We start from the raw sequence: 48,250 nt of genomic DNA, 5'->3' as shown, positions 1-48,250 counted from the left end.
AACTCAGTAGAATATTTAGTCATAAAAAATACCTCACAATCATTAGATCTATGTCTAACAATTATGAGGCACTTCATAATCTCAATCCTTTTTTTATTGATAGAATTTTCCGGCAGCCTTTCGATTAGCAGTTATAACCTTCATTGGATCGATCCAAGTACCATTGTTTTTCCACCAGTATTTACATGGATCACCGTGTTTATCTATATAATTTTTATCTGTTTTAGTTAAGCCAAGATGAATATGTGAACCAGTTAAGCGACCGATCTTTTGTCCCATCTTAACTTTTTCACCTTTTTTAACATAAATATCGGTGATACTCAAGAAACCTTCTTGATAAACTTGCACATAACCATCTGGACTGATGACCCAGATATATAATCCCATTCCCGGACGGAAGTGCACCTTATGTACTACACCATCATGTATGGCGAAAACAGGAGAGTGTCCAACTTCAGAAAAACCAAAGTCAAAACCATCATGGAAATAGCTTTTGGGCTTTACTCGCCTAATAACATCAGTCTCACCAAATTTTTGCCCAGATTTGAAGTTGATTTTTTTCTCATCTAACTTCTTAAAAGGGTAAATCCATGTCTCAGCTACCTTTTTCTTGACTACTTTTTTCTTTTTTACTTTGTGGGTTGGTTCAAAACCATGAACAAAATCAAAAGGATTGTGTATCATTGGAAAACAGGCAATTGCAATAATTAAAATTGTTGTAAAGAAAAAAAGATAAGTTTTCTTTTTATGCTTTTTGCTCATTAAAACAATTCATCCCGCTTTCCATCTAACATATGCTCACTAATATTAGGATCAAAAAATACTGGCAAATCATGATCAAAGTTAAAAGCGAGTTTAGATTTTTCAAGTTCATTTTTTGACATCCAAGATAATGCGCCCTCATCAGAAGCCTTTAATTCACCTGAAAAATCTTTAGCATGGTAGAAAAAGACGAGATAACGATGTTTATCATTATCGTAAAACTGCTTAACACCAACTAATTTAGGATGTTTTATATCAAGCCCGGTTTCTTCCTTAACTTCTCGAATAACTGAATCATTAAATGATTCATGATCTTCAACGTGTCCCCCAGGGAAGGTAAGACCTGGCCAAACAGGATCATTTCGATCGATTACTAGTATTTTATTTTTATTTGTAATCATGCACATATTAGTTAATGTGACGGGTTCATTCCTATTCATAGTTTCATCATCCTTTTGTTATTATTCATTGTAACAAAAGATTATAGTTTTTAATTATAATTTTTTACTTTGGTATGCTAAAATTTTAATAAATAATGACAAGTGAGGAAAAAATGAATTTACGTTTAAATACTTTAGCTGAAATGGTTGATCCTAATAGTAGACTTGCTGATATTGGAACAGACCATGCATATTTACCTATTTTATTAGTGAAAAACAATAAAATTAAATTTGCAATTGCTAGCGATGTTGCAGCGGGGCCATTAGATAATGCGAAAACAGATATCGTCGAAGCTGGTCTAACTGGAAATATTGAAACTCGCCTTGGTTCAGGTCTTGAAACAATCACTCAAGAAGATAATATTGATACTGTAGTTATTGCCGGAATGGGTGGTAAGCTGATGAGTGATATTTTAGAAGCAGGTTGGCAAAATGGCTTTCGCTTCGAAACTTTAGTATTGGAACCCAATATTGGAGAAGCCGGCGTTAGAAATTGGTTGATGGAGCATAACTATCAAGTAATAGAAGAGCATTTAATTGAGGAAGCAGGACATACCTATGAATTAATTAAAGCAAGATTTGTCAACAAAAAAGTAATAATGTCTGAAGAGGAACTTTTTTTTGGACCATATATATTAAAAGAAAAAAATTCTGTCTTTTTCAAAAAGTGGCAAGGTCAATTAGCTTACCGTAAGAAACTACTTGAAAATTTAAACAAAGCAAAGGACAAAGATACAGCCCGAATTAATAAAATAGAAAAAGAAAATAAAATGATTGAGGAGAATTTAAATGACGAAAGTTAGAGATATTGTAAATTGTTTAAGAAAAGATTTTCCTGAAGATATAGCAAGTAGTGGCGATCCAGTTGGAATGCAAATTGGTTCAATTGACGCAGACGTTACTAAAGTTATGACTACGCTAGATGTGCGTCCAGAAGTTGTAAATGAGGCTGTCGAAAAGGGCGTTGATTTTATCGTAAGCCATCACCCTGTAATGTTCCGACCAGCTCGTAATTTGGACTTTAGCGATCCTCAAAATGCAATGTACGGTAAATTGATCAAAAATGGCATTACTGTATATTCAATTCATACAAATTCAGATAAAGCCCAAAATGGATCAAGTGATTGGGAAGCAGAAGAATTGGACCTTCAAGATATCCAACCATTTTGTCCAGATGATGATGGAATTGCAATAGGACGCAAAGGTAGATTGCCAAAGGAAATGACGTCCGAAGAGTTTGCCTACTACGTTAAGAAAAAGATGGGAATTAAAATGGCCCGTTTAATTACTGCTGACAACAATAAAAAGATTAATACAGTTGGTTTTATTTGTGGTGATGGTGGTAAATATTGGCGTCGCGCACTTGAAGAAGGACTTGATGCCTTCATTACTGGTGACATTTATTACCACGTGGGACACGATATTATTTCTTCTGGCTTAACAGTAGTTGATCCAGGACATTATACAGAAAAACTATTTAAATATAAGGTTTTTGATCGTTTAAAGGACTGGAATGAGGAATACAATTGGAATGTGGGCGTTGAGCTTTCCGAAGTATCGACTAATCCATTCCAAGATTTATTTTAGAAAGGGAGACAAATAAGATGGAATATCCAAACTTGTTACCACGTTTTTTAAAGTACGTTAAAGTGAATTCACGTTCTGACGAACATTCAGATCGTTTTCCTTCAACTGAACGTGAAGAAAATTTCCAAAAGAATGTTGTTATGAAGGATCTAGAAGAATTGGGTCTTGAAGACGTACACTATAATCAAAAATCAGGTTGTGTAATTGCCACAATTCCTTCTAACGTTGATTATGATGTACCTGTAATGGGATTTTTAGCACACTGTGATACTGCTGATTTTAATTCTGAAAATGTAAAGCCACAGATACATGAAAATTATGATGGAGAAAGTAAGATTCAATTGGGAGACTCTGAATTTTATCTTGACCCAGCAGTGTTTCCAAATTTAAAGAAGTATAAAGGACAAACTATCATTACAGCCTCAGGAGATACTCTTTTAGGCGGGGATGACAAGTGTGGTATTTCAGAGTTAGTGACTTTTTCAGAGTACTTAATGAATCATCCAGAAGTTAAGCATGGTAAGATTCGTTTAGCATTTACACCAGATGAAGAAATTGGCACTGGAGCAGAACACTTTGATGTAAAAGAGTTTGGTGCTAACTTTGCCTTTACAGTTGATGGAGAAGCTCCAGGTAAACTTGATTGGGGAACTTTCTCAGCTGCACAATTTGGACTTGATATTCAAGGTGTAAATGTACACCCAGCTGTTGCGAAAGGTCAAATGATCAATGCAATTCAAGTTGGAATCGACTTTCAAAATCAGTTACCACAAGATGAAGTTCCAGAAAAAACTGATGGTAAGCAAGGCTTCTTTCATATCATGAATTTTGATGGTACTGTTGATCATGCTCATCTCGATTACATTATTCGTGACTTTGAAAGAGATGGTCTTGAAAGACGTAAGAATCTCGTCAAGTCAATTGTTAAGAAGATGAATGATGAATTTGGCACTGAAAGATTAAAGCTTAAGATGTGGGATCAATATTACAATATGGCCGATGAACTTAAAAAGCATATGGAAATTGTTGATTTAGCCCGTGACGCTTATAAGGCTGAAGGGCTTGAAATTAATGAAGATCCAGTTCGTGGTGGTACTGATGGTTCACAACTTACATATATGGGTTTGCCATGTCCTAATATCTTTGCTGGTGAAGAAAATATGCATGGCCGTTTTGAATATACTGTACTTGAATCAATGTACAAAACCGTTGATGTAATGCTTAAAATGGCACAACTTAATGCTGAAAGAGCTAAATAGTGAAACAAAAAGTATAAATTTGATTTAACTGTTGAAAATACTTAAGTCCAAAAAATACTGTAATAACAGTAAAGATATTTATTATAATTTTTAATAAAATTTATGCACTGACGTTAAAGTGAAAAATAAAAGGGTCGATATTCCTTATATATTAGGGAATATCGACTTTTTTGCTTTTAGAATTTCAAAATTATGATTCGTGAAACAAAATAATTGACTTGTCAACGTAATAAATTTGAGTTACTATAACAGTGTGATAGATAAATAATACACTATACATGAGGTGCGAAATGGAATTTAAAGATAATATTCCTATTTATCTTCAAATTGAACAATACCTATATCGTCAAATTGCTTTAGGTGAATTAAAAGCAGGTGAAAAGATTCCCTCTGTTCGCAAACTTGCACTTGAATTAACAGTTAATGTAAATACAGTTCAAAGAGCTCTTGGGCAGATGAACGATCGAGGAATTCTTTTTACCAAGCGTGGTGAAGGTAATTTTGTAACGGAGGACACGGAATTACTTAATCAAACTAAACAATCATTAATTGATAATGAATTAGATAATTTTGTTCAAAACATGGAGAAATTAGGAGCTGACGGGGATAGTTTGGTTTCAATTTTAGAAGATTATCTAAAGAGGAGGAATAAAGAAAATGAATGATTTGCTTAAGATCAACAATCTCAGTTATAAGAAAAATCAAAAGACAATATTAACTAATGTAAATCTCAATATTGAAAAAGGTAAAATTGTTGCTTTGCTTGGAGAAAATGGTGCTGGTAAAACCACTTTAATGCGAATTATCGCTGGTGTTGCTAAGAACTATAAGGGACAAATAGAAGTAAATGGTGCAACAAAAGAAGCAGAGCGAAAGGCTAAACTTTCCTTTACTGATGGTCTAAACGGCTTTAGTGATTCAACAAAGATAAATGAAATTGTTGAATTTTATGTAAATATCTTTTCAGATTTCAATGAAAATGAATTTGAAGAATTAAGTAAATTTATGAAGCTTGATCCAGAGATGAAATTGAGTCAACTTTCGAAAGGAATGCGTGAAAAGCTGGTTATTGCTTTAACCTTTGCTAGAAAAGCAGATTTATACCTTTTGGATGAACCATTTGGCGGAATTGATGCGATGTCACGTAAGAAAATCATCAACTCAATTATTATGTGGAAAGATGATGATGCTACAATCTTGATTTCAGATCACTTTGTAAATGAGATTTCTACTCTTCTTGATGAAGTTGTGATTATCAAGAATGAAACTATCTTTGCCCATAAGACTGCTGATGAAATTCGTGAAAGTCATAAGAGTGTCGAAGGATACTATGAAGGATTATATGAAGGCGAGGATGATTAAAATGACATCTTTTTGGACCTTATTTAAACAACTTTTTAAACAAAAAAATAAATCCGCAAATTTAGTCTTTTTAATTCAATTAGCCGCAGCTATCGTTACGATGATTATGGCTTTTATTGGAACGATAAATACTTCATCATTCAAGTTTCAAATTGGACCTGATATCAGTTTGAATCTATTTTCTGGTGTAATAGTTGGAATTATTGCAACCTTCTTAGGATATAGTTTTTTAGCTAATCCAGCATATATAATTATTACAAGTTGGAAGAACGAAAAAGTGAACCGCAGTCAAACATGGCGTTTGGTTCCAATGAATGACGGTCTAATCTATGTATGTAACACACTTAGTTCATTTGCAAGTTTTGTTTATCTTATAGTATTACAAGCTATTATGGCTGTTTTAGCAGCAATTATTACCTACGCTTCAAGTGATCAAGTTAGAAGTGCTGTAGCAATGGTGCTTAATAAAATGGGAATGATAAGTAGCCAACCTTTGATCTGGGAATTTTTAGGCGATAGTCTTTTAATGGTTTTGCTTGCTTCTTTACTGGGACTATTCTGGTACGTAATAGTTAGTTTTTTACATTTTACTAGTTGTGCAATTATTGACTTTTTGCCAAATGGTTCTAATAAGTTTTTAGTATTCGTTGTTAGATTGATTGTTTTAATCGCGGTAGTTTACATTTTGACTGTACTTGGTAATCTACTAGGTAATATTGGGCTAGATTCTATATTTGGGAATAATAATGATTTTGCTGTGTCTATGATTCCAGCGTTTATTGATATTATTATCTTAGATCTTATCTTCGGTATAGTTAACTTCCTTTTAATTAACAAATTCGTTGAGGCTAAGCAAAGTAGATAGGAGAATACTTGATGACAAGTTTTGGCAAAATTTTTAATCAAATGTTCTTGCGCAAAAGCCGTTATGTTCATTTGATACTTTTAATTCAATTGTTTTCAATCATTTTTTTGAGCTTGCTAATTCTTATTCAAAATCCACATGGAGCTCCAGATATTCTTTTGTCTATGTTTCCAGGAAACAGATTCTGGACGATTCCATTCTCAATTAGTGTAATTACAACTGTTTTTGCAGATCTTACATTATGTGGCTTAATGTGTTGGCAAAATCAAAAAATTAATATTTCAACCACTTGGCATTTGGCACCTATTTCAGAAAACAAAGTCTATTTAAGCAATATTCTTTCAAGTGTTGCAGAATGTGTATATATCTTCATTATACAATTCATTTGGGATTTAATTATTGGATTAATTTTTGAATCAACTAGTGGAAGAAATATGATTAATGATCTTGCACCAACATTTTCTGATGCCAGCGATGATCTTGAATTAATTATTTTTCTAATTGCATTAGTATTAATCATCTTTACATTTGTTGATTTTGTAAACTTTTCATCACATGCAATTAGTGACTTTTTACCGGTCAAGAATGCAAAATGGGTAAGAATTTTAATTGTTGCAATCTTAATTATTATTGCAGCATACTTATTCTTGAATATTAATTCCTATATTCAAGATAGAGTTAATCAAACCTTTAATTCTTATGTTGAATTGTGGACGTTAAATGTAGAATATCTCTGCGGAGCTATAATTTTTGGAATTTTGAATTTATGGCTTAAGAATAAGTACGTTGAAACTAAAAATTAACAAAGAAGGAACCTGATTTTATAGGGTTCCTTCTTTTGATATAAAAAATCACCAAAACCCATAAGTTTTGGTGATTTAGCAATTTAAGCGTTAGATGAGATGTAATCTAAAAGTTGATTAATTTCTTCATCTGTAAATACTCCAGATCCAGTTTTCATTGCATGAATTTTTTCAACTGATAAGTGACTTCCAAAAGCCATATCAGTATCGCTAATGTGATGTTTTACTTGAAAATCAATAATTGCATCTGATAATTCTTCTTGTTGATTCATAATTATCATCTCTCCTTATTGATTAATTTTAACATAAAATTTAGAAAATAAGTCTGATCACTTTAAAAGTTTAAATTGATTTAAACTTCAATTGATAACTGATTTACGCTCAACTGAATGGTAAAATAGTTAGGATATGAATGAATTTTTGAATAAATTAAATCAGATTGATAAAGAACTGAATAATAACTCTGTTCATCAGCAAGTTTCAGAGATTAATAAGATTATTGCATGCATTGATCAAAAGCAAGTAATTAGACACGCTCCTAATCGTCTTGGATTTTATCCAGATGAGATGGAGTTGCTAACAGAAGAAATTGGAAAAGAGCATGAACGATTAATTAAGGCGATTAATAATCTTTTAAATAGCTTTAGACAATATTTGTCATTGCACTATGGTATTTGGTCACTGCCAAATTTAAGGACTGCTCAATTGATAAAAGAAAAGTATGCTGCAAACTCTGCATTAGAAGTCATGTCTGGAAATGCTTATTGGTCAAAGGCATTAAATGATGTTGGACTTCAGGTGATAGCAACAGATTCACTCGAGTGGGCCAAGACTTCTTCAACCGGAAAAAAGAAATTTCTGCAGGTTGAAAATCTTGATGCAATAAAGGCAATTGAAAAGTATCAAAATGTGGATCTTATCATTTGCTCTTGGGCTCCAAATTTTGGTCATAGTGATGTTAAATTAATTAAAGCCTGGCAAGCATCTGCTTCAAATAGTAAGTTGCTTTTTATTGGAGAAAAAGATGGTGCTACTAATTCTGGAACCTTTTGGTCTCAAGCCCAATTTGTTCACTCAAAGCAGTTGGATGAAATAAATAAATCATTTTCAAATTTTGATTTTATTGATGAGAAGATATACGAAGTGAAAAAAATATGAACTGGAAAAAAATCATCTTAATTTTTATTATATTTTTGACTTTTATTGGAACTGGGAGCATCTTGTCCAATGTTCAATCTAAAGAGGCCAATCAGCTCTTAGAGACACATGGTTTGAGCAATAATACTAGGTATTTTACAACTAATAGTAAACAAACAATTAGCTTTTTTTTGAAGTATATTGATAAGAACTTCCATAAAGAAAAAATCCAATTTCATTTTGACAGTAAAATAAATCGAGACCAAGTTTTAGTTTGGGCCAACCGAAATGTTTTATCAATGTCGACTGATACTGGACGATTTTTTACCTTAGATGACTTTTCTGGTCGCGTTTCATTTGCAGTCCTTGGACCAAATGCACAAGTTAAGGTGATGGAAACTCAAGGAAATAAATATATTCATATAAATGATCAATATTATACAGTTATTGGTGAACTGAAAAAATATCACCAAATTGAAGAAAATAAATACTATTTGAGCACTGGAATTGATCAGCCAACTGCAAAAGGACAATTAAGAGATTATCGTATAATCATTGATTCGAGTAACCCTGTTATCAAAAAAGTTGCGAAGCATTATCATGCAAAAACCTCGGTTCCGGCTTTTGTAAGAGATCATCAAATTCATAGTTTTTCTGTGATCAAAGAAATTTTATTAATTTTTGTAGTCTGGTTAGTTGCAATGGTATGTAATGCATTGATCGCTTTAATCCATTGGCACCAGATAAAATTAACTAATTTAAAACACAGTTTCTTCAATAATTGGTTTACCAATCGCTTTATCCGTTTAGTTTTAACAGAATCATTCTTAGCATTTATTTCTTATATTGTTTTATATAGTACTGAGTTCTTTAAAGGAAATGAACATTTAATAATGTTGATTGTAGCCAACCTTTTAGTTGGAATTTTTGCATACATCGCAACCTGGGACTACTTAAATAAGTTTAGAAAGAAGAGATAATTAATGCTCAATTTACCTCAAGATTTTAAAAATAAATATCAAAACTTATTAGGAACAGATGAGGCCGAAAAGATGTTCCAAGCAATGGATAATGAGAGCAAAAAGGCCTATCGAATTAATCCGTTGAAGTTTAACCAAAAAGTATCATATGCAGAAAATCATCCTGTTCCTAACATTAAAAAGGCCTATTACGCAGATGTTTCCGGTCTTGATCCTGAATGGGTAAGTGGAACAGTTTATTCTCAGGATCCGTCGGCAATGTTTCCTGCAGCAATTGCAAACATTAAACCTGGTGAAAAAGTATTAGATCTTTGTGCCGCACCTGGTGGTAAGAGTACGGCGCTAGGACAGGCCTTAGAAGGTAATGGAATTTTAGTAGCTAACGAAATATCTGCTAGCCGTGCCAAGGTTTTAAGAGAAAATATTGAACGTTGGGGAATTACTAATGCATTGATTACAAATAATGATTCATTCGCTTTGGCCAAAAATTTCGAGCACTACTTTGACAAGATTGTAGTTGATGCACCATGTAGCGGAGAAGGGATGTTTAGAAAGAATCCCGAAGCAATTGAATATTGGTCTCCAGAATATGTTTTAACTTGCCAAAAACGACAAATTGAAATCTTGGAGCAAGCAGTTAAGATGCTCAAGCCAGGTGGACAATTAGTTTATTCAACTTGTACATTTTCTCCAGAAGAAGATGAAGAGATTGTCAGTTGGTTAGTTAAAGAATATCAGATGGAGATATTGACGATCGATTCAATTAGTTTGGAAAAGGTGAGTCATGGAAACCCGGCCTGGGGTAGCGTATCTGGATTAGAAAATACTATTAGATTTTGGCCTCAGGATGATTTGGGTGAGGGACAATTTGCGGCTTTATTAAAATTACCAGAATCAAAAATTGAAACTGAAAAAGTAAGAAAAGCTAAAAAAAGTAAGAAGAAAGCTTCTTTATCAAAAGAAACTAGCGAATTAATTGCTAAGGTACTCAAAAACTTTAAGTTACCTATAGAAATTGAAAATTGGGATTCGAGAGTGCAAGTAAGAAATGATCACGTATTTATACCTGCAATAGATAAAAGTCGCTTAAAAGGGCTAAAAATCCTAAATAATGGACTTGAATTAGGTATCTTAAAGAAAAATCGCTTTGAACCAGGTCATCAACTTGCTGAGGTCTTAGGGCAAGTTGAGCAAACTTATAGAATCAATTTGTCATCAGAAGACGAATATAAAAAATATTTACACGGAGAAACCTTACGTGTTGATACTTCATTAAAAGGCTTTGTTTTAGTTAGTTATCATGACTTTATTTTTAGTTTTGGTAAAGTAACTGGCAATGGTGTACTCAAGAATTTTTATCCAAAGGGTTTAAGAATCTAAATATAAAGTAAAAGAAGAATCTCAATTTCGAGATTCTTCTTTTATTTTTCTTATATTATATATTTAATTGATACAAAATGTTTTTAAGATAAAGATCATAATAGATTTGAATTTCCTGAACATTCTTTAAATTCGAACAGGCAAAGATTGCCATTAACCCAGCCAATTCTTTTTTCCATTCTTGAACAAATTCCAATAATCCTTCTTGACCTTGATCAAGCAGTTTTTGTAATAATACGTTCGAGATACCAACGTATTTTCCACCTAATACTAAACCTTTAAGGATGTCTAATGGGTTTCTTACACCACCAGATACAATATAATCAATGCCAGCTTTTTTAGCAATTAGAGCTGTTACTGGGGTTGGAAGTCCAAGATCCTCAAGATAAGTTAAATCATTGCTATTGCGACTATTTTCTATTTGAGCAAAATTTGTTCCGCCAGCACCAGCAACGTCGATAAGATTAAAGCCATTTTCTTTCAATAGTTTAATTGAGCCTTGATCAAAGCCGAACCCAACTTCTTTAACTATTATTGGCACATCTATTGCATTTTGTAGCTCTTTCATATTATTTAACCAACGATAGTCACGCTCACCTTCAGGCATTGCTAACTCTTGAACTGTATTAACGTGAATTTGAACTGCATCAGCTTGGAGTTCATTAGCGATAGTTTTTGCATCCTTAGCCGGTGTCAAAGGATTAATATTTATCATTAAAACACCATCAGGATTTTCATCACGCGCAATTGAAAAGCTGGCTAGTTGATCAGGCTCATTAACTAAGATACTTGATGAGCCTAGTGCCATGGCAATATTGGCCTTATTTGCGACATAACCTAAGCTTTTGTTAATTTCAAAAGATTTTTTTGATCCACCTGTCATTGCATTAATAAAAAATGGGGCAGAAACTTTCTTCTTAAACATGGTCGTCTTAATAGAGTTAAGATTAACTTTTGTTTCGGGAAGAGCAGGTCTTAATAGGTGAACCTGGTCAAAATAGTTTTGTTTTTCTTTATTAAAAAACATCTGAGCTAATGCCAGATGTTCTTCTTTTCTTTCTGATCGTTTAGACATAGACCCTCACTAGTTGCTATAAGTAATTTGATGAACCTTTAAATTTAAAGGCAAAATATCATTAATTCGCCATTCTCGTTCAAGTGCATCAATGTCAGTAGATTCATCGGTAATAACGATTCCGCAGTCACCATTTCCAGCACCCGAGGTTTTAGCTGCACAACCAAAATTTTCGGAAATATTAATTAGACGAGTAAGACGAGGAATTTCAATGGCAATGTGATTGATTTTTGCAAAATGTTGCAAAATTTTACGATTTACACGAATTTGATCTTGAATTAAAGTAATATTTTTTTCCTTAAATCCGCGTACCATCTCTAATACACATTTTCTAGAAGCTAATAAAAATCTTCGATATTCATCATCAAGAGCCTTTTTATTAGCATTAGTTTCGTCTACTAGTCTAGAAGTTGAGGCGGGCTTTTGACTCCAGCCAATTATCAATTTCATACCGGCAGGAGGGGTCAATAATTCAATATTAAGACCTGGCCAAGCTTCATTAATCACTTTAGATAAAGATTTACTACTTAATTCACGTTTTAACCAATTTTTATCAAATGTTTGATAGGCTAGCCAACCACCGTATACACTAGCTGCAATATCTCCAGCAGATCCGTTTCCTTGAACTGAATAATGGGAGATAGCAGATAACTTGTAGACTAATTCATTGCTGAAATCTACACCATAAAAACGCAATATTGCTTTTACAGTTGCGACTGTGACGGCTGCGCTTGAACCTAAACCATATTTTTTACCATCGGCTGAATCAAGATCTGAATTTACATGGAGATCATAAACAGTCATTTCGATATTTTGCTCAATACAATATTGTTCAGTAAAAGAGATGGCCGAAAGAATATATTCAAATGGATTATCACGATTATCAATTACCATCCTAGATCCTTGTCGAACCCAATGAATTGAATCTTGTGAATATTGCTTTGAATGAATTAAACCAGTACTTGTTTTGCTTTTTGAGATAGAAACTCTAACAAACTGATTTACTGCTACTAAAATAGCAGGACAATCTTGTTCTAAAACTGCGTATTCACCAGCAATATATAATTTTCCAGGCGCCTTTTCTGTTATCAAAGAACCAATCCTCTAATCTATTCTATAAGCTTAACTGACATAAAAAGTTTTAGTCCAGATAGCTAAGCCCTGGACCAAAACTTGCCTTTATTATCTTAACATTATTGAATTCGGACTCAAAGATTTTTTCAATATCTTTTATATTTCTTAATTGAGTCAAAATCTTTATATTCGGACCAGCATCAATTGTGTAGTAACATTCAATTCCTTTTTGACGGAGATCTTGAACTAACTTGATCGCTTTAATTGTATCTGGTTCAAAGTAAGTAAAGCCAGGTTGAGCAGTAAAATTTAGGGCGTGCATTTCGCTAGCGTTAAGTTCTGCCAGTTCACCTAATTTGGTAAAGTCATTACTTTTAATTGCAGTTATCATTTCTTCTAATTCATAATCATTACGATTAATCCAAGTATCAAAGAATGGGGAAGTCTGTGCTTGTTTCATCCCTAAAGTTGATGAGACTTTCTTCTTTTGACAATTTAATTCAACTGCTAGTAATGATAAATCCATCTGAGGATTTTCATCTAGTGAGTAAGCAAATGAACTTAAATCATCATGTCCTTTTTGCCAAACAGCAAATCCACCAAAAATTGATCTACTTGCAGATCCAGAACCAATTCTTGCTAAGCGTGATAATTCTCGATCAGATAAATTTAAATCATAAAATTTGTTAAATGCTCCAGCTAAGGCTGCAAAAGCAGAGCTTGAAGAGGCAAGCCCCGCTGCCGTAGGTACATGATTAGTTGATTTTATGATTAATTTATCTGAAAAACCAAATTCATTTTGTAATCTTCTAACATAATTGATGACGCGGTTAGTAGATTCAGTATCCTGTTTTTGATTATTTAAATAAAATTCAGTATTTTCAGAACTCTTTTCAATTGAAGTATCAGTATAAAATTTGTCTAAAGTCATCGATAAACTAGACATTAAGGGTAAACGCAGTTTAGCATCAGCCTTTCCCCAGTACTTGATTAAAGCAATATTTGTGTGTGCACGTGCAGTAGCTTTCATTAGATTTCCTCAATCCAGTAATCATTAATTAATTCTTTGCTGTTTTCTGCGATTTTCTTTGCAGTTTCTTCATTTGAACATAAGGCAATAACAATACCACCAAGTCCACCACCTGAGAATTTAAAACCCAAGGCACCATTTTCATGAGCAATCTTTTTGATCTGATCAATTCGCTTAGTTGATAATCCAAAGGAAGCTAGAATTTCTTGTGCTTTATTAAAGTATTCACCAATACTTGAAGCATCGTGACTTGTCCAGGCGGTCATTGTTTGATTTGCTAGATCACCAAGCCTTTCAATTCGTTTGTTGGCATCGATTGATTCATTAAGTTGATGCCTTACCTTGGTAACGGCTTCTTTAGTGTTACCCATTTCACCGGTATCCATAATTAATAGAGTGGCACCTAGTTTGGCTTTTAATTTTTCTGGACCGTCTTGAGTGTTGAAAAAAACTAAGTAATCGGAATCAACTGTTGCTGCATCAAGACCTGAGGCTTTACCGTGATTAATAGTCTCAGCTTGATTAGTGATATCCATGATTTCTTCGTGAGATAATCCTAAATCAAAGTAAGCGTTCATGGCCTTCGTAGTTCCCAGGGCAACAGTGGCACTTGATCCAAATCCACGTTCTATAGGAATTTCACCAGTATATGTAACTTTTAAATTTTCAGTGCTATTGGCTTTTTTTAAAATAGTTTTGATAACAAATTTTAAACCATCATATTCATCAGGTGCTTCAAAGAGCGGTCCGTGATAATATTTAGTATCCATCCACATTTCATCATTTGCTTCAACAGTTGTTTTAATATTTAAGGATTTGATAGGCATGCATAATGCATTGTATCCATAAACTACAGAGTGTTCACCAATTAAAATTACTTTACCGTGTGAAAGATAACTACTTTTCATTATAATTTCCGTCCTAAATTCAAATTAGTTTTCTAACTTATCCATGATAGAATAAGAGCAAGGAGTTTACGAACAAATGATCAAAATTATTACAGGTCGACAGACCGATCCGTTACAAGAAAAAATTCTGGAACAAGCAGTAGAAAACTACAAACAAAATCCAGAATATGAAACTTTTATCATCGTCCCTAATCATATTAAGTTTACCACAGAAATTAAAGCAATTAACAAACTTGCAAATAGTCAAGGTAAAACTGAAACTTCTGTTAAGAATTTGCAAATTTTATCATTCTCACGATTAGCTTGGTATTTTTTAAAAGAGAGTTCTGATAAATTAGAAACACAGCTTGATGATGCGGCTGCAGCAATGCTCTTATCTAAAATTATTGAAAAGAGAAGAGCCGAATTAAAACTATTTCAAAATACTAATATAAATTCTGGCTTAGTGAGCCAGCTCTATGATTCAATTTTACAAGTTTATAATGGAAACATTGAACTAGATGAAATTAAAACTGATGATTTGGATAATGAAACAAAGAACAAATTGCACGATTTAAAAATCATTTATTCTGATTTTAGAGAAGAAATCGCTGGAAAGTTTATTACCAAAAATGAAACTGAAATGAAGTTAAATGAAATTTTAGCAAGTAGTGAAGATCTTAAAAATACTAGTTTTTATTTCACTGACTTCTCTCACTTCTCATTACAAGAATTGTTGACAATTCAGTTATTAACAATGAAGGCTAAAAATGTAACTTTGGCTTTTAAAACTAAAATTGGTGAAATAAATCCTGCAGCAATTCCAGGAGATTACGACTATGTAATTCAAAATACCATTAAAAGATTAATCGACTTTTTGAATAAACGAGAAATTGACTTTGAACATGAAACGTTTCCCTTGAATTCTAAACAAACTGAACGTGAAAGATTAAATTCACTCTGGACTGATACAATCTCTATAAAAGAAAACTTAGAGAATGTCCAACTTGTTAAAGCTGATTCTCGTTATTCAGAAGCATATTTTGTTGCACGTACTATTTATCAACAAGTTGCACTAAATGATTATCGTTATCAAGATTTTTTGATTCTTGCGCCAAATTTGCATGAATATGAAACTTATCTAGTTCCAATTCTTCGTCAGAATGGAATTCCATTCTTTAATGATCTGCAGCAGGAGATGAAGTATCATCCACTAGTTGTATTAATTGAAAACTTAGCTGCATTATTAAAAAGACCTTGGCAAAGCAACAATTTGCTTGCGATTTTAAAAACAAGGTTACTTATCCCAGAATGGTATCATGATGAAGCATCATATAGTAGGGATGTAGATGATCTTGAAAACTTTGTTTTGGCACATGGTATAAATCATACTTTGTGGAAGAAGAGTTTCTCTAATTTTATTTCAGCTGATGTAATTAGATTAGATAAATTACCAGATGAAATTGGAAGAATAGATAAACTACGTCAATTTTTAATTGAAAAGATCGACAAACTTTTTAATGATTTAAAGGCCGAGACAGATAGTCAAAAAGCCGTTACCACTTTTTTCAATTTCTTAACTAATAATGGAGTTACTCAAAGGCTTGAAAAGTGGCGTGATAAGGCCAATGAAGCAGGTGATTTGCAATTAGCTCAACAACCTGAACAATTATGGGATTTATTAATAACTCTTTTAAAAGACTATCTTTTAATTAACTCAGAAAAGTTTGATTTAGCTGAATTTTTTGAAATGTTAATCAATTCGTTTAGACAAGCAAACTTTTCACAAATTCCATCAACTCTAGATGCGGTAAATATTTCTGAAATAGGTATGGTTCAGAATACGACCTATAAACAAGTCTTTATTATTGGAGCAAGCAGTGGTAGTTTGCCAAGTATCCAAAAAACACCAGGATTTTTAAGTTCGGAGAATTTGGAAAATATGTCTGCAAGCTTTAAAGAAGATTCCTATCTTGAAGATCGACAATTGACCAATAATCTTGATCAAAACTACCAATTCGGTTTAGCAATGGCATTGGCTCATGATAAACTATATATTTCGTATCCACGTCTTAATGCAATGAATGAAGAGTTAGATCCATCTACTTTTTATGAACGATTAAAACAATTCCGAGCTCCTGAAATGGAACAACACGATTTACCTGATAAAATGCAGGACGTACTTTCATTCATTACAAATCCAGATGCTAGTTTGGGGTATTTAACATACTTGAATTCTATTACTAAAAATAATAGTATTTCTGAACTATTGAATCTCACTAAGAATAATATTCCTGAAAAGTTTGATTCAATTGAACAAGCCAATCAATTTGATAATAATCCGATTGATATTGGTCTAGATCTTGCTCAAAAGTTATATGGACAGGATTTAAATTCTTCTGTTTCTCAACTTGAAACTTATTATGAAAATTCATATGAATACTTTTTAAATTATGGTTTACGTTTAAGAAAGAGATTTGAAAATGAGTTAGATGTTATTCAGGCCGGAAATTATTTCCATGAAACTTTCGATAGATTGGTAAAGGAATTAAATGCTAAAAAACTAAATCTTGCTGAAATCGATGCAATTGAACTTGAAAAGTTATTAGAAATTGCTCGAACAGAGATGAAAGATGATAGTAAATACGCGCAATTGATGAATGATCCCTTTAATCGATATTTATTTACTTGCCTTGATAAAACCACTTCAAAAGTAGCAAATAATTGGCGAAATATGTTGAATGACACGCCTTTAAGAGCTGCATATTCTGAGTTAAGCTTTGGATCTAGTGAAAAAATAAAGGGACTTAAGTTTGATCTACCTGATTTAGCTGGAAAGCATTCCGTTAATCTACGTGGAAAGATTGACCGAGTTGATTTGGCGAAAGTTTCTTCAAATCAAACTTTGGCACAAATTATTGACTATAAGTCTTCTGCTAAAAAATTTGATTTAGGGATGTTCTATAACGGAATTTCACTTCAAATGATTTCGTATTTGGATGTTTTATCCAAAAACGCGAAATACTTTGCAAGTGATAAATTGTCCTTATTTGGAGCTTTTTATCAAACAATTACACAAAAATTAGATCGCTTAAACGGTAAAGAGCTAATTGGTAGTGATCTCAATGTAAAGGATAATCTCTTAAATGGTAAGCAAAAATTAATGTATACAGGAATCATTTCTAATGATCCCAAATTGTTAGTAGAAGCAGAGCCGTTATTACAAGATAGCTCTATGAGCTCTCATGTTTATGCGGGAGTAAAGACTAAGAAAAATGGCGGATTTACTTTACCAAGAAATAGTAACTTTAGTGAAGATGAACTTAAGATGCTCCTTGATTTTGATGAGTTACTAATTAAAGAAGCTTCAAATGAAATATTGTCTGGAAAGATTACATTAAATCCATATCGCTACGGAAAAACTAAAAATGCACTAACATATTCTGATTATCGAGATATTTTCTTCTTTGATGCAATGCTTCGTCAGAATCAATATCACGATATTAGTAGTTTGAGTAAAAAAGAGCTCCTTGAAAAAATTAAAGATAAATTGAATGGGGAAGATAAATAATGCCATTTACTAAAGAACAGGAAGAAGCTATCAATGAACGAGGAAGAGATATCTTAGTTTCAGCTTCTGCTGGCTCAGGTAAAACAACGGTACTAGTTCAACGAGTATTAAACGAAATATTATCTGGTACAAGCGTTGATCAGTTACTAATTGTTACTTTTACCAAAGCTGCTGCAGAAGAAATGAAGTCTCGAATTAAGTCTGAATTAAGAAACGCATTGATAACTGACAGAAAAAATCAAAATTATTTGCAACAACAATTAAACTTAGTTGATACGGCAAATATTTCAACTATCGATGCTTTTTGCTTGGATGTAATCCATCGCTTTTACTACGCTGCTAATTTAGATCCAAGTTTCAGTATTTTAACTGATGATACTCAAGCAGAATTATTAAAAGAGCGAGCTTTAAAGGAAATTGAAACAGAATATCTTGAAGCTAAAAATTCTGAATTTATAGATTTTTATAATAATTTCGCTGGAGATAGGGATGCTGATTCTGCAAGAGATTTATTATTAGATTTATATAATTTTGCTATGGCAAAACCTCATTATCGCCAATGGCTTAAGAATTTGTCCCAAGAGTATCAAGTAAATAGTGATATTATTCATACAGATCTCTGGCAAAAAGATATTAAGCCGTATTTAAAAAAGAGTTTTGATCGCTTAAATATTAAGTTAACTGAATTATTAAATAATATTCAAATGCAGACCAAAGAACTTGTTAAAGTACAGGAAGATTTTACGCTATTTCATTCCAATCTAAATCTTTTTATCAATGCGCTTGAAACTGATAGTGATTATAATCAATTGCGTGACCTACTAAGAAGTTGTTTATTCGTTGGTAAATATCGAAAATCAAAAAAGTGGGATGAAGATTTACTAGAATTTTACGAAAAGACGCAATCATTTAAAGATGATGCTAAGGCTCTTATTTTTGATACTTATACCGCATTTTTTGCTAGTGACGAAAAAGAACAAATTAAAACTATGGAAAGTGGTAAAAAGCTTATTTCAATTATTAGTGAAGCTGAAATTAAACTAATTGATCGTTTTAATGCGTTAAAAAGAGAAGAAAACTTCCTTGATTACAGCGACATGGAGCAGATTGCTTTTGAAATTTTGAGCCAAGATACTTCTAATTCAAATTTGGCTAGAGAATTTTACCAACACAAATTTAAAGAAATTCTTGTTGATGAATATCAGGATATTAATCCATTACAAGAAGAAATTATTCAAACATTGAAAAATGATGAAACAAATAATCTTTTCATGGTAGGAGATGTAAAGCAGTCAATTTATGGTTTTCGTCAAGCTGATCCTAGTTTGTTTTTAGAGAAGTATAGAATTTTTGGAGCTTCAGATAAGAAAAGGAGGATTCTACTATCGGATAATTTTAGATCTACTAAGGCAGTCACTAAAACAGTTAACAAGATTTTTAATCCGTTAATGACATCTGATTTTGGGGGAATTGATTATCAAAAAGAAGGACAATTAGTTTTTGGTGCAAGCTATTATCCAGAAAACATTAGTCAAGCCAGTGAACTAATTTTTCATGAAAAAAAATCTTCTACGGAAAGTGAAGATGAGGATTTAGATTATTCAGAAATTCAAATAGTAATCCAACGTATTAAGCAACTAGTTAAAGACAAAGTTCAAATCTATGATCCTGGTAAAAACAAAAAAAGAACTCTTAATTATAGCGATATTGCTATTTTGACAAGAAGTAGAAGTAATAACTTGGAAATTATGCAAGAATTCGCCAAAAATGAGATCCCTTTGTTTATTTCTGATGCGCAAAACTATTTTCAAACATTTGAATTAACAATCATCATGGATTATTTACGTATTATTGATAATCCAGATCAGGATATCCCTTTAGTTGCTGTTTTAAGATCGCCATTATTTAACTTAAACGAAAAAGAATTAGCTTCAATTCGAATCAATAGCAAAAACTCTAGCTTCTATAATGCAGTATTAGCTTATGTAGCAAAAAATGATGACCTCAGCAAGAAGTTAAAGCACTTTTTAAATCAGCTTTCAGATTTAAGAGATTTTTCTGTAAATCATCGAATTTCGGAACTTATCTGGAGCATTTATGAACGAACTAACTTATTAGAAATCATGACTGCTTTGCCCAATGGCGAACAAAGAAGAGTAAACTTAGAAGCGCTCTATGAAAGAGCCAGCTCATATGAAAGCGCGGGCTTTAAAGGACTTTATCAATTTATTAGCTTTATTGATAGAATGCGCAGAAGTAAAAAAGATTTAGCGCAGCCTCTTCTGACCAAAGATGCAGGAAATGCGGTTAGACTAATGACTATTCATGGGTCTAAGGGATTGGAATTTCCAATTGTCTTTTATGTAGGGATGCAGCATAAGTATCAAATGCAAGACCTTAGAGGAAACTACATCATTAGTGGTGATAGCGTAGGCTTAACTATTCGTCAACCTCAGTATCGTATTGATACTTTAGTTAAAGCAATTTCCAATGTAAAGAAGAAACAACAACTTCTTGAGGAAGAATCTAGAATTCTTTATGTTGCGTTGACAAGAGCCAGACAAAAATTGATTCTAATTACTGAAATTCCAAATTATGAAAAGAAAATTCAGAAATGGGATAATTTGAGTTATGATAACGGAGGTCTATCTTTAAGAGATAAATTATCTGTAGCTAGTCCTTTAGATTTTGTTGGACCTAGTTTAGATTTAAATAGGAGTATTCCAATAAGTTTGAGCGATATCAATTTAGGAATTGATCAATCTGATTCAATGCTAAAAATAAAATATACTGAATCGCTTGAAACAGATACTGCTAAGGGGAAAGAAGTATCAGCAGATAATAATCAACCAAATATAGATTCCTTAAAAAAGTACACTGAAAATCTTTACAATTTTAAATATAAATTTATTGATGCAAGTAAAACTACAGCCTATCAAGCAGTTTCAGAAATTAAAAATGCTTTTAATGATTCATTGGATAGTGATTTAGAAAATTCACATTTTATTCCATCTAATAATCGTTATTTACAGCCAATTGATACTAAACCAAACTTTTTATTTAAAAATGAATATACAGGTGCTGAAATCGGGACTGCAACTCACTTAATATTGCAATACTATGATTATGAAAAAGAACCAACAGAAGATAATTTAGATGCTGAAATTCAACAACTTATTAATCAAAATAAGCTTGATTCGGAACTAGCCAAAAAGGTTAAAAAGGATGAGATTTTATGGTTTGTAAAGAGTGATTTTGCTAAACCATTTTTTAAGAATCAAAATAATTTAAAACGAGAAGTAGATTTTTCTAGTATAATTACGGCAAATCGATTATTTCCATCTTTTAGTGATCCAAATGCTAAAATATTAATTCACGGAACCATTGATGGATACTATATAGAAGATGACGGGATTATTTTGTTTGACTATAAAACTGATCATGTTGATAAAGCTCATTTAGATAATTCAATTAAGAATATAAAAGAAAAATACACAGGACAGCTTCGTTTATATGAGCATGCTCTAAATGAATTCGAACAAGTAAAAGTTAAGAGCAAGTATTTAATTCTACTTGACGCCCAAAAAGTCGTTGAAGTAGATTAGAATATGTTCAAATAAAGTATCATAAGAAAGGGGGATGAATTAATTGTCTGTTTTTAAAAATGATGTTTTCGCTGTAGTCGATTTAGAGACCACAGGAACTCAGAGAGAAAACAACAATCATATAATTCAATTTGGTTGTGCTATTGTGAAAAATATGAAAGTTGTAAAGACTTATTCCTTTATGATTAATCCACTCAGAGAGATTCCTCTCTCAGTTAAAAACTTGACCGGGATAAGTGATGAAGATGTAAAAGATCAAAAAGATTTTTCATACTATGCACCTAAAATAAGTGAAATTTTAAAAGATACAATTTTTGTAGCACATAATGTTAACTTCGATTTTCCTTTTTTAAATTATGAATTAGTAGAGCATGGCTTTGATCCACTAAATATTAAAGCAATTGATACTGTAGAATTAGCTAAAATTGCCTTTCCAACATTACCATCATATAAGTTGGGAGATTTAACTGATCGATTAAATATTAAGCACTTAGATCATCATAGAGCAGATTCAGATGCTTATGGTACTGCTGTTTTATTAATTAAGATCATTAAAAAAATCGAAAGTCTGCCACAAGCTACTCTTAATACTTTAAGTTCATTAGCACAAGGTTTAGTTAGAGATACTTCATGGATTTTTACTAAAATTGCAGATTATTACCGTAAGCAAAAAAGACCTTTGTCAAAAGAGTATATGCAGGTAAGAAATATTATCTTGCAGCGACAACATCATGACATTCGTGCAAATATTGCTGGCGAAGATCATGATTTTCCTAAAGATGATGAGATCAAGAAAAAATTATTTAAAACTCATGTAAATTATCGTAAGTCCCAAGTTGAATTGATAAATCACATTCATCAATTTGTAGTGGATCCTAACGAAAGAGCAATGTTAGTAGAAGCACCAAATGGAACAGGAAAAACTTTCGCCTATTTGTTTGCCTATGCCTACCAGCTTTATTCAAGTAGAAAACTAGTAATAGCTGCACCAACTAAAGTTTTACAAAATCAAATTTTAGAAAAGGAAATACCGCAACTTTTAAAGATTACTAAACTAGATTTATCTGCAGAAGTCGTAAAAGCAAGTAGTCACTATATTGATTTGGATGGTTTTGTTCAAACTATTTTTAGGACCAGTCCAAATAAGCCAACACTTGTATTACAAATGCAAATTTTGGTTTGGTTAACAGAGACTAAAACTGGTGATTTAGATGAATTGCAATTGACTAATTATAAGAATCCATTGTTTACACAGATTTCTCATCCAGGGGATGCGAGAGTAAGCAGTAAATTTGCGGAAGTGGATTTTTGGAATTTAGCTCGAGAAAGGCAAGAATCTGCCGACATTTTAGTAACGAATCATGCATATCTAGCTAACCATTATATGGATACAATCTGGGGACAAAATCCTTATTTAGTAATCGATGAAGCACACAGGTTTACGGATAATGTGATCAGTTCAAGAAATGATGCTTTAAGATTCGAAAGTTTAATAGGGGTTTTAAACCATTTAAAGAATATTCTATATTATGGTGACAGTGGTTTAATACAATCGCAAATTACAGAAAATGTAGAACTAAACTTTTTATTTAATAAGCTTGATTCTCAGATTTTAGATTTAATTTATACTATTAATGATTTACAAAAATTCTTATATAGTAAAAAAGATCAAGCAGTAAACAAAAATGTATTAGCAAGTGGAAGTATTGAACTTAGTTTTTCAGGTAATGAACTCTTTTCGAAGGATAATATTTTTAATAGTAAGCTAAATTTATTTGTTCAAAAACTTGAACAAGTGCGACAATTAACGAATCAAATATTATTTAACTTGTATCAATCTCATATTTCTGAATCCTCAGGTGATGATGCTGCACTTAATGAACTTGCAGAAATCATTGACAGTATGGACTACTATACTGAAAAAAGTTACCAACTTGCGGAAATTGTTTCAAATAAGAACAATCTTTCTCAGAGTGGTTTCGTATTAATGGTTACCAATCCTGATGATCCATTGAGTAGTAACTTACACTGGATGGTATTAGATGTTTCAGAGCAGCTAAAGAGTATCTATTCACGTTTTGATCATATTTTATTTGTTAGTGCAACATTAACTAGTAGCAATAATTTCCAATATGCTATCTCGGAACTAGGTTTAAAAGAACTAAATCCAATTACCTTTATTGGTAAGAGTAGCTTTGATATTAACAAGCATTTAGAGGTATTTGCTATTCAAGATATGCCTAGTCCTAATACCGAAAAATATTTGACAGATTTAGAAGAGATTTTAACTAATGATTTAGATAAAATGAATCATGTTTTAGTTTTAATGACAAATCTAGAAAAAATTCATGATGTATTTACAGATATTGTTAATAATCCTAATCTAAAAGATTTTGAAATTTTAGCACAAGGTATTACAGGTTCAAATAATCGAATTGCTAAAAGATTCTCAATAGCTAAACGTTCAATTATCATCGGAGCTGATAGTTTTTGGGAAGGAATTGACTTCCATGATTGTGGAATTGATTTAGTAATTGCTACCAAATTACCATTTGAGTCCCCAGATCGTCCTGAAGTTAAGTTGCGACAAAAACATTTGGAGGAAGCAAATATCAATGTCTTTAAGAATGATAGTATTCCTCGAGCCTTGATTAGGTTTAAACAGGGGATGGGGCGTTTGATCAGAGGAGAGCAGGATCATGGAAAATTTGTTATCCTTGATTCAAGATTATGGTCAAAAGATTATGGTACTTCATTTTTAGATACAATACCGGTCAAAGTTCAAAAAATAAAACAAAAGGATTTAAAAGATAAGTTAAGCTAATGATTAAAGAAGACACAAGACAAACCATAAAATTTGTAATATGGGTGTTGGTTATCGCTATAGTAGGTTATATTGCTAGTGTAGTGATTTTTTATAGAGCTGGAACTCCTTCTAGAAGCAATGATCAACAAATTAGACAAATTGCTATGCAAAAAACTCCAATAAAAAATATACAGACCTACTATCATTTGGATAGAGGAGTTAATAGCTATTCTTTAAAAGGGACTAATGCCAAGGGAAAAGATTACTACTTCATTTATTTACCCAAGACTAAAAAGGCTTATTTATATCAAGGAACTAAAGGTGTTAGTGAAAGTGCTGTTCGTAAAACCTATAATGCTGATCATCCCGGTTTAAAGATTAACGGGGTTAATCTTGGATGGTATCAGTCAAAGCCCGTTTGGGAAGTTGCTTCAACTGATAAGTCTGGAAATTATAATTTTTCAATTTATGATTTCAAAACAGGAAAAGAAATAAACGAAGTCGCTAATTTGTAATTTTTTTGGTATTATATAGCTATATTGAAAGATAAAAAGGTGGTTAGAATTTTATGACAGAATTGATTTCAATTAAAGATTCATCCAAACATGTTGATGAAGAAGTTAGAATGCATGTTTGGCTAACAGATAAACGTTCAAGTGGTAAAATTATTTTCTTACAATTACGAGATGGTACAGCATTTTTCCAAGGGGTAATTCGTAAGAATGATGTTTCAGATGAAGTTTTTGAAGCAGCTAAGACTTTACGTCAAGAAGCTAGTTTCTATATTACAGGTACAGTTCATAGAGATGAACGTTCACACTTCGGCTATGAAATTCAAATCACCAATTTAGAAGTTGTTTCAAACAATGAAGATTACCCAATTACTAATAAAGAACATGGTGTTGACTTTTTGCTTGATCACCGTCATTTATGGTTAAGAAGTAAGCGCCCATTTGCTATTATGCAAATTAGAAATACCATGTTCAAGGCAACTATTGATTTCTTCGAAAAAGAAGGATTCATTAAGTTCGATGCACCAATTTTTGTACACTCAGCTCCTGAAGGTACTACTGAACTATTCCACGTAGATTACTTCGATCATGATGCATACTTATCACAATCAGGTCAGCTTTACGGTGAAGCTGGTGCTATGGCATTCGGTAAGATCTTTACTTTTGGACCAACATTTAGAGCCGAAGAATCAAAGGGTCGTCGTCACATGACTGAATTCTGGATGATGGAACCAGAAATGGCTTGGATGCACCAAGATGAATCACTCGATCTTCAAGAAAGATACTTAGCATATATGACTAAGCAAGTTCTTGAAAACAATGAATATGAACTTAAGATTTTGGGAAGAGATCCTGAAAAATTACGTCCAACTACTGAAGGTAACTTTACTCGTCTTAAGTATGATGATGCAGTTAAGATGCTTCAAGATGCTGGTCGTGATTTCAAGTGGGGCGATGACTTTGGTGCTCCAGATGAAGCATACATCTCTGAACAATACGACCGTCCAGTATTCATTATGAATTACCCAACTTCAATTAAGCCTTTCTACATGAAGAAGGACCCAGAAAATCCAAAGGAATACCTTTGTGCTGATGTAATTGCACCAGAAGGCTATGGTGAAATCTTCGGTGGTAGTGAACGTGAAGGTAACTACGAAATCTTAAAGCAACAAATTGAAGAAGCTGGATTAAATTTGAAGGATTACCAATGGTACTTAGACCTTCGTAAATTTGGTGGTGTTCCTCACTCTGGATTTGGTATGGGATTTGAACGTACAATTGCATGGATTTGTCACTTAGATCACATCCGTGAAGCTGTACCATTCCCAAGATTAATTAACAGAATGGAACCTTAATTTATACTAATAATATAGATAAATCTAAAAGTTGAACTGTTTTGGTTCAACTTTTTTTAAGGAAAAAATTATGAATTTTAATGACTATCAAAAACTAGGATTTACAGTTTTACAAAATGGTTTGATTGCTTATTATCCAAAGCTACAATTATCAGATGCTGAATTAATTGTAGTAATTCAATTAGAGGCCTTTTTGCAAAGAGGAAATAAATTTCCCTCTAATGAAGAGATTTCATCTAATACCAATTTAGCAGTTGGTGATGTTGCTGGTCTTATCCAAAAGTTAATCGATCAAAATTATCTTTCAATTGACCAAATAACCGATTCTCAGGGAAGAATTGGCAATCAGTATAATTTGACTGGATTATATGAAAAACTTGATGAATATTTAAAAGAGAATGTAATACTGGATAATCCTAAGGGTAAAAACAGTGAAAATTTTGATGAATTTGATAAGTTAGATAATAATCCTTTAAATCAATTATCAAGAAAATTCGAAATTGAATTTGGGAGGTATTTAAGCCCGATAGAACGAGAAGAAATAGCTGCTTGGCTTAATTTAGATCACTATCAACCCGAAATAATTGAGTTAGCACTCAGAGAAGCAGTTTTATCGCAGGCATATAGCTTGAAATATGTTGATCGAATTTTATTGAATTGGCAAAGACACAATTTAAAAACTCCCGCAGAAATAAAACAATTTTTACAGAGGAATAGGTAAAATGACAAAAGAAAAATTGTTAAGTGATGATGAGGCATTAAAAGTATTAAGACGAATAGATAATATGTATCCTGATGCAAAAGGTGAGCTGCAATGGGATAATAAGTTTCATTTGTTATGTGCAGTTTTAATGAGTGCTCAAACTACTGATAAAATGGTTAATAGAGTTATGAAGAAGTTCATTGTTGATTTTCCAAATCCAGAAAGCTTAGCTAATGCTTCTATTGCAGAAATTGAAAATGATATTAAGCAAATTGGATTATATCGTTCAAAAGCAAAACACTTAAAAGAAACTGCCCAAATTTTAGTTGAAAAATATCATAGTCAGATTCCCGAAAATAAGAAAGAATTAATGACTTTGCCAGGAGTGGGAGAGAAAACAGCTAATGTAGTCTTGGCTGAAGGATTTGGAATTCCTGCTATTGCAGTTGATACTCACGTTTCAAGAATTTCAAAGAAGTTTAAAATTGTAGATGAAAAAGCAACTCCACATGAAGTAGAAGAAAGGTTAGAAAGCTTATTACCAAAAAATGAATGGATACATACTCACCATGCAATGATTCTTTTTGGCAGATATACGATGCCTTCAAGGGCAAAAAATTCAGATCCATATTCATATTTACCACCTGAAAATTAATCCTATAAAAAAGACAGATAATCAACAAAAATGATTATCTGTCTTTTAATTTTAACAAGTTTTAGTCATCGTCTGAATTATGATCATCAGGATGCTCTTCTTCTTTACGACTCGATTGTGAAGCTGCTGTTGAAGATTGAGTTCTTGATGATTGACTTGAAGATTGGGTTTTTTCATCAGTATTTTGATTTCTCTCAGGATGCTGTTCAACTTTTACTTCATTGTCAGAGTTAGAAGATCTATTTTGATCATAACTATTATTATTGACAGTGTCATTATCTTTAGAATCACTATCAACTTCTTCATCATCCTCATCATATCCAGCAGAGGAGTCGCTTATACCAGCAGGAGCATGTCCCTTGACAAATAATTGCCATACACCTGATTGGCCAGCAGAAGCTAATTCTGGAGGATTAGAATTCTTGATAATTTTTGCCCTTACAACCGAATCTGGTTTTTTCCAATTAGTATTTGGTTTATCTTTCATTAAGTAAGACATCATGTTTTTATACATGAGTTGAGCAGATTGTTGACCTACGCCTGAAATTGTACCGTCTTTCAAGTTATCATAACCTGTCCAAATACCGATCGAATAACTGCGAGTATAACCAACAAACCATGAATCCTTTGGAGTAGAGTTATAACTTGGATATTTAGCTAAATCTTCATCAGAATATTTAACTGTACCAGTTTTACCAGCTTGATACAGATCAGGAATTTTAGCATAAGTACCTGAACCAGATTTAATTACGCCTTTTAACATATCGGTGATCATATATGCAGTTGATTTCTTCATAACTCTTACGCCACTAGAATCATAATTTCTAGTCAAACCATCCGGAGTTTCAATTTTTGAAACAAATTGTGGTTTATGATAAATACCTTCTGAAGCAAAGGCACTATAGGCACCGGCCATTTGTAAACTTGAAGCATTGGCACCGATGGCAACGGACAAGCCAGAATCTTCTGGAACATTAACGCCCATTCGTTTAGCAAATTTAGAAGCACGAGGGACTCCAACTTCTCGTAATGCTTTTACAGCTGGGACATTTCTAGATTGTTCCAAAGCATATCTCATAGTCATTGCACCTTCGTACTTATTATCCCAATCGTATAATTGAATATTGGTACCTGGGTAAACATATTTGCTATCATCTAAGATTTTAGCAGTTGACCAGTTTAAATATTGAATAGCAGGAGCATAGTCCAATACCGGTTTAATTGAAGATCCAGTTGAACGACCTGTTTGAACGGCTCTATCAAGACCTAATTGAACTGAAGGTAAGTGTCGTCCACCGAGAATTGCTACAACGTGTCCATTATTAGGATCAACTACAGTAGCACCAATTTGCATTTTATCGTTTGTAAATGGAACAGAACCATCGTTGGCCAGACGATACAATTCATTTTGGGCATCTTGATCAATATTAACAGTAATCTTTAAATTATCATTATATGGATCAAAACCTTTATTTTTAACTTCAGTAATTACTTCCTTAATGTATGGATCATCAATTTGACGAATTTTAGATTCAGTATTTTTCTTATGCTTAACTAAGCCCTTTTTAACACTTTCGTGAGTTGCTTGATCATATTGAGACTTAGAAATTTTATCATTTTCAAGCATTGTCTTTAAAACAATATCACGACGATATTTTGCCTTTTCAGGATATACATATGGATCATAGATGGTAGGGGCATTAGGCATCCCGGCTAGTAAAGCAGTTTGAGCTAAGTCTAGTTGCTTTAAGCTTTTATTGTAATAGTAATTAGCGGCAGTTCCCATACCATAATTACCATAGTTCATATATACCTTATTAATATAAAATTCTAAAATTTGATCTTTTGAAAATTCACGTTGCACTTTCATAGCAAGCCATGCTTCTTGTGACTTTCTCTTCAAAGTTCTTTGTGAAGCATCAGTTGAAAAGGCAGTTAGCTTAACAAGTTGTTGCGTAATAGTAGAACCACCAGCAGCAATACTATTACTTTTTGCATTAGTAAGCATTGAACCTACAATTCTTATTGGATCAATACCTAACTTATCATTATAAAAACGTCTATCTTCGACTGAAACAACCGCATTTTTTAATTGTTGCGGTATTTTAGAATTTTTCACATAGGTTCTTTTTTCTGAACCTAACGACAATAAAAATTTCCCATCATTTGTATATAAAGCTGATGTTCCACCACTTTGAAGTTGATCTTGACTAATATTCGGAGCATCTTTTGCATAGTATGCAAATAAACCAATACCTGAAACTACTAATAGTAATAGAATTAATAGCACCCATTTTACTACTTGAGTCCACATGTGATTCTTGGCTCGTTTGGTTTGCCTTGTTCTACGATTATTAGAATTATTTTCATTATTTGTCATTATCTATATTCCTATCTGCAATAAAATGATCTACCGCTGTCAAATATGGCAGGGTAGGATGGTACCCACTCTTAATTTCAACAGAATGATCTTCAATTTCTTTAAGAGTCATTGAGCTTTTATTCTTTGTATTCCAAGCAGTAACAACAAAGCTAGCTGGTGTTACAAAATATCGCTTTAGACTCGTAAAACCAATAATCGTGAAGCATATACCCCGTTGCTTTAAACATTCTTCTAGATGAAAAATTTGGTGTTCATGGAAGTTTTTTAACGGGAAGTTAGTTTTATTCCTTGTTTCCTTTGCTTCAAAATCTAAGTAAAAACCTTGATAAACTCCGTTATAGTCCGTCGTTGAAGCTTGCCTAAAATAGGCTTCTTTTATAACTGCTTTAGATCGTTTAGGATAGTCTACCTTAACAATCTGAATAGGAGTAGGTTTTTTATGAACTACGGCAATTTCTTCATCTAAATAATACTTATTCGATTCATTGATTTGTTGTTCTAATGTCATACCACGATCAGAAAAGTTAATAGTTTTCTTTCGAGGCTTAAAAGCATTATGAATTGTTTTATTTTTTTCTGCTGCTTTTCTATAAGCGGCCATGCTGCCGCTTGGATATTTGACCATTAATCTCACTCCTGTTAGCATTATAGCAATAAAGAGGAAGAAAAGGGAGGTTTTGCATAATGCAACGTATATGGGTTACTGGCTACCGCAGTTATGAATTAGCGGTTTTTGGAGAAAAAGATCCCAAAATTACTATTATAAAGTATGCATTGAAAAACTACTTAAAATCTTTGCTTGAAGAAGGTGAAATAGACTGGGTAATTACTGGTGCAAATTTAGGAATTGAACAATGGGCTGCTGAAGTAGCTATTGAACTAAGAAAAGAGTATCCAGTTCAAATTTCAATCATGACACCATATGAAGAATTTTCAAACCGATGGAATGAAAATAATCAAGCTAAATTTATTAATTTAAAGAATAAAGTAGATTTTTTTGCTTCAACCTCTAATACTCCCTATAAGAGTCCTGTACAGTTGAGAAACTATCAGAATTTTATGCTTCGGCATACAGATCAAGCCCTGATGATCTACGATGAAGAACATCCTGGCAAGTCGAAGTATGATTATAATTTAATCAAAAAATATCAAGAATCAAATAATTATCCGTTACATTTAATTGATTTTTATGATTTACAAGATATTGCCAATGAATATGAAGAAGAGCGTAATATGGAACGTTATTTTGATAATTAAATATTAAACTTTCAATAAAGTGATAATACCAGTTCCATAGTGGGACTCTTTTTGCTAAAATATTCTTGAATGTAAAGGAGCTGTTAATTAATGGCAGATTTGAAAGATATCCAACTATCTTCAGATGATATTCTGAAAAAACAATTTAGAAACAAAGTTAAAGGTTATGATCCTGATGAAGTAGATGCCTACTTAGATCAAGTTATCTCTGATTACGAAACTTTTCATCAAATAATTGAAGACTTATATGGACAAATTGGTAATTTACAAAGAGAATTAATGGATGCTAAGAAGAAACAAACATCTGCACCAAAACCTCAAGAAAACGAAGATGTAAAAACATACACTCCAAGAAGACGTAAGCCAGTAGTTCATGTTGATGAAAATGATAATGAAAATCAAGGTGAAATTTCAACTAATATGGCAATTATTCAAAGAATTTCAACTCTTGAAAGAAAAGTTTATAATCTTGAACAACGAGTTTATGGCTTACAAAAGTAAGATGTTTTGCTATAATAACTAATAGTGTAGATTTCGAGCAGTCGCGGTTAACTTATGTTAGCTGAGGAAAGTCCACGCACACACAAGCTGCGATGTTTGTAGTGATCGTATTCAGCCCAATAAGCTGGAGGATCTTTTTACTAAGATAACGGCGGAGAAAGCGCTAAGTCATTGATATGCGTTAATATCCTTGAAAGTGCCACAGTGACGTAGCAAGATTGGAAACGATCTTGGTGGAACGAGGTAAACCCTGCGAGTGTGCAACCCAAATTTGGTGGGGGCGTTTCGATCTAAGAAAATGAACTAAAGATCGGATTATGTTAAAACATAAAGATAGATGGCTGCTGAAGGTGATTTTGCCAGAATCATTGGAACAAAACGTGGCTTATAGAAATTTACACTGGCTGAGTTGAACTTCTTTTGGAGTTCAACTCTTTTTTAATTTATTTGACGAAAGAGAATTTAATGAAAAAATATAAATTATTTGCAACAATGGGTGCCGGTTTTGAAAGTGTAGTATCTAAAGAATTAAATACTTTAGGATATGAAACTGCTAATGAAAACGGAAGAGTTTTCTTTGAAGGAACTCAGAAAGATATCGTTAAAACAAATTTATGGTCAAGAACTGCCGATAGAATCAAGATTTTACTTAAGGAATTCAAAGCGACAGATTTTGATACTTTATATAATCAAATCTATGATTATAATTGGGCTGAACTTTTACCTGTCGATGCAAAATTTCCAGTTCAAGGTAGAGCAGTGAGATCAAAATTGCACTCTGAACCTGATGTTCAATCTATTGTGAAAAAAGCAATTGTAGATAAAATGATGGAGCAATATCATCGTCGAGGTTTTTTACCAGAAAGTGGAAGCGAATATCCTTTAGATATCCATATTTATAAGGATGTTGCTAGAATTTCTTTAGATACCACTGGTGCCAGTTTGTTTAAACGTGGTTATAGAGTTGAACATGGTGGAGCTCCACTTAAAGAAAATTTCGCAGCTAGTTTATTAAAATTAACTCCATATGATGGATCACATCCACTTATCGATCCAATGACCGGTTCAGGTACTTTAGCAATTGAAGCCGCATTAATCGCTAAAAATATTGCACCTGGTTCATGGAGAAAATTTGCATTCGATAATTTTGATTGGTTTGATCAAAAGCTTCATCCAGATCTTTTAGAAGAAGCAAAATCTGTTATCAAACCTGCAGATGCACCTATATTAGCGAGTGATATTGACCAATCAATTTTAGAAATTGCTAAATTAAATGCACATAATGCTGGAGTTTTACAAGATATTAAGTTTAAACAGGTAGCTGTAAAAGACTTTGCAAGTGATCTAACAAACGGAATAATTATTGCCAACCCACCTTATGGTAAAAGATTAAAGGATAAGGAATCAGCTGAACATTTGTATGAACAAATGGGAGAAGTGTTTGGTCCTATGGATTCTTTTAGTCAATATTATTTAACGGCCGATCGACAATTTGAAAAATTTTTTGGTAAGAAAGCAACTAAGAAGAGAAAATTATTTAACGGAAATTTACGTGTTGATTTCTATCAATATTGGGCAAATAAAAGATGATTACAGATAGTTTAAATACCGAATTATGGGTTATATCGGATACACATTTAATTGCAGATAGTTTACATGATAATGGTCAGGCTTTTTCACAAATGCAAAAAACTAGTCAAGGTAAAGATCTTTATTATCAAGAAACAGCCTTAAAAGCATTTTGTCGAATGGCAAACGAAAAAAAACCTGCAGCAATAATAGTAACAGGGGACGTTACTTTTAACGGAGAGCGAGCTTCTGCAGAACGTTTTGCTAAAATTTTTAAATCATTAACTGATACTAAATTACTAATTGTTCCTGGGAATCATGATATTTTTGATGGCTGGGCCAGAGAATTCCATGGTAAAAAGCAATATTACACTGGCGAAATTAGTCCTAATTTTTGGAAAAATATTTTTTCAAAATCTTATAAGTTAGCTTACAGTAATGATAAAAGTTCTCTAGCATATAGTGTCCAACTTAACCCAGATTATTTGTTATTAATGCTGGACTCTAATTACTACGGCAGAGAAGAAACTACTGAAGCTCCAAAAACGCATGGTGGCATTAATAAAGAACAATTAAAATGGATAGAAGAACAGTTGAGATATGCTAGCAAAAATAATTTACGTCCTATTATTTTCATGCACCATAATCTTTATGCCCATAATCCAGCTGTAAATAATGGCTACGTATTGGATAATGCAAATGATTTACGTGATTTATGCTCTAAATATAATGTGAAATTAGCTTTCTCAGGTCATATTCATGCTCAGAACATTCTAGGACCACAAGATATGACACCAACAACTGAAATTGTAACTTCTAGTTTTTGCTCAAATGATCAAGGTTATGGTGTCGTGAGATTGCACCACCGCCATATTACTTATGTGAGAAAAATATTTCATATGAAAAATTATCTTAATGACAAAGAATTACAAAATTATACTTTGGCTCATTTTGATAATTATTTAGAAAATTTACAATTGGGATCGATTGCTGCTGATCTGATGCAAAGCGATATGAAAAAATTTCATAATAATATTAATTTAGTCAGAGAAATGGGAAATCTCTTTGCTAAGATGAATTATAATTTTTATACAGGTCACAATAATTTAAAAGACACTAAATTGCAGGAGATTCATAAAACGATAGCTTATAAAACTTTGATTAAGCAACATCCTGAATATCGTGTATACTTAAAAACATTATACGATACCACCAATCATAGTAATCTAGGAGTTAAAATACGGTACTAATAATGAAAATTTTTAATAAAAATTATTTTATCTTTTTAGGTAGAGTTGGATTGATATATTATAGTTGGTTATTTACGATACTATTCATTGGACTTACGTTTGCTTATGAAGGGGCAAATGGAATTAACTGGCCTGCTGTGATATTAATCACGATATTTTTTGTTCTACTGATTTATACTTTACTTGAATCCTATCATTCATCTCAGTATTTTAAATTACCGTTTAGAACTAAAGTCAAAATTAAAGATATACCAAAAAAAGTTTGGTCATGGAAGATTTTAAATGTATATGAAATTCAATTTGATTCTTTACATACTTATTACTTCCTAACTTTTAAATCAAAAAAGGCAAAATCCCTATAAATAAGGGATTTTGCCTTTTTTGTATGATACAATATTAGGTGAACATGATGAAAGAAGGTGAGGAAGATTTTAGCACGATCACATAGAATTTGCAGTATAGCAATTGTTGAAATGGGGATTTTATATACCAATCAATTTACTACTAATTTCATCCCAAGTATAGTCCTGTTAGCTGCAACGGCAATCGGATCTTCCTTACCAGATATTGATGAATATAACAGTAAAGTCAGTAGAAAGTCATTGATTAATTTTAGTCTATTTCTTCGACATCGTGGCATTACTCATTCATTACTTGGATGGATTTTATTTTCAACCGGATTGTATTTTTTAATGAATCATTTTATTCCGATTGATTTAAGCAGATTCAATATAAAAAGTAGCTGGAATTGTCTATGGTTAGGGATAGTTATCGGCTACTTATTACATTTATTCGAAGATAGTTTTAGTCACCAAGGAGTAGAATGGTTTGCTCCTTTAAAAAAGAAGGCTAATCATCATTTAATCAGTTATAAAGTTGGCGGTTTTTTAGAAAAAACTGTCACATTCTTTGCTATTGTTGGAATTGCTCTTATGTCTTTTTATTGGATAGCGAGATTTATATAGAAGTATTAAAAAGTCTAGATTGAAATTTTTGGATTCAATCTAGACTTTTTTAGTCTTTAATTTCAGGTGAATTTATGTTTAAAAGTGGATTACCATTTTCATCAAAGTAGGAATCAATATCTCTACACCAAATCATTGAGATAGTATGTTGTCCCACATGAACCCCAACAACCGGTCCAATAATACTTTCATCAAATTTAATATTTGGAAAACTTGCTCGATAATCAGAAAGCCATTCTTGCTTACGTTCTGGATCAAGCGAATCAAAAATTGTACATTGAACTGGATACTCAAGATTTTCAGTTAAACGTTTAAAGTCATTTTTCACATGCTTATAGGCTCGTTTGTATTGACGCTCTTTCGCAATTGCAGAAATTTGTCCTTTGTTTTGAACATCCATTGATAAAATTGGCTTAATTTTCAGTAGACCTCCAACAAAACTTGCAGCATTTGATAATCTGCCAGTTCTCTTCAAATGATTTAAATCATCTACCATGAAACGAACGTCCATTGTCTTTCTAAGATCCTCTAAGTCATGCATAATTAAATCCACATCTGCACCAGCTTGAACAAGTCTAGCAGCTAAAATAGCAGCATCCGCTTCACCAGCACAAGTAATACGGCAATCAAATAAATGAATCTTTATTCTTTGCTCTTCTGAAACAAATCCCTTAACAGAATTATAAAAACTAGAAATACCACTTGATAAGGGAATAAAGATCAAATCAGTATATCCTTCATCAACGTATTTATCTACATTTTCTTTAAATTCCCCTACAGAAGGTTGTGAAGTAGAAGGAAGGGTATCGCTTGTTGCAAGTTTTTGATAAAATTCTTCGTATTTAATTTCAACCATATCTTTGTAAACTTTTTTGTCCCAAATAATTGGAATAGGAATTACATCGATATTATATTTTTCTTGGTCTTCTTTACTTAAATAGGCAGAACTATCCGTCAAAACAGCAATTTTCATTTATTTTTACCTCCATTTGATATTCATTATTATAATGTAAAAAGATTCACCGGTAAAATTTTGTTATAATTAAAATAGTATTTAATCGGAAATGGGTGACCTAAATTCTAAACTGCTATCGTTTTTACAATTTTAGTTAATTAATTTATTAAAGGAGTTTTAACCTATGAAAACAGATATTCAAATTGCTCAAGAAACCAAAGAAGAATCAATTAACGAAATTGCGGCTAAAGTTGATTTAGCTGATAGTGATTTGGAACTTTATGGATATGACAAGGCCAAGATTAATTGGAGTGCTATTCAAAGAAGCAGATCAAATCACCACTTAGGAAAACTTATTTTGGTAACTTCAATATCTCCAACTCCAGCTGGAGAAGGTAAGTCGACAATAACGATTGGCTTGGGAGATGCAATTAGTAATCAACTTCATAAGAAGACAATGATTGCTCTACGTGAACCATCAATGGGACCCGTTTTTGGTTTAAAAGGTGGGGCAACCGGAGGCGGTATGGCCCAAATCATTCCAATGGAAGATATCAATCTTCACTTCACTGGAGACATGCATGCTTTAACTAGTGCAATTGATACACTGGCTGCATTAGTTGATAACTATATTTATCAAGATAATTCCTTACAATTAGATCCAGAAAGAATTCTATTGAAGAGAGGGATCGATGTTAATGATCGTTCTTTAAGAAAAATCACAGTGGGTCAAGGATCAAAATTTAATGGAATTGAACATTCATCAAGCTTTGCAATTACAGTTGCAAATGAATTAATGGCAATTTTATGTTTAGCCAATGATATTGATGATTTGAAAACTAGAATTGGTAATATGCTAGTTGGTTATACAATTAACGATGAGGCCGTTTTTGTTAAACAATTAGGATTCCAAGGCGCAATTGCAGCTTTACTTTCTAACGCCTTAAAGCCAAATTTAGTTCAAACATTGGAACATACTCCAACATTAGTTCACGGGGGTCCATTTGCTAATATTGCGCATGGTGCAAACTCTGTAATAGCAACCAACCTGGCATTGCATCTTAGTGATTATACTTTGACAGAAGCAGGATTTGGTAGTGATTTAGGTGGTCAAAAGTTTATGGACTTTGTTTCTAAACATTTGGAAAAGACTCCTGATGTAAGTGTAATTGTTGCTACTGTTAGAGCATTGAAATATCAAGATGAAAAAACAACAGATCACTTGAATGAAGAAAACCTTGACTCGTTAAGAGCAGGTTTTACTAACTTGAAGCGTCATATGGAAAATATGCGGTCCTATAATGTTCCTACAATTGTTTTAATCAATCGTTTTGCAAGTGATTCTGAAGCCGAATTAAAGCTATTAAAAGAATTAGTTGAAGAGCAGGGAATTAAAGCAGAAATTGTAAACTATCATGATGTAGGTTCAAAAGGCGGTATTGAGGCGGCAAAAGCCGTAGTAGAATTGGCTGACAGTAAAAAGGCTAACCTCAAATCTACTTACGACGAAAATGATGATATTAAGACTAAAATTGAAAAAGTCGCTACTAAGATTTATCATGCTACCAATGTTGAATACAGCGAAAAAGCGCTCAAGCAAATTGCAGAATTAGAAAAGATTAATAAAAATAATCTTCCTGTAATTATCGCAAAAACCCAATACTCATTTACTGATAATAAGCAACTTTTAGGTGCACCAATTGATTTTACTTTACATGTTAAAGGAATCGATTTGAAAAATGGAGCAGGTTTTGTTGTTGTGACTACTGGAAATGTTTTAGATATGCCTGGGTTACCAAAGCATCCTGCGGCCTTAGACATTAATGTTGATAATAACGGAAAGATAAGCGGTCTATTTTAAATCATGCAATTTTTATATTTAATTATTTCATTGCTAGTTGTACTAGCCGATCAAGGATTAAAGCTTTTTATCTTAAATAATTATAAGGTTGGAGAAGTTCATCAAGTTATACCAGGAATTTTGTCATTTAATTATTTACAAAATAATGGAGCTGCATGGAATATCTTACCTGGTCAAATGTGGTTATTTTACATAATTAGTATTATCTCAATACTTGTGTGTTTATATTTTCTTTTTAATAAGAAATATAAAAATGCTTTATTCGATGTTGGCCTTGCATTAATTCTTGGAGGAATCGTTGGAAATTTCTTCGATCGGATTCACTTAAAATATGTTGTTGATATGTTCCAACTTGATTTTGTAAGATTTAATATTTTCAATATTGCAGATTCGGCCATTACTATTGGTGTAATTTTAGTATTTGCTTATTTAGTATTTTTTGATGAAAAAGAAGAATCAAATGACAAAAACTTATAAATTAAAAATTGAAGATAATATCAATTCTAGATTAGACAAATATTTATCAGAAGAAATCTCCGATCTCTCAAGAACTCGAGTAAAGGAATTAATTCAAGATAAACAAATATTAGTTAATGAGCATGTTGTAAAAAAAGGCTCATATAAACCTCAAAAGGGCGATCAAATAACTGTTAATGTTCCAGCGGCAAAACCTTTGAATATTGCTCCTGAAGATATTCCTCTTGAAATAGTTTATGAAGATGATGACGTTATTGTTGTTAATAAGCCTCAAGGTATGGTAGTACATCCCTCAGCTGGTCATCCAGACCATACTTTAGTCAACGCTTTACTTTTTCATACCAAGGATCTTGCAGCAAGTCCTGAAGGTTTTAGACCTGGGATTGTTCACCGCATTGACAAAGATACTTCTGGTTTACTTATGATTGCTAAGAATGCTGCTAGTCGCGAATCTTTAGAATCACAGTTAGCACATAAAACCAATAAACGAATTTATTTAGCTATTGTTCATGGAAATTTTGGTGAAAAAGCTGGTACAATAGATGCTCCAATCGGGAGAAATCCAAAAGATAGAAAGAAAATGGGTGTCGTAGAAAATGGTAAGCCAGCTGTTACTCACTTTACTGTTTTGGAGCAATTTAAAGATTACAGCTTAATTCAATGCCAATTAGAAACCGGGCGTACTCATCAAATAAGGGTACACTTAGCATACATTGGTCATCCAGTAGCTGGAGATCCTTTATATGGACCTAGAAAAACTCTAAAAGGAAATGGACAATTCTTACATGCAAAAGTTTTAGGATTTGAACATCCTAAAACTAAGGAATGGCTTGAATTTGAAATTGATCCTCCACAAATTTTTATTGATACATTGAACAAATTAAGAAGTGATCTTAAGTAATGAAAAGATATTTAATACTTGAAGATGGAAGCTCTTTTCCAGGAAAGGGATTAGGAGCGACTATTATTTCAACAGGAGAGCTTGCTATTCAAACTTCAAATTTTGGATATCAAGAAGCATTAACAGATCCTACTAATGCTGGAAAAATTTTAGTGTTTACCACTCCTATTATTGGTAATAGTGGGATCAACGCAATTGATTACGAAAGTATAAATCCAACAGTTAAAGGAATTATTGCAAATGATGTAGGTTTCAACATTTCGGATAATGAAGCCTTTGAAGAACTAGACTCCTTTCTTAAAGAAAAGAATATTCCAGCAATCTTTGATATTGATACGAGAGCATTAGTACATAGACTTATGACTGAAGATAGGATTAAGGCTTCTATAATGGATACAGATGATGAACATGCCTTTGATCAAATTAAGGCTTTAGTCTTACCCAAAAATAAGTCAGCTATGGTTTCTACCAAAAATGCGTATGCAGCTCCAAATATTGGTAAAAACATCGCAGTGATTGATTTAGGATTAAAACATTCAATGTTGAGAGAGTTATCTCTTAGACGAGTTAATGTAACAGTTTTGCCTTATGATGCAAGTCCAGTTGATGTTGAAAACTTACGGCCTGATGGAATAGTAATCTCAAATGGGCCAGGAAAACCTGAAGAGGTTTTAAAATACGTAAGTAAAATTATTGATCAAGTCTATGGAAAATATCCAATTTTAGGAATTGGATTAGGATTTCTGGTTTTAAGCAGCTATTTAAACTTGGAATTAGTTAAGTTACCACATGAATTCAATGGAACTAATTATCCAGTTATCGAACAAAACTCTAGTAAACTTTGGCAAACTTCAATGGATATTGATCAACTTGTACTTCCTGATAGTATACAAAAAAATTTGAGTCAAAAATATTTTGATATGCATACTGAGTTATTAGCGGGTTACGTGATTAATGATGATAAAATCATCTCAGTGGCTTTTAATCCGGAAGGAGCACCCGGAAGCTTAGATGCAATTTCAATTTTCAACCAATTTTTAAATATGATGGAGTAATCTTATGCCTTTAGAGAATGATTTAGACAAAGTATTAATTATTGGATCAGGTCCAACTCTTGTTGGTAGCGTCGCTGAAATGGATTTAATGGCAGTAGATGCAATTAAAGCTTTGACTGAAGAAGGAATTCAAGTAGTCCTTGTAAATCCAAATCCTGCAACAGTTTCAACTGACAAACAAGATGGGGTAACTGTATATCTTGAACCTATGACATTAGATTTCTTAAAGCGAATTTTAAGAATGGAGGAACCAGATGCAATTATCACTGCTTACGGTTCAACTACTGCCTTAAAAGTTGCTCAAAAATTGCTTCAAGATGGAATTTTGCAACAAATGAAAATCAGAATGTTAACATTAAATCCAAAAATGTTAATGATGCAGAATCAACAAAAAAGACTTGATTTCCTTACTAAGCTTGATATTGATGTTAGTATGTCTTGGCATTTAAAAAATGTATCGCAAAGTAATTTAAATGAAAATATCAACAAATTAAAAGAAAGCGTTTCATTTCCAGTATTAGTTACTAAGCATAATAAATACATTCATAATGAACACTTTACTTTTAAAAATATTGAAGAACTTACAAACTACTTTAAAAAGGAGAGCCAAGATGAAAATTTTTCATGGACTCACTATAGTCTTTCTGAAGATCTTTCAACTTGGGAAGAAATTATAATTAATCTAATAAGAGATAGTAATGGTAATATCGTATTTATCAACTATGCAGGTGCAATTGAACCTATTAGCATTAATTATGGTGATTCATCAGTTATTATGCCAGTTATTACTTTGAACAATGATCAAATTCAATATTTACGGGCAATCAGTCGTAAAATTGCTGAAAATTTAAATCTTTTAGGTGTTCTAAGTATCCATTTTGCTGTTCAACACCATGGTACACAAATTAAAACAAAAGTTTTAACTATAAAGCCTAGATTAACTAGAAGCTCTGTTTGGATTCAAAAATTAGGAACTTATAGTGTCGGGTATATTTTAGCTAAGGTTGCAATTGGCTATAACTTAAACGAGATTACCGATCCTCGATCTGATTTAAATGCAACCATTGAACCGGTTTTAGATACTATATCAATTAAGATGCCTTATTGGTCTTTAACAGAATCTGGATATAATCATTATCAATTAAATAATCGAATGCAGGCGAGTGGGGAAGCGATCGGTATTGGTAGAAATTTTGAGACAGCTTTTATCAAGGGATTAGCTTCAACGACAAATCTTAATCTATGTTGGCAGACCTTTAATTCTGATTATGCTAGGTCAGAAGAAGAACTAATTAAAAGGCTTGCCCATCCAGATGAGAATCATTTAATTACATTACTAGCTGCTCTTGCTAAAGGTATGACATATGCGGATTTACAAAAAACTATTCATATTCATCCCATTTATTTTCAAAAGCTTAAGCACCTAATAAAAATTGGTAAGGAACTTCATAATACGGATGAGTTATCCGTGCATCTATTTTTAAAGGCAAAAAAATATGGATTTACAAATGAGTTAATTGCATTAATACGTGGTATTTCAGTTAATAAGGTATTTAAATTTGCACAAGATGCCAACTTAACTCCGTCTTACATTCAAATAGATGGTTCAGCGGGAATTTATCAACCAAAGGTTCAATCTTTTTATAGCGCTTATAATGTCCAGGATGAAGCAAAGCCCTTAAAATCGGATAAAAAAATTCTCATTATTGGTATGTTGCCTTTACAAGTCTCAGTAACTAGTGAATTTGATTACATGATTGCTCATGTGATTAAAACTTTACATAAGAATGGTTATGAAACTGTTTTATTATCAAATAATGCAGAATCCGTGGCCGCAAATTATGAGAATTTAGACAGAATATATTTTGATCCTATTACAATTGAAAACATTCTATCTATTGCGAACAAAGAAAATATTAAAGATATCTTACTTCAGTTTTCTGGTAAAAAAGTTAGTGCATTAAGTAAACAATTGATTGATCATGGTCTCAATATCATTGGTAGCGAAGCTCCAAGACTTAAGGAAAATATTAACAATTTACTTCTTAATCCGTTACATGGATTAAAATCTGTACCAGCTTTAAATACAAAAGATCGTCAAAAATTATTTAAATTTGTTTCTAAACACGATTTTCCAGTATTAATTGGTGGTTTCAATAAAGATATCAAGCAAAAATCAGCTATTGTTTACGATGTGCCCGCTATTGAAAAATATTTAAAAGAAAATAGATTAGATCAAATAACTGTTTCTAGATTTATTGAAGGTAACAAATACGAAGTCACAGCAATTTCAGATGGTACTCAAGTAACTATTCCAGGTATTATTGAACATCTGGAACAAACAGGTTCTCATGCTTCAGATTCGATTTCCGTTTATAAACCTCAAAACTTAAATAAAGAAGGTCAGAATGATTTAGCCAAATATTCTATCGAATTAATCAAGCGACTTCAAACCAGGGGAATCTTTAGCTTACATTTTCTAAAAGTTGATTCAAAAGTATTTTTATTGCAAATCAAACCATATGCTGGACATAATGTAGCATTTCTCTCAAAATCCGTTGATAAAGATATAACCTCGATTGCGACTGAAGTTCTCATTGGTAAAAGTTTAAAAGAGCTTGGATTTAAAGAGGAGTTATGGAGCAGTAATGATTTAATTCATGTAAAAATGCCAGTATTTTCATATATTGACTATAAAAGTGAAAATACTTTTGATTCAAAAATGAAATCATCTGGTTCTGTAATGGGTAGAGATACAGAGCTTTCAAAGGCTTTATATAAGGGATATGAAGCAAGCGACTTACCCATACCTAGTTTTGGTACTATTTTTATTTCTGTCAGAGATGAAGATAAAGAAGAAGCTACTAGACTGGCTAAAAGATTTAATAAGTTAGGCTTCAAATTAATTGCCACTGAAGGTACTGCCAACATGATTGCCGAATCAGGTATTACCACCGGAGTTGTAAGTAAAATCCATGAAGCACCTCATAATTTAATAGAAAAACTTCATCAACATAAAATTGTAATGGTTGTAAATATTACTAACTTATCAGATACTGCTAGCGCAGATGCAATAATAATACGCGACCAGGCCCTAAATACTCATATTCCAGTATTTTCAAGTATTGAAACAACGGAATTAATTTTGGACGTTTTAGAAGCGTTAGCTTTAACAACACAACCGATATAAGAAAAAGCATGTATAATCTCAAATTTGACATGAGATTATACATGCTTTTTTAGTTAACTTTTTTATCTAAAACTTCTTTTTCTTCAGGAGTTACTTCAATCGAATTTTGACCAGTATAGATAACGAAGCCCGGTTTTGCACCATTCGGTTTTTTAACTCTCTTATCTTGAACGTAATCAACTTGAACATGTCCAGATAATCTAGCTTTAGAGAAGTAGGCTGCAATTTCTGCTGCTTCTTTTATATCTTCTTCAGAAGGATTATCATCCTGTAATATTACATGAGATCCAGGCATATTCTTAACATGAAACCAATAATCATCTTTTTTAGCCTTCTTTAAAGTAAGCCAATCATTTTGATAATTATTTTTACCAACCAATACAATCTTTCCTGAAGAAAGTTTGAACTTATTCAAGTTCTTCTCAGAAATTTTCTTCTTGCGTCGTGTCTGTTTCTTTTGTTTACGAATATAGCCCTGGTTTTCTAATTCTTCTGTAATTTGATCAATATCTTGAGGATCTGCATTATTAATTGCAGTTTGAATTGAATCGAAGTAATCCAAATTTTCTTGTGCAATTTCAATCTGCTTGTTTATATGTTTAATTGAATCTCGAAGCTTTTTATATCTAGTAAAATATTTTTGAGCATTTCGAGCAGGGGACAATGCAACATCAAGTTTAATTTCGATTGGAGCATTATTTTCATAATAATTTGGAAGTGAAATCTTGGTCATACCAGCTTTAACTTCATTTAAATGGGCATTCAGAATTTCACCCTTTATTCTGTATGATTCAGAGTTTTCAGCAAGATCTAATTGTTTCTTTAATTTTACTATCTTTTTCGAAAGTTTATTTTGTTCATTTTTAATAATTTTTTCGATTCTGCCGGCCTTTTGTTTTACCCAATCACGAGTTTCTTGATATTCATAAAACTCATCTAAAGCATGATTGATATCTGGATCTACACTTTCTTTTTCTAGTTCAAGATGATAGGGCAAGTAAGTAAAAATTTTTCTTTTGTTATTCGGTGTTTTCAGGATATAACCCTTGGGATTCTTAAATTGTCCAAAGAAAGTAGTGAATGAAGAGTAAGAATAATCATCTTCTAAGTATCCCAACAATTCTTCACGGTCATCTCTATCCATACCATTAAGTTTCTTAATAAAGTCGCTCAGATTAGAGTTCTCAGATTTTTCTTGTTTAAAATCTTCCTCACTTAAATCAAATCCATTTAATCCAGGTTTCAATGGAGGTAATTCATATTTAGCCTTAGGTAGCAGAATACGAGCACGATTTTCATCGATATTAATTCTTTTCAGCAAATCAATGATATGTCCATCTTTTTGATTATAGAGAATAACATTGCTATGTCTTCCCATTAATTCAACAGACATAACTAGTTTAACTTGATCTCCAAGCTCATTTCGATTACTAAAGTGAAAATTGATAATTCTATCAAGTCCTACTTGTTCAATTGATTGTAAAACTGAACCTTCTAAATACTTTCTCAATACCATTACAAAAGTAGGAGCAATATCTGGATTTACAATTGTTTGATTAGTTAAATAAATTCTTGGATACTGGGCGTTAGCCGAAATTAATAAAGAATAATTCTTCCGATCTTTTCTAAAAACTAAGATTAGATCTTGATCAAAGGGTTGGTATATTTTTGACAATCTAGATCCAACAAGAGTAGGGGTTAGATTATTCAAAAGACTATGTATAAACAAACCATCAAAAGCCATTTTATCACCTCAAAATTATTTACTTAATTATATCAATAATCTGCAGTGATGATAACCTTTTACTTAAAACTTAAAATAGAGTACTTAATATTAAATTTTTATTGTATAGAGGGGTATAATCTAAAAATTATAATAAGAAATATCTTATAAATACTATTTTGTTTCACAATTTGGGTGGCTTTTTAGTATCCGAACAATTTTAGTGATATAATTACTGTAAGTTTCATCTTGAAAAGAAAAAGGTAGGAATATGGATATTTTATCTTTCAGTGTAATTGCTGAATACATAAAAAAGGAAATAAATCACAAATGTGGGCTTAATATTTCACAAACTAGGATTTTACTATTCTTCGATAAAACCAAAAACGAACCCCTAACTATGGGAAAACTGGCAGAGGGCTTAGATATTTCTTTATCCACTCTAAGTCGACAAGTCCAACAGCAAAAGACACAAAGTCTTATCTCTGTATTAAAATCTGAAAAGGACTCTAGTAAGATTGTCGCATTAAATTCAAATGGACTAAAGAAGGCCAAAGAATTAAAAGTAACCTTAAGTGAAATCCAAAATAGTTTATTCTCTTCATTAAAAGGAGATACAACTCAAAATTTTGTAGATATTTTAAATTCATTAGCTAAGCAATCACATGTAGTAGAAGCATAAAGCAAATTTTTATGTTATAATGATGCCTATATAAATCATTAAATGAAGGGGTTATATATGAAGATTGCATTAGTTACTGATAGTACTAGCGTCTTAACCAAACAAGAAGTTAACGAAAATAATGTAATCGTTGTACCTATTCCTATTATCATTGGAGATAAGGAATATCTAGAAGGGGTAAACATTACTTCAAAAGAACTTTTTGAAACTCAAAAACAAGGTGCAGCTTTTCCTAAAACTTCCCAACCTAGTATGGGTAAGATGATAGAACTTTATGATAAGCTCCACAGCGAAGGCTATGAAGCTATAATTGACATAACATTATCAAGTGGAATATCAGGATATAATAATACTTTACAAACTATCGCTAGGAACAATCCTGAATACCATCTATATCCCTACGATTCAAAACTTACTGTAAAACTTCAAGGATATTTAGTACTTGCTGCTGCAAAAATGATTCGAAACGGTTTAACACCCGAACAAATCATTACTAATTTAGACAAAATACGAGCAACTATTAATGAATTTTTTGTTGTTGATGATCTTAAGAATTTAAATCGTGGTGGAAGATTAAGCAATGCTAGTGCATTTATTGGTACAATGCTACATATAAAGCCGTTGTTAACTTTCAAAGATGGGAAAATCATCGCATTTGATAAAATTAGATCTATGAAGAGAGCTATTACAAAAATTGAAGATTTAGCAATCCAAGAAACATCTAAATTATCTTATAAGGATGATCTAAGATTTTTTGTTTTTCACTCAAATTACATCCAACAAGCAGAAGAAATCAAAGAATTTGTTAACCAAAAATTCCCTGGTAAACCTGTTGATGTTGCAGAGTTCAGTCCTGTTATCGCAACTCACCTAGGAGAAAAGTCAATTGCGATTGCATGGATGATCGATATCGATAAGTTAGATTTAAATAAATAAAAAAAGAGCCTAAATGTACTGAGACGTAAAAATTAGACAAACATTTATTCTAGCTGACTAAGGCTTGATTCCGATATTCAATCGGAGTTAAGCCTTTTAGTCTGCTCTTAATCCTTTCGTTGTTATAGTATTCAATATATTCTTCAATTGCTTTGGTCAATTCTTCAAGATTGTGATATTTGTATTCTTGATCATAAAACATCTCTGTTTTAAGCAAGCCAAAGAAATTTTCCATTAAGCCATCATCCAAAGAGTTTCCTTTACGCGACATGCTTTGAGTAATTCCATGGAGCTTTAAAGCACGCTGATAGGCTGGACTTTGATATTGACAGCCTTGATCGGTATGAAAGATGCAGTTATTAAGTGCCTTCTCTTTGGCAAAAGCCTTATCCAGCATAGTCATTACTAAATTCATATCTGGATGACGAGAGATAGAATAAGAAACAATATCACCGCCGCATCCATCAAGAATTGGCGATAAATAAAGTTTCTCATCATTTAAGTGAAATTCAGTGATGTCAGTATACCATTTCATGTTAGGCAAAGGAGCGAAGAATTTACGGCGAATCAAATTAGGAGCAATTTTGCCAATTGTTCCTTTGTAGCTAGAATATCTACGCTTATTGCGTCTTCTGCCCTTAAGATCAAATTTATGCATCCAATAGCGAACGGCTCGATCGGTTACTTGATATCCTTC

General features: G+C 32.3%; 41 protein-coding genes and 1 other RNA gene. 30 read left to right on the top strand and 12 right to left on the bottom strand.

What is annotated here, in order from left to right; genetic code table 11:
- Positions 1-93 precede the first annotated feature (93 nt).
- Positions 94-762, bottom strand: coding sequence for a M23 family metallopeptidase (locus NFR82_RS05960; RefSeq protein WP_251717381.1), 669 nt, complete (start codon positions 760-762; stop codon positions 94-96).
- On the bottom strand, positions 762-1,202 hold the full coding sequence (locus NFR82_RS05955; protein ID WP_251717380.1) for an 8-oxo-dGTP diphosphatase: 441 nt from the start codon (positions 1,200-1,202) through the stop codon (positions 762-764). Before NFR82_RS05955 ends, NFR82_RS05960 begins: the two co-directional genes overlap by 1 nt.
- Before the next feature lie 113 nt (positions 1,203-1,315).
- On the opposite strand from NFR82_RS05955, the gene NFR82_RS05950 reads away from it, so the two are divergent.
- From NFR82_RS05950 to NFR82_RS05920, 7 genes are all read left to right on the top strand, one after another.
- Positions 1,316-2,005 (top strand): tRNA (adenine(22)-N(1))-methyltransferase, encoded by a 690-nt coding sequence (locus NFR82_RS05950; RefSeq protein ID WP_251717379.1) that lies wholly within the window; start codon positions 1,316-1,318, stop codon positions 2,003-2,005.
- Positions 1,992-2,789: a Nif3-like dinuclear metal center hexameric protein gene (locus tag NFR82_RS05945; RefSeq protein ID WP_251717378.1), complete on the top strand. Its 798-nt coding sequence runs from the start codon at positions 1,992-1,994 to the stop codon at positions 2,787-2,789. The genes NFR82_RS05950 and NFR82_RS05945 overlap by 14 nt, the downstream gene beginning before the upstream one ends.
- Positions 2,790-2,806: 17 nt before the next feature.
- The gene (gene pepT / locus NFR82_RS05940; protein WP_251717377.1) at positions 2,807-4,048 is read left to right on the top strand and encodes a peptidase T; all 1,242 of its coding nucleotides are present in this window, start codon (positions 2,807-2,809) and stop codon (positions 4,046-4,048) included.
- A gap of 290 nt (positions 4,049-4,338) precedes the next feature.
- On the top strand, positions 4,339-4,713 hold the full coding sequence (locus NFR82_RS05935) for a GntR family transcriptional regulator (protein ID WP_251717376.1): 375 nt from the start codon (positions 4,339-4,341) through the stop codon (positions 4,711-4,713).
- Positions 4,706-5,410, top strand: a complete 705-nt coding sequence (locus NFR82_RS05930; RefSeq protein WP_251717375.1) for an ABC transporter ATP-binding protein — start codon at positions 4,706-4,708, stop codon at positions 5,408-5,410. The genes NFR82_RS05935 and NFR82_RS05930 overlap by 8 nt, the downstream gene beginning before the upstream one ends.
- A 1-nt stretch (position 5,411) precedes the next feature.
- Positions 5,412-6,275 (top strand): hypothetical protein, encoded by an 864-nt coding sequence (locus NFR82_RS05925; protein WP_251717374.1) that lies wholly within the window; start codon positions 5,412-5,414, stop codon positions 6,273-6,275.
- A gap of 11 nt (positions 6,276-6,286) precedes the next feature.
- Positions 6,287-7,078, top strand: a complete 792-nt coding sequence (locus NFR82_RS05920; protein ID WP_251717373.1) for a hypothetical protein — start codon at positions 6,287-6,289, stop codon at positions 7,076-7,078.
- A gap of 83 nt (positions 7,079-7,161) precedes the next feature.
- On the opposite strand, the gene NFR82_RS05915 is transcribed toward NFR82_RS05920, so the two are convergent.
- The gene (locus tag NFR82_RS05915) at positions 7,162-7,350 is read right to left on the bottom strand and encodes an LBP_cg2779 family protein (protein ID WP_251717372.1); all 189 of its coding nucleotides are present in this window, start codon (positions 7,348-7,350) and stop codon (positions 7,162-7,164) included.
- A 136-nt stretch (positions 7,351-7,486) separates the two neighbouring features.
- Here NFR82_RS05915 and NFR82_RS05910 point away from each other — a divergent pair, with 136 nt between their 5' ends.
- The 3 genes from NFR82_RS05910 to NFR82_RS05900 are packed head-to-tail and all read left to right on the top strand — an operon-like array spanning position 7,487 to position 10,575.
- Positions 7,487-8,236, top strand: a complete 750-nt coding sequence (locus NFR82_RS05910; RefSeq protein WP_251717371.1) for an SAM-dependent methyltransferase — start codon at positions 7,487-7,489, stop codon at positions 8,234-8,236.
- Complete coding sequence (locus NFR82_RS05905; protein ID WP_251717370.1) at positions 8,233-9,195, top strand: ABC transporter permease; 963 nt, start codon at positions 8,233-8,235, stop codon at positions 9,193-9,195. Before NFR82_RS05910 ends, NFR82_RS05905 begins: the two co-directional genes overlap by 4 nt.
- Positions 9,196-9,198: 3 nt before the next feature.
- Complete coding sequence (locus tag NFR82_RS05900; protein WP_251717369.1) at positions 9,199-10,575, top strand: RsmB/NOP family class I SAM-dependent RNA methyltransferase; 1,377 nt, start codon at positions 9,199-9,201, stop codon at positions 10,573-10,575.
- 55 nt (positions 10,576-10,630) lie between these two features.
- Here NFR82_RS05900 and fni read toward each other — a convergent pair whose 3' ends face one another.
- Genes fni through mvk form a run of 4 tightly spaced genes read right to left on the bottom strand, consistent with a single transcriptional unit; the run spans position 10,631 to position 14,662 of the window.
- Positions 10,631-11,650: a type 2 isopentenyl-diphosphate Delta-isomerase gene (gene fni / locus NFR82_RS05895; protein ID WP_251717368.1), complete on the bottom strand. Its 1,020-nt coding sequence runs from the start codon at positions 11,648-11,650 to the stop codon at positions 10,631-10,633.
- 9 nt (positions 11,651-11,659) lie between these two features.
- Positions 11,660-12,742, bottom strand: coding sequence for a phosphomevalonate kinase (locus NFR82_RS05890; RefSeq protein ID WP_251717367.1), 1,083 nt, complete (start codon positions 12,740-12,742; stop codon positions 11,660-11,662).
- A gap of 49 nt (positions 12,743-12,791) precedes the next feature.
- Positions 12,792-13,754 carry a diphosphomevalonate decarboxylase gene (gene mvaD / locus NFR82_RS05885; protein WP_251717366.1) on the bottom strand — a complete coding sequence of 321 codons (963 nt, stop codon included), beginning with the start codon at positions 13,752-13,754 and terminating at the stop codon, positions 12,792-12,794.
- Entirely contained in the window at positions 13,754-14,662 is a 909-nt protein-coding gene (gene mvk / locus NFR82_RS05880) for a mevalonate kinase (RefSeq protein WP_251717365.1), read from the bottom strand. The genes mvaD and mvk overlap by 1 nt, the downstream gene beginning before the upstream one ends.
- 76 nt (positions 14,663-14,738) lie before the next feature.
- Here mvk and NFR82_RS05875 point away from each other — a divergent pair, with 76 nt between their 5' ends.
- The 7 genes from NFR82_RS05875 (at position 14,739) to nth (ending at position 27,848) form a co-directional block, all read left to right on the top strand.
- Positions 14,739-18,212 carry a PD-(D/E)XK nuclease family protein gene (locus NFR82_RS05875; protein WP_251717364.1) on the top strand — a complete coding sequence of 1,158 codons (3,474 nt, stop codon included), beginning with the start codon at positions 14,739-14,741 and terminating at the stop codon, positions 18,210-18,212.
- Complete coding sequence (gene addA, locus NFR82_RS05870) at positions 18,212-21,817, top strand: helicase-exonuclease AddAB subunit AddA (protein ID WP_251717363.1); 3,606 nt, start codon at positions 18,212-18,214, stop codon at positions 21,815-21,817. Before NFR82_RS05875 ends, addA begins: the two co-directional genes overlap by 1 nt.
- Positions 21,818-21,860: 43 nt before the next feature.
- Positions 21,861-24,641 carry a helicase C-terminal domain-containing protein gene (locus NFR82_RS05865; RefSeq protein ID WP_251717362.1) on the top strand — a complete coding sequence of 927 codons (2,781 nt, stop codon included), beginning with the start codon at positions 21,861-21,863 and terminating at the stop codon, positions 24,639-24,641.
- On the top strand, positions 24,641-25,138 hold the full coding sequence (locus NFR82_RS05860) for a hypothetical protein (protein WP_251717361.1): 498 nt from the start codon (positions 24,641-24,643) through the stop codon (positions 25,136-25,138). Before NFR82_RS05865 ends, NFR82_RS05860 begins: the two co-directional genes overlap by 1 nt.
- Before the next feature lie 53 nt (positions 25,139-25,191).
- On the top strand, positions 25,192-26,490 hold the full coding sequence (gene asnS, locus NFR82_RS05855; protein ID WP_251717360.1) for an asparagine--tRNA ligase: 1,299 nt from the start codon (positions 25,192-25,194) through the stop codon (positions 26,488-26,490).
- 70 nt (positions 26,491-26,560) lie between these two features.
- Positions 26,561-27,211, top strand: a complete 651-nt coding sequence (locus NFR82_RS05850) for a DnaD domain protein (protein WP_251717359.1) — start codon at positions 26,561-26,563, stop codon at positions 27,209-27,211.
- A 1-nt stretch (position 27,212) separates the two neighbouring features.
- The gene (nth, locus tag NFR82_RS05845; protein ID WP_251717358.1) at positions 27,213-27,848 is read left to right on the top strand and encodes an endonuclease III; all 636 of its coding nucleotides are present in this window, start codon (positions 27,213-27,215) and stop codon (positions 27,846-27,848) included.
- Between the two features lie 61 nt (positions 27,849-27,909).
- Here the strand turns inward: nth and NFR82_RS05840 are convergent, their stop codons facing one another.
- A complete protein-coding gene (locus tag NFR82_RS05840) occupies positions 27,910-30,228 on the bottom strand; it encodes a PBP1A family penicillin-binding protein (protein WP_251717357.1) in 2,319 nt (772 codons plus the stop codon).
- Positions 30,218-30,856, bottom strand: a complete 639-nt coding sequence (recU, locus tag NFR82_RS05835; RefSeq protein ID WP_251717356.1) for a Holliday junction resolvase RecU — start codon at positions 30,854-30,856, stop codon at positions 30,218-30,220. The genes NFR82_RS05840 and recU overlap by 11 nt, the downstream gene beginning before the upstream one ends.
- Before the next feature lie 59 nt (positions 30,857-30,915).
- On the opposite strand from recU, the gene NFR82_RS05830 reads away from it, so the two are divergent.
- The 6 genes from NFR82_RS05830 to NFR82_RS05805 all read left to right on the top strand — a co-directional run bounded on the left by NFR82_RS05830 (position 30,916) and on the right by NFR82_RS05805 (position 35,773).
- Positions 30,916-31,488 (top strand): SLOG family protein, encoded by a 573-nt coding sequence (locus NFR82_RS05830; RefSeq protein WP_251717355.1) that lies wholly within the window; start codon positions 30,916-30,918, stop codon positions 31,486-31,488.
- Between the two features lie 90 nt (positions 31,489-31,578).
- Positions 31,579-31,989, top strand: a complete 411-nt coding sequence (locus NFR82_RS05825) for a DivIVA domain-containing protein (RefSeq protein WP_251717354.1) — start codon at positions 31,579-31,581, stop codon at positions 31,987-31,989.
- A 29-nt stretch (positions 31,990-32,018) separates the two neighbouring features.
- Positions 32,019-32,382, top strand: an RNA gene (rnpB, locus tag NFR82_RS05820) — RNase P RNA component class B.
- A 72-nt stretch (positions 32,383-32,454) separates the two neighbouring features.
- Positions 32,455-33,579 (top strand): THUMP domain-containing class I SAM-dependent RNA methyltransferase, encoded by a 1,125-nt coding sequence (locus NFR82_RS05815; protein ID WP_251717353.1) that lies wholly within the window; start codon positions 32,455-32,457, stop codon positions 33,577-33,579.
- A complete protein-coding gene (locus tag NFR82_RS05810; protein WP_251717352.1) occupies positions 33,576-34,808 on the top strand; it encodes a metallophosphoesterase in 1,233 nt (410 codons plus the stop codon). Before NFR82_RS05815 ends, NFR82_RS05810 begins: the two co-directional genes overlap by 4 nt.
- A 428-nt stretch (positions 34,809-35,236) precedes the next feature.
- Positions 35,237-35,773 carry a metal-dependent hydrolase gene (locus NFR82_RS05805; protein ID WP_251717382.1) on the top strand — a complete coding sequence of 179 codons (537 nt, stop codon included), beginning with the start codon at positions 35,237-35,239 and terminating at the stop codon, positions 35,771-35,773.
- Positions 35,774-35,822: 49 nt separating this feature from the next.
- Here the strand turns inward: NFR82_RS05805 and NFR82_RS05800 are convergent, their stop codons facing one another.
- The gene (locus tag NFR82_RS05800) at positions 35,823-36,746 is read right to left on the bottom strand and encodes a DegV family protein (protein WP_251717351.1); all 924 of its coding nucleotides are present in this window, start codon (positions 36,744-36,746) and stop codon (positions 35,823-35,825) included.
- Positions 36,747-36,912: 166 nt separating this feature from the next.
- Between NFR82_RS05800 and NFR82_RS05795 the strand changes: the two genes are divergently transcribed.
- From NFR82_RS05795 to NFR82_RS05775, 5 genes are read left to right on the top strand one after another with little or no spacing between them, the layout of a single operon-like run.
- Positions 36,913-38,589 (top strand): formate--tetrahydrofolate ligase, encoded by a 1,677-nt coding sequence (locus NFR82_RS05795; protein ID WP_251717350.1) that lies wholly within the window; start codon positions 36,913-36,915, stop codon positions 38,587-38,589.
- 3 nt (positions 38,590-38,592) lie between these two features.
- The gene (lspA, locus tag NFR82_RS05790) at positions 38,593-39,066 is read left to right on the top strand and encodes a signal peptidase II (protein ID WP_251717349.1); all 474 of its coding nucleotides are present in this window, start codon (positions 38,593-38,595) and stop codon (positions 39,064-39,066) included.
- Positions 39,050-39,967 (top strand): RluA family pseudouridine synthase, encoded by a 918-nt coding sequence (locus NFR82_RS05785; RefSeq protein WP_251717348.1) that lies wholly within the window; start codon positions 39,050-39,052, stop codon positions 39,965-39,967. Before lspA ends, NFR82_RS05785 begins: the two co-directional genes overlap by 17 nt.
- Complete coding sequence (locus NFR82_RS05780) at positions 39,967-41,022, top strand: carbamoyl phosphate synthase small subunit (RefSeq protein ID WP_251717347.1); 1,056 nt, start codon at positions 39,967-39,969, stop codon at positions 41,020-41,022. The genes NFR82_RS05785 and NFR82_RS05780 overlap by 1 nt, the downstream gene beginning before the upstream one ends.
- A 4-nt stretch (positions 41,023-41,026) precedes the next feature.
- The gene (locus NFR82_RS05775) at positions 41,027-44,212 is read left to right on the top strand and encodes a carbamoyl phosphate synthase large subunit (protein ID WP_251717346.1); all 3,186 of its coding nucleotides are present in this window, start codon (positions 41,027-41,029) and stop codon (positions 44,210-44,212) included.
- Between the two features lie 49 nt (positions 44,213-44,261).
- Here NFR82_RS05775 and NFR82_RS05770 read toward each other — a convergent pair whose 3' ends face one another.
- Positions 44,262-45,956, bottom strand: coding sequence for an Rqc2 family fibronectin-binding protein (locus NFR82_RS05770; RefSeq protein WP_251717345.1), 1,695 nt, complete (start codon positions 45,954-45,956; stop codon positions 44,262-44,264).
- A gap of 250 nt (positions 45,957-46,206) precedes the next feature.
- Here NFR82_RS05770 and NFR82_RS05765 point away from each other — a divergent pair, with 250 nt between their 5' ends.
- On the top strand, positions 46,207-46,617 hold the full coding sequence (locus NFR82_RS05765) for a MarR family winged helix-turn-helix transcriptional regulator (protein WP_251717344.1): 411 nt from the start codon (positions 46,207-46,209) through the stop codon (positions 46,615-46,617).
- Positions 46,618-46,674: 57 nt separating this feature from the next.
- Positions 46,675-47,553 carry a DegV family protein gene (locus NFR82_RS05760; RefSeq protein ID WP_251717343.1) on the top strand — a complete coding sequence of 293 codons (879 nt, stop codon included), beginning with the start codon at positions 46,675-46,677 and terminating at the stop codon, positions 47,551-47,553.
- Positions 47,554-47,602: 49 nt separating this feature from the next.
- Here NFR82_RS05760 and NFR82_RS05755 read toward each other — a convergent pair.
- On the bottom strand, positions 47,603-48,250 hold a 648-nt coding region (locus NFR82_RS05755), incomplete at its 5' end, for an IS3 family transposase (RefSeq protein WP_251717342.1).

Origin of the sequence: Lactobacillus agrestimuris (assembly GCF_943193025.1) — a bacterium.
Taxonomy (GTDB): domain Bacteria; phylum Bacillota; class Bacilli; order Lactobacillales; family Lactobacillaceae; genus Lactobacillus; species Lactobacillus agrestimuris.
The sequence above is the reverse complement of the archived record's forward strand: the minus strand, read 5'-3'. Positions and strand labels throughout refer to the sequence as shown.

What these genes read in the sequence shown, in the direction of transcription:
- fni (WP_251717368.1), bottom strand. Translation starts at nt 11,650, where the DNA reads ATGTCTAAACGATCAGAAAGAAAAGAAGAACATCTGGCATTAGCTCAG.
- NFR82_RS05810 (WP_251717352.1), top strand. Translation starts at nt 33,576, where the DNA reads ATGATTACAGATAGTTTAAATACCGAATTATGGGTTATATCGGATACA.
- NFR82_RS05960 (WP_251717381.1), bottom strand. Translation starts at nt 762, where the DNA reads ATGAGCAAAAAGCATAAAAAGAAAACTTATCTTTTTTTCTTTACAACA.
- NFR82_RS05770 (WP_251717345.1), bottom strand. Translation starts at nt 45,956, where the DNA reads ATGGCTTTTGATGGTTTGTTTATACATAGTCTTTTGAATAATCTAACC.
- nth (WP_251717358.1), top strand. Translation starts at nt 27,213, where the DNA reads ATGACAAAAGAAAAATTGTTAAGTGATGATGAGGCATTAAAAGTATTA.
- NFR82_RS05815 (WP_251717353.1), top strand. Translation starts at nt 32,455, where the DNA reads ATGAAAAAATATAAATTATTTGCAACAATGGGTGCCGGTTTTGAAAGT.
- NFR82_RS05800 (WP_251717351.1), bottom strand. Translation starts at nt 36,746, where the DNA reads ATGAAAATTGCTGTTTTGACGGATAGTTCTGCCTATTTAAGTAAAGAA.
- NFR82_RS05910 (WP_251717371.1), top strand. Translation starts at nt 7,487, where the DNA reads ATGAATGAATTTTTGAATAAATTAAATCAGATTGATAAAGAACTGAAT.
- NFR82_RS05825 (WP_251717354.1), top strand. Translation starts at nt 31,579, where the DNA reads ATGGCAGATTTGAAAGATATCCAACTATCTTCAGATGATATTCTGAAA.
- NFR82_RS05850 (WP_251717359.1), top strand. Translation starts at nt 26,561, where the DNA reads ATGAATTTTAATGACTATCAAAAACTAGGATTTACAGTTTTACAAAAT.
- NFR82_RS05950 (WP_251717379.1), top strand. Translation starts at nt 1,316, where the DNA reads ATGAATTTACGTTTAAATACTTTAGCTGAAATGGTTGATCCTAATAGT.
- recU (WP_251717356.1), bottom strand. Translation starts at nt 30,856, where the DNA reads ATGGTCAAATATCCAAGCGGCAGCATGGCCGCTTATAGAAAAGCAGCA.
- mvaD (WP_251717366.1), bottom strand. Translation starts at nt 13,754, where the DNA reads ATGAAAGCTACTGCACGTGCACACACAAATATTGCTTTAATCAAGTAC.
- NFR82_RS05935 (WP_251717376.1), top strand. Translation starts at nt 4,339, where the DNA reads ATGGAATTTAAAGATAATATTCCTATTTATCTTCAAATTGAACAATAC.
- NFR82_RS05925 (WP_251717374.1), top strand. Translation starts at nt 5,412, where the DNA reads ATGACATCTTTTTGGACCTTATTTAAACAACTTTTTAAACAAAAAAAT.
- NFR82_RS05775 (WP_251717346.1), top strand. Translation starts at nt 41,027, where the DNA reads ATGCCTTTAGAGAATGATTTAGACAAAGTATTAATTATTGGATCAGGT.
- pepT (WP_251717377.1), top strand. Translation starts at nt 2,807, where the DNA reads ATGGAATATCCAAACTTGTTACCACGTTTTTTAAAGTACGTTAAAGTG.
- NFR82_RS05930 (WP_251717375.1), top strand. Translation starts at nt 4,706, where the DNA reads ATGAATGATTTGCTTAAGATCAACAATCTCAGTTATAAGAAAAATCAA.
- asnS (WP_251717360.1), top strand. Translation starts at nt 25,192, where the DNA reads ATGACAGAATTGATTTCAATTAAAGATTCATCCAAACATGTTGATGAA.
- NFR82_RS05915 (WP_251717372.1), bottom strand. Translation starts at nt 7,350, where the DNA reads ATGAATCAACAAGAAGAATTATCAGATGCAATTATTGATTTTCAAGTA.
- lspA (WP_251717349.1), top strand. Translation starts at nt 38,593, where the DNA reads ATGCAATTTTTATATTTAATTATTTCATTGCTAGTTGTACTAGCCGAT.
- mvk (WP_251717365.1), bottom strand. Translation starts at nt 14,662, where the DNA reads ATGAAAAGTAGTTATCTTTCACACGGTAAAGTAATTTTAATTGGTGAA.
- NFR82_RS05900 (WP_251717369.1), top strand. Translation starts at nt 9,199, where the DNA reads ATGCTCAATTTACCTCAAGATTTTAAAAATAAATATCAAAACTTATTA.
- NFR82_RS05765 (WP_251717344.1), top strand. Translation starts at nt 46,207, where the DNA reads ATGGATATTTTATCTTTCAGTGTAATTGCTGAATACATAAAAAAGGAA.
- NFR82_RS05955 (WP_251717380.1), bottom strand. Translation starts at nt 1,202, where the DNA reads ATGAATAGGAATGAACCCGTCACATTAACTAATATGTGCATGATTACA.
- NFR82_RS05785 (WP_251717348.1), top strand. Translation starts at nt 39,050, where the DNA reads ATGACAAAAACTTATAAATTAAAAATTGAAGATAATATCAATTCTAGA.
- NFR82_RS05795 (WP_251717350.1), top strand. Translation starts at nt 36,913, where the DNA reads ATGAAAACAGATATTCAAATTGCTCAAGAAACCAAAGAAGAATCAATT.
- NFR82_RS05860 (WP_251717361.1), top strand. Translation starts at nt 24,641, where the DNA reads ATGATTAAAGAAGACACAAGACAAACCATAAAATTTGTAATATGGGTG.
- NFR82_RS05760 (WP_251717343.1), top strand. Translation starts at nt 46,675, where the DNA reads ATGAAGATTGCATTAGTTACTGATAGTACTAGCGTCTTAACCAAACAA.
- NFR82_RS05920 (WP_251717373.1), top strand. Translation starts at nt 6,287, where the DNA reads ATGACAAGTTTTGGCAAAATTTTTAATCAAATGTTCTTGCGCAAAAGC.
- NFR82_RS05780 (WP_251717347.1), top strand. Translation starts at nt 39,967, where the DNA reads ATGAAAAGATATTTAATACTTGAAGATGGAAGCTCTTTTCCAGGAAAG.
- addA (WP_251717363.1), top strand. Translation starts at nt 18,212, where the DNA reads ATGCCATTTACTAAAGAACAGGAAGAAGCTATCAATGAACGAGGAAGA.
- NFR82_RS05945 (WP_251717378.1), top strand. Translation starts at nt 1,992, where the DNA reads ATGACGAAAGTTAGAGATATTGTAAATTGTTTAAGAAAAGATTTTCCT.
- NFR82_RS05830 (WP_251717355.1), top strand. Translation starts at nt 30,916, where the DNA reads ATGCAACGTATATGGGTTACTGGCTACCGCAGTTATGAATTAGCGGTT.
- NFR82_RS05840 (WP_251717357.1), bottom strand. Translation starts at nt 30,228, where the DNA reads ATGACAAATAATGAAAATAATTCTAATAATCGTAGAACAAGGCAAACC.
- NFR82_RS05875 (WP_251717364.1), top strand. Translation starts at nt 14,739, where the DNA reads ATGATCAAAATTATTACAGGTCGACAGACCGATCCGTTACAAGAAAAA.
- NFR82_RS05905 (WP_251717370.1), top strand. Translation starts at nt 8,233, where the DNA reads ATGAACTGGAAAAAAATCATCTTAATTTTTATTATATTTTTGACTTTT.